The organism is Pseudomonas sp. G3-19, assembly GCF_054855875.1.
The window spans coordinates 5,096,565-5,154,235 of sequence record NZ_JBMPIQ010000003.1; the positions used below are offsets into that span (position 1 = coordinate 5,096,565).

The 57,671-nt window shown below is 59.8% G+C and carries 48 protein-coding genes and 3 tRNA genes (2 of these 51 cut by a window edge); 39 read left to right on the plus strand and 12 right to left on the minus strand.

Features of this window, described 5'->3' with window-relative positions; genetic code table 11:
- The 3 genes from ACOYXI_RS23175 to ACOYXI_RS23185 all read right to left on the minus strand — a co-directional run.
- Positions 1 to 983, minus strand: partial view of a LutB/LldF family L-lactate oxidation iron-sulfur protein gene (locus ACOYXI_RS23175; RefSeq protein WP_135294931.1) — the 5' portion only. 472 nt of this gene lie to the left of the window's left edge; 983 of the gene's 1,455 nt are visible here — the first part of the coding sequence; the start codon lies at positions 981 to 983; its stop codon lies off the left edge, out of view.
- Positions 980 to 1,804, minus strand: a complete 825-nt coding sequence (locus ACOYXI_RS23180) for a (Fe-S)-binding protein (protein WP_139055477.1) — start codon at positions 1,802 to 1,804, stop codon at positions 980 to 982. Before ACOYXI_RS23180 ends, ACOYXI_RS23175 begins: the two co-directional genes overlap by 4 nt.
- Before the next feature lie 150 nt (positions 1,805 to 1,954).
- The gene (locus ACOYXI_RS23185) at positions 1,955 to 3,649 is read right to left on the minus strand and encodes a lactate permease LctP family transporter (RefSeq protein WP_461675349.1); all 1,695 of its coding nucleotides are present in this window, start codon (positions 3,647 to 3,649) and stop codon (positions 1,955 to 1,957) included.
- Between the two features lie 261 nt (positions 3,650 to 3,910).
- On the opposite strand from ACOYXI_RS23185, the gene ACOYXI_RS23190 reads away from it, so the two are divergent.
- Positions 3,911 to 4,678, plus strand: a complete 768-nt coding sequence (locus ACOYXI_RS23190; RefSeq protein ID WP_461675350.1) for a GntR family transcriptional regulator — start codon at positions 3,911 to 3,913, stop codon at positions 4,676 to 4,678.
- 102 nt (positions 4,679 to 4,780) lie between these two features.
- Here the strand turns inward: ACOYXI_RS23190 and smpB are convergent, their stop codons facing one another.
- On the minus strand, positions 4,781 to 5,263 hold the full coding sequence (smpB, locus tag ACOYXI_RS23195; RefSeq protein ID WP_003221505.1) for an SsrA-binding protein SmpB: 483 nt from the start codon (positions 5,261 to 5,263) through the stop codon (positions 4,781 to 4,783).
- Between the two features lie 119 nt (positions 5,264 to 5,382).
- Here smpB and ACOYXI_RS23200 point away from each other — a divergent pair, with 119 nt between their 5' ends.
- The 3 genes from ACOYXI_RS23200 to ACOYXI_RS23210 are packed head-to-tail and all read left to right on the plus strand — an operon-like array spanning position 5,383 to position 7,535.
- A complete protein-coding gene (locus ACOYXI_RS23200; protein WP_007961408.1) occupies positions 5,383 to 6,786 on the plus strand; it encodes a sodium-dependent transporter in 1,404 nt (467 codons plus the stop codon).
- 7 nt (positions 6,787 to 6,793) lie between these two features.
- The gene (locus tag ACOYXI_RS23205) at positions 6,794 to 7,228 is read left to right on the plus strand and encodes a type II toxin-antitoxin system RatA family toxin (protein ID WP_003221509.1); all 435 of its coding nucleotides are present in this window, start codon (positions 6,794 to 6,796) and stop codon (positions 7,226 to 7,228) included.
- Positions 7,221 to 7,535, plus strand: coding sequence for an RnfH family protein (locus tag ACOYXI_RS23210; protein WP_183784723.1), 315 nt, complete (start codon positions 7,221 to 7,223; stop codon positions 7,533 to 7,535). The genes ACOYXI_RS23205 and ACOYXI_RS23210 overlap by 8 nt, the downstream gene beginning before the upstream one ends.
- A 61-nt stretch (positions 7,536 to 7,596) precedes the next feature.
- Here the strand turns inward: ACOYXI_RS23210 and ACOYXI_RS23215 are convergent, their stop codons facing one another.
- Complete coding sequence (locus ACOYXI_RS23215) at positions 7,597 to 8,124, minus strand: outer membrane protein assembly factor BamE (protein ID WP_027610774.1); 528 nt, start codon at positions 8,122 to 8,124, stop codon at positions 7,597 to 7,599.
- Between the two features lie 97 nt (positions 8,125 to 8,221).
- On the opposite strand from ACOYXI_RS23215, the gene fur reads away from it, so the two are divergent.
- Positions 8,222 to 8,626, plus strand: a complete 405-nt coding sequence (gene fur, locus ACOYXI_RS23220; RefSeq protein WP_003221515.1) for a ferric iron uptake transcriptional regulator — start codon at positions 8,222 to 8,224, stop codon at positions 8,624 to 8,626.
- A gap of 75 nt (positions 8,627 to 8,701) precedes the next feature.
- Here the strand turns inward: fur and recN are convergent, their stop codons facing one another.
- Positions 8,702 to 10,375, minus strand: coding sequence for a DNA repair protein RecN (gene recN / locus ACOYXI_RS23225; RefSeq protein WP_210559116.1), 1,674 nt, complete (start codon positions 10,373 to 10,375; stop codon positions 8,702 to 8,704).
- 240 nt (positions 10,376 to 10,615) lie between these two features.
- On the opposite strand from recN, the gene grpE reads away from it, so the two are divergent.
- The 8 genes from grpE (at position 10,616) to ACOYXI_RS23265 (ending at position 21,087) form a co-directional block, all read left to right on the plus strand.
- Positions 10,616 to 11,182 (plus strand): nucleotide exchange factor GrpE, encoded by a 567-nt coding sequence (grpE, locus tag ACOYXI_RS23230; protein ID WP_007961425.1) that lies wholly within the window; start codon positions 10,616 to 10,618, stop codon positions 11,180 to 11,182.
- 102 nt (positions 11,183 to 11,284) lie between these two features.
- Positions 11,285 to 13,201, plus strand: a complete 1,917-nt coding sequence (gene dnaK, locus ACOYXI_RS23235; RefSeq protein ID WP_003221521.1) for a molecular chaperone DnaK — start codon at positions 11,285 to 11,287, stop codon at positions 13,199 to 13,201.
- Positions 13,202 to 13,498: 297 nt separating this feature from the next.
- A complete protein-coding gene (dnaJ, locus tag ACOYXI_RS23240) occupies positions 13,499 to 14,623 on the plus strand; it encodes a molecular chaperone DnaJ (RefSeq protein WP_003221522.1) in 1,125 nt (374 codons plus the stop codon).
- 9 nt (positions 14,624 to 14,632) lie between these two features.
- Positions 14,633 to 15,439 carry a 4-hydroxy-tetrahydrodipicolinate reductase gene (dapB, locus tag ACOYXI_RS23245; protein ID WP_134785409.1) on the plus strand — a complete coding sequence of 269 codons (807 nt, stop codon included), beginning with the start codon at positions 14,633 to 14,635 and terminating at the stop codon, positions 15,437 to 15,439.
- A 257-nt stretch (positions 15,440 to 15,696) separates the two neighbouring features.
- The gene (carA, locus tag ACOYXI_RS23250; RefSeq protein ID WP_027610776.1) at positions 15,697 to 16,833 is read left to right on the plus strand and encodes a glutamine-hydrolyzing carbamoyl-phosphate synthase small subunit; all 1,137 of its coding nucleotides are present in this window, start codon (positions 15,697 to 15,699) and stop codon (positions 16,831 to 16,833) included.
- Positions 16,834 to 16,959: 126 nt separating this feature from the next.
- Positions 16,960 to 20,181, plus strand: coding sequence for a carbamoyl-phosphate synthase large subunit (carB, locus tag ACOYXI_RS23255; protein ID WP_007961429.1), 3,222 nt, complete (start codon positions 16,960 to 16,962; stop codon positions 20,179 to 20,181).
- On the plus strand, positions 20,178 to 20,654 hold the full coding sequence (gene greA / locus ACOYXI_RS23260; protein ID WP_003221530.1) for a transcription elongation factor GreA: 477 nt from the start codon (positions 20,178 to 20,180) through the stop codon (positions 20,652 to 20,654). Before carB ends, greA begins: the two co-directional genes overlap by 4 nt.
- 28 nt (positions 20,655 to 20,682) lie before the next feature.
- Entirely contained in the window at positions 20,683 to 21,087 is a 405-nt protein-coding gene (locus ACOYXI_RS23265; protein WP_223008115.1) for an MFS transporter, read from the plus strand.
- A 9-nt stretch (positions 21,088 to 21,096) separates the two neighbouring features.
- On the opposite strand, the gene ACOYXI_RS23270 is transcribed toward ACOYXI_RS23265, so the two are convergent.
- Complete coding sequence (locus ACOYXI_RS23270; RefSeq protein WP_003221534.1) at positions 21,097 to 21,405, minus strand: YhbY family RNA-binding protein; 309 nt, start codon at positions 21,403 to 21,405, stop codon at positions 21,097 to 21,099.
- Between the two features lie 101 nt (positions 21,406 to 21,506).
- On the opposite strand from ACOYXI_RS23270, the gene rlmE reads away from it, so the two are divergent.
- From rlmE to ACOYXI_RS23355, 17 genes are all read left to right on the plus strand, one after another.
- On the plus strand, positions 21,507 to 22,136 hold the full coding sequence (rlmE, locus tag ACOYXI_RS23275; protein WP_003221536.1) for a 23S rRNA (uridine(2552)-2'-O)-methyltransferase RlmE: 630 nt from the start codon (positions 21,507 to 21,509) through the stop codon (positions 22,134 to 22,136).
- A 202-nt stretch (positions 22,137 to 22,338) separates the two neighbouring features.
- Complete coding sequence (ftsH, locus tag ACOYXI_RS23280; protein ID WP_027610779.1) at positions 22,339 to 24,246, plus strand: ATP-dependent zinc metalloprotease FtsH; 1,908 nt, start codon at positions 22,339 to 22,341, stop codon at positions 24,244 to 24,246.
- Positions 24,247 to 24,254: 8 nt separating this feature from the next.
- The gene (folP, locus tag ACOYXI_RS23285) at positions 24,255 to 25,106 is read left to right on the plus strand and encodes a dihydropteroate synthase (protein WP_098967152.1); all 852 of its coding nucleotides are present in this window, start codon (positions 24,255 to 24,257) and stop codon (positions 25,104 to 25,106) included.
- Between the two features lie 16 nt (positions 25,107 to 25,122).
- Complete coding sequence (glmM, locus tag ACOYXI_RS23290; protein ID WP_027610781.1) at positions 25,123 to 26,460, plus strand: phosphoglucosamine mutase; 1,338 nt, start codon at positions 25,123 to 25,125, stop codon at positions 26,458 to 26,460.
- A gap of 65 nt (positions 26,461 to 26,525) precedes the next feature.
- Complete coding sequence (tpiA, locus tag ACOYXI_RS23295) at positions 26,526 to 27,281, plus strand: triose-phosphate isomerase (protein ID WP_008088336.1); 756 nt, start codon at positions 26,526 to 26,528, stop codon at positions 27,279 to 27,281.
- Between the two features lie 4 nt (positions 27,282 to 27,285).
- Positions 27,286 to 27,672, plus strand: a complete 387-nt coding sequence (secG, locus tag ACOYXI_RS23300) for a preprotein translocase subunit SecG (RefSeq protein WP_027610782.1) — start codon at positions 27,286 to 27,288, stop codon at positions 27,670 to 27,672.
- A 22-nt stretch (positions 27,673 to 27,694) separates the two neighbouring features.
- Positions 27,695 to 27,780 (plus strand) — tRNA-Leu (locus tag ACOYXI_RS23305).
- Positions 27,781 to 27,877: 97 nt separating this feature from the next.
- Positions 27,878 to 27,954, plus strand: a tRNA-Met gene (locus ACOYXI_RS23310).
- Between the two features lie 138 nt (positions 27,955 to 28,092).
- The gene (gene rimP, locus ACOYXI_RS23315; RefSeq protein WP_007973115.1) at positions 28,093 to 28,551 is read left to right on the plus strand and encodes a ribosome maturation factor RimP; all 459 of its coding nucleotides are present in this window, start codon (positions 28,093 to 28,095) and stop codon (positions 28,549 to 28,551) included.
- Between the two features lie 47 nt (positions 28,552 to 28,598).
- Positions 28,599 to 30,080, plus strand: coding sequence for a transcription termination factor NusA (nusA, locus tag ACOYXI_RS23320; protein ID WP_003221546.1), 1,482 nt, complete (start codon positions 28,599 to 28,601; stop codon positions 30,078 to 30,080).
- Between the two features lie 27 nt (positions 30,081 to 30,107).
- Positions 30,108 to 32,627 carry a translation initiation factor IF-2 gene (gene infB, locus ACOYXI_RS23325; RefSeq protein ID WP_027610783.1) on the plus strand — a complete coding sequence of 840 codons (2,520 nt, stop codon included), beginning with the start codon at positions 30,108 to 30,110 and terminating at the stop codon, positions 32,625 to 32,627.
- A 160-nt stretch (positions 32,628 to 32,787) separates the two neighbouring features.
- Positions 32,788 to 33,186 (plus strand): 30S ribosome-binding factor RbfA, encoded by a 399-nt coding sequence (gene rbfA, locus ACOYXI_RS23330; RefSeq protein ID WP_003221549.1) that lies wholly within the window; start codon positions 32,788 to 32,790, stop codon positions 33,184 to 33,186.
- 4 nt (positions 33,187 to 33,190) lie between these two features.
- Complete coding sequence (gene truB / locus ACOYXI_RS23335) at positions 33,191 to 34,108, plus strand: tRNA pseudouridine(55) synthase TruB (protein WP_024011571.1); 918 nt, start codon at positions 33,191 to 33,193, stop codon at positions 34,106 to 34,108.
- Positions 34,109 to 34,223: 115 nt separating this feature from the next.
- Positions 34,224 to 34,493 carry a 30S ribosomal protein S15 gene (gene rpsO, locus ACOYXI_RS23340; RefSeq protein WP_003221553.1) on the plus strand — a complete coding sequence of 90 codons (270 nt, stop codon included), beginning with the start codon at positions 34,224 to 34,226 and terminating at the stop codon, positions 34,491 to 34,493.
- A 193-nt stretch (positions 34,494 to 34,686) separates the two neighbouring features.
- Positions 34,687 to 36,792, plus strand: coding sequence for a polyribonucleotide nucleotidyltransferase (pnp, locus tag ACOYXI_RS23345; RefSeq protein WP_007961443.1), 2,106 nt, complete (start codon positions 34,687 to 34,689; stop codon positions 36,790 to 36,792).
- A 128-nt stretch (positions 36,793 to 36,920) separates the two neighbouring features.
- Positions 36,921 to 36,996 (plus strand) — tRNA-Thr (locus ACOYXI_RS23350).
- Between the two features lie 229 nt (positions 36,997 to 37,225).
- On the plus strand, positions 37,226 to 37,525 hold the full coding sequence (locus ACOYXI_RS23355; RefSeq protein ID WP_098967158.1) for a DUF6388 family protein: 300 nt from the start codon (positions 37,226 to 37,228) through the stop codon (positions 37,523 to 37,525).
- A 51-nt stretch (positions 37,526 to 37,576) separates the two neighbouring features.
- Here ACOYXI_RS23355 and nadC read toward each other — a convergent pair whose 3' ends face one another.
- On the minus strand, positions 37,577 to 38,425 hold the full coding sequence (gene nadC / locus ACOYXI_RS23360) for a carboxylating nicotinate-nucleotide diphosphorylase (RefSeq protein WP_027610785.1): 849 nt from the start codon (positions 38,423 to 38,425) through the stop codon (positions 37,577 to 37,579).
- 369 nt (positions 38,426 to 38,794) lie between these two features.
- Between nadC and ACOYXI_RS23365 the strand changes: the two genes are divergently transcribed.
- The 5 genes from ACOYXI_RS23365 (at position 38,795) to ACOYXI_RS23385 (ending at position 45,402) form a co-directional block, all read left to right on the plus strand.
- The gene (locus ACOYXI_RS23365; RefSeq protein ID WP_461675351.1) at positions 38,795 to 40,981 is read left to right on the plus strand and encodes a DUF1631 domain-containing protein; all 2,187 of its coding nucleotides are present in this window, start codon (positions 38,795 to 38,797) and stop codon (positions 40,979 to 40,981) included.
- 64 nt (positions 40,982 to 41,045) lie between these two features.
- Positions 41,046 to 41,606, plus strand: a complete 561-nt coding sequence (gene ampD, locus ACOYXI_RS23370) for a 1,6-anhydro-N-acetylmuramyl-L-alanine amidase AmpD (protein WP_027610787.1) — start codon at positions 41,046 to 41,048, stop codon at positions 41,604 to 41,606.
- Positions 41,603 to 42,442 carry a regulatory signaling modulator protein AmpE gene (gene ampE / locus ACOYXI_RS23375; RefSeq protein WP_098967162.1) on the plus strand — a complete coding sequence of 280 codons (840 nt, stop codon included), beginning with the start codon at positions 41,603 to 41,605 and terminating at the stop codon, positions 42,440 to 42,442. The genes ampD and ampE overlap by 4 nt, the downstream gene beginning before the upstream one ends.
- A gap of 1,591 nt (positions 42,443 to 44,033) precedes the next feature.
- Positions 44,034 to 44,738, plus strand: coding sequence for a methyl-accepting chemotaxis protein (locus tag ACOYXI_RS23380; RefSeq protein WP_432431704.1), 705 nt, complete (start codon positions 44,034 to 44,036; stop codon positions 44,736 to 44,738).
- Between the two features lie 274 nt (positions 44,739 to 45,012).
- Positions 45,013 to 45,402: a hypothetical protein gene (locus ACOYXI_RS23385; RefSeq protein ID WP_135294939.1), complete on the plus strand. Its 390-nt coding sequence runs from the start codon at positions 45,013 to 45,015 to the stop codon at positions 45,400 to 45,402.
- Here ACOYXI_RS23385 and ACOYXI_RS23390 read toward each other — a convergent pair whose 3' ends face one another.
- Together ACOYXI_RS23390 and cra are read right to left on the minus strand one after the other, a co-directional pair.
- Positions 45,403 to 46,179: a TatD family hydrolase gene (locus ACOYXI_RS23390; protein WP_097090477.1), complete on the minus strand. Its 777-nt coding sequence runs from the start codon at positions 46,177 to 46,179 to the stop codon at positions 45,403 to 45,405.
- Between the two features lie 3 nt (positions 46,180 to 46,182).
- Complete coding sequence (cra, locus tag ACOYXI_RS23395) at positions 46,183 to 47,178, minus strand: catabolite repressor/activator (RefSeq protein WP_134785415.1); 996 nt, start codon at positions 47,176 to 47,178, stop codon at positions 46,183 to 46,185.
- 306 nt (positions 47,179 to 47,484) lie between these two features.
- Here cra and ptsP point away from each other — a divergent pair, with 306 nt between their 5' ends.
- The 4 genes from ptsP (at position 47,485) to ACOYXI_RS23415 (ending at position 54,759) form a co-directional block, all read left to right on the plus strand.
- A complete protein-coding gene (ptsP, locus tag ACOYXI_RS23400) occupies positions 47,485 to 50,346 on the plus strand; it encodes a phosphoenolpyruvate--protein phosphotransferase (protein WP_461675352.1) in 2,862 nt (953 codons plus the stop codon).
- Positions 50,346 to 51,287: a 1-phosphofructokinase gene (gene pfkB / locus ACOYXI_RS23405; protein WP_282412201.1), complete on the plus strand. Its 942-nt coding sequence runs from the start codon at positions 50,346 to 50,348 to the stop codon at positions 51,285 to 51,287. The genes ptsP and pfkB overlap by 1 nt, the downstream gene beginning before the upstream one ends.
- An 11-nt stretch (positions 51,288 to 51,298) precedes the next feature.
- Positions 51,299 to 53,032 (plus strand): PTS fructose-like transporter subunit IIB, encoded by a 1,734-nt coding sequence (locus ACOYXI_RS23410; protein WP_134785418.1) that lies wholly within the window; start codon positions 51,299 to 51,301, stop codon positions 53,030 to 53,032.
- Positions 53,033 to 53,217: 185 nt separating this feature from the next.
- A complete protein-coding gene (locus ACOYXI_RS23415) occupies positions 53,218 to 54,759 on the plus strand; it encodes an alkaline phosphatase D family protein (protein WP_098967171.1) in 1,542 nt (513 codons plus the stop codon).
- A 16-nt stretch (positions 54,760 to 54,775) separates the two neighbouring features.
- Here the strand turns inward: ACOYXI_RS23415 and ACOYXI_RS23420 are convergent, their stop codons facing one another.
- Positions 54,776 to 55,177, minus strand: coding sequence for an endonuclease domain-containing protein (locus ACOYXI_RS23420; protein ID WP_461675353.1), 402 nt, complete (start codon positions 55,175 to 55,177; stop codon positions 54,776 to 54,778).
- A gap of 366 nt (positions 55,178 to 55,543) precedes the next feature.
- Positions 55,544 to 57,671, minus strand: the 3' portion of a protein-coding gene (locus tag ACOYXI_RS23425) for a PepSY domain-containing protein (RefSeq protein WP_461675354.1). 401 nt of this gene lie beyond the right edge of the window; only the last 2,128 of its 2,529 coding nucleotides appear in the window; its start codon lies beyond the right edge, outside the window; the stop codon is at positions 55,544 to 55,546.

Consider the following 57,671-nt stretch of genomic DNA (forward strand, 5'->3'; position numbering starts at 1 on the left):
TGGTTCATGCAGGCACCGCAGCGGATGCAGTTGAGGGTCTGGCGCAGTTCGCTGTCGGCAAAGGCCTGGCTGCGACCGTTATCGAGCAGCACCAGATGCACTTCCTGCGGGCCGTCGAGTTCATGTTCCTTGCGCGGGCCGGAGATCATGTTGACGTAGGTGGTGATCGGAATGCCCAGCGCCGAGCGGGTCAGCAGCGACAGCAGCGGCACCACGTCGCGCAGGTTTTCCACGACCTTTTCGATGCCGGTGACGGCGATGTGCACCGGCGGCACGGTGGTGGTCATGCGTCCGTTGCCTTCGTTTTCCACCAGCAGCAGGGTGCCGGTTTCGGCCACGGCGAAGTTGACGCCGGAAACGCCGATGTCCGCTTCGAAGAATTTCTGCCGCAGGACCCTGCGACCGATCTGAATGAGTTGGTCAACGTCCTTGGTGTACTCCACGCCAAGTTTGTCGTGGAACAAGGACGCGACCTGACCGGCATTCTTGTGGATCGCCGGCATAATGATGTGTGAAGGCTTCTCGTGGTCGAGCTGGACGATGTATTCCCCCATGTCGGACTCCAGGCATTCAACACCTTGAGCCTCGAGGAAATGGTTCATCTCCATCTCTTCGCTGACCATCGATTTGCCCTTGATCACTTGCCGCGCCTCGTGAGCGCGGATGATCGAAAGGACGATGCCATTGGCCTCGTCCACCGTTTCCGCCCAGTGCACTGTCACACCGTTGCGGGTCAGGTTCTGTTCCAGTTGCTCGAGCAGGTCGGGCAACTTGGAGAGCGCACGCGCCCTGATCGAGTTGCCCAGGGCGCGCAAGTGTTCTCTTTCGTGGGCATCGCTGAAAGCCGCTGCCCGCTTGGTCATCAGTGAATCCATCGCAGTGCGGAAGTTGTTCCGTAGCTGCTGATCACCCAGGGCGTTGTGCGCCCGAGTACGGAAATCTTCTTCTACGGCAACCGTAGGAATAATCGTCGAGGTGCTCATTGCGCACCTCCGGTTCGTTGCCACAGAAAGCTGGCGAGATGTTGCCCGCGCAGCGCTTCTTTTTGTTTCTCCAATGCGCCATTGATGTTCATCAAACAGCCGCAGTCGGCGCTCAACACTTTGTGCGCGCCGGAATCCTTCAACGCGCGGGTCTTGTCCGCCACCATCGCGCCGGAAATGTCTGGCATACGGACGCTGAATGTCCCACCGAAGCCACAGCACTCGCTTTCGTGGTCGTGGTTGACCCGTTCCACGTTGCTCAACTGCGCCAATAACTCGCGGCCGTGCAGGTGGGTGTTCATCTCGCGGCGTGCCGAACACGAGGTGTGCAGCGCGACTTTGACCGGCTCGCCGCTGTCCTTGAGCTGCACCTTGCAGACGAACAGCAGGAACTCGGCCAGCTCATAGGTGCGGGCCGCGAGTGCCTGCACCTGTTTCAACGTTTGCGGCTCGTCCTTGAACAAGTCGGCGTAATGCTCGCGCAACATGCCCGCGCAGGAACCCGACGGCACCACCACCGGATAATCCCCGGCAAACAGCGCCAGTTGCGAACGCGCCACCGTACGCGCCTGCTCGGTGTAACCCGAGGTGTAGGCCGGTTGCCCGCAGCAGCTCTGCCCTTGCGGGTACTCGACCTTGATCCCTTCACGCTCGAGCAAGTGGATCGCGTCCATCCCGGCTTCGGGGTAGAACAGGTCGACCACGCACGTGCCGAACAGATAGACCCGCGACGGTTTCTCGCTGGGGTACTGCCGAGGTTCGGGCAGTGGCGGTGCGACGCGGGTGGCGTTGGGCACAGCGTTGTAAAAAAGCTCGCTCATCAGGCGTGTCTCCGGGTGGGCCCGGTTATCCGTCTGTTGAGACTGCTGAATATAAAGAGCCTTGCTTTCAGCAGCCTTACAGACCGGGGTGTGAATTGCTGACGCCGGAATCACCAGCCGGCGTCGGTTATTTCCGTTTTGTTTATAGGTTTAGTGCACCAGCATGCCGGTGAACCAGTAAGCCTGGGCCAGAGTGATCAGGCCGACAATCGTGGCAAAGAATAGGCTGTGCTTGAGAGTGAAGCGGAACAGATCCGATTCCTTACCCACCAACCCGGTCGCGGCGCAGGCCACGGCGATCGATTGTGGCGAGATCATCTTGCCGGTCACACCGCCGCTGGTATTGGCGGCTACTAGCAGGGTGTCATTGACGCCGATCTGGTGTGCGGTGGTCGCCTGCAGCGAACTGAACAGGGCGTTGGAAGAGGTATCCGAGCCGGTGAGGAACACGCCCAGCCAGCCGAGGAACGGCGAGAAGAACGGGAAGGCTGCGCCGGTCGCGGCCAGGACCAGCGCCATGGTCGAAGACATGCCCGAGTAGTTGGTGACGAAAGCGAAGGCCAGCACCATGCCGATCGACAGAATCGGCCAGCGCAGTTCGTAGAAGGTCTCTTTCAAAGTGGTCAGACCAGTTTTGAAGTTGATCTTCAATACCAGCATCGAGATCAGCGCCGAGAAGAAAATCGCGGTACCGGTCGCGGAAATCGGGTCGAGTTTGAACACGGCCGGGATGGCGGTCGGGGTGGCGACGATCGGAGCAGTCTTGATCACCAGTTGGTCAAGGTGCGGGATGGCAAAGTTGGACACCCAGGCGTACATCGAGCCGCCGGCGGCAAACATGGCCTTGAACGGCTTGAGGGTCCAGATGGTTACCAGCACGGTGAGGATCAGGAATGGCGACCAGGCAATGAAAATTTCCCAGAGGCTGTAAGGCGACGCCACGGTGCTGCGTTTCTGGCCGAAACCACCTGCGCTGGCGGTTACTGCCGAGGCCGAAACGGCGCCAGCGATGTGTTGGCCGGCGGCGCGTTTTGGCTGCCAGACTTTGAGGAACAGGGTCAGGGAAATCAGGCTGGCCAGGGCCGAGGTGATGTCCGGCAGCTCCGGGCCGATGAAGTTCGAAGTGAAGTACTGGGTCACTGCGAAACTCAGGCCTGCGACCAGTGCTGCCGGCCAGGTTTCACGCACGCCACGCAGGCCGTCCATCATGAACACCAGCCAGAACGGCACGAACAGCGACAGCAGTGGCAGTTGGCGACCGGTCATGGCGCCGATCTTGAACGCGTCGATGCCGGTCACTTGCCCGGCAACAATGATTGGAATGCCCAGTGCGCCAAACGCTACTGGCGCGGTGTTGGCAATCAGGCACAGGCCGGCGGCGTACAGCGGGTTGAAGCCGAGACCGACCAGCAGCGCGGCGGTAATCGCCACTGGCGCGCCGAAGCCGGCGGCACCTTCAAGAAATGCACCGAAGCAGAAACCGATCAGCAGCACCTGCAGACGCTGGTCGTCGGTGATCGACAGCACCGAACTGCGAATGACCTCGAACTGGCCACTCTTGACTGTCAGTTTGTAGAGGAACACCGCCGCGACAATGATCCAGGCAATCGGCCACAGACCGTAGGCAAAGCCGTATCCGGCCGCGGCGAAGGCCATGTCGACCGGCATGTGGAAGGCGAAAATCGCCACGGCAATCGACAGGGCCAGCGTGATGCTGCCGGCCACGTGACCCTTGAGGCGGAACACCGCCAGAGCCAGAAAGAAGAAAACGATGGGGATGACGGCCGCGAGTGCGGAGACGCCGAGACTGCCGAGCGGGGTATAGAGCTGTTGCCAGGTTTGCATATGGGGTGGCCCCTAATTGTTGTTGGTCAGGCACTGTCAGCGTTCTTGGTTAATTGGTAATACCAATTTACAATCGCTGTTGGCTAGGGTAAAAGCCTTGATGTCGGTGTGTCAATTTGTCGCCCTGAAACTTTTGTCGAATAAGCGGTGCAGAGGGCATCTGATCCGGTCGGGCGAATGTGCGCTGACAGGTGTCGGCGGGGCGCCGATAGGCCAGAATAGAGAGCCCGGCGCGCGGTCGGGATCGTGGAGAATTGAGTTATGGGGTTTGATCAGATTCGTCAGCGCCGTTTGTCTGACGATATTGTCGAGCGCCTCGAGGGGATGATCCTCGAGGGCACGCTGAAGTCCGGTGAGCGGCTTCCGGCCGAGCGAGCCTTGGCCGAGCAGTTCGGCGTGTCGCGTCCGTCTTTGCGCGAAGCGATTCAGAAACTGGCGGCCAAGGGCTTGCTGGTCAGTCGCCAGGGCGGCGGCAATTATGTGGTGGAAACGCTCGGCTCGACCTTCAGTGATCCTCTGCTATTGCTGCTGGAGAGCAATCCCGAGGCGCAGCGCGACTTGCTGGAGTTTCGGCACACTCTGGAGGCATCGTGCGCCTATTACGCAGCATTGCGCGCCACGGATGTGGATCGTGAGCGTCTGACTGCTGCGTTCAATGAGTTGCAGGATTGCTATACGCGGCATGACGAAGTGAGCCGGGCGGAAGAGGGCGCGGCGGATGCGAAGTTTCATCTGGCGATCGCCGAAGCCAGCCACAACGCAGTGCTGCTGCACACCATTCGCGGGTTGTTCGATCTGCTCAAGCGCAACGTGGTGACCAACATTGGCGGCATGTACAAGCAGCGCACGGAAACCCGCGACATGCTGATCTCTCAGCACCGGGAGCTGTATCTGGCGATTATCGAGGGGCGTGCGGAGCAGGCGCGGGAGGTTTCCAGTCGGCACATTCTGTATGTGCAGGAAGTGCTGGAGGAGGTACGGCAGGAAGTTCAGCGCATGGCTCGGGCGGAGCGGCGCAGGGGAATGTAGCTTTTAGAGGCAAAAAGATCGCAGCCTTCGGCAGCTCTTACAGGGAAATTCTCATTCCTTTGTAGGAGCTGCCGCAGGCTGCGATCTTTGAAAGCAGGAAAATTATTCTTCCTTGCCCTTGTTGCGCACGGCGCGCTGCAATTCACGACCGGCGTCGCGTTCGCGCTCGGTGTCACGCTTGTCGTATTCCTTCTTGCCCTTGCCCAGAGCAATTTCGCACTTGACCATGTGCTTGCTCCAGTAGAAGGACAGGCACACGCAGGCGTAGCCTTTCTGTTGCACGGCAGCGGCGAGTTTTTCCAGCTCGCGCTTGTTCAGCAGCAGTTTGCGGGTGCGGGTCGGATCGGCGATGACGTGGGTGCTGGCGGTCATCAACGGCGTGATGTGACTGCCGAGGAGCCAGGCTTCGCCATCCTTGAGCAGCACGTAACTGTCGACCAGTTGCAGCTTGCTTGCCCGCAGACTTTTTACTTCCCAGCCGGCCAGGACCAGACCAGCCTCGAAACGATGTTCGATGAAGTAATCGTGTCGCGCCTTTTTGTTCTGCGCGATGGTCCCTGTTGGGTGTTTCTTCTGTTTAGCCATAGGGGCGGCATTATATGGAGATAAACGGTCCTCGGCTACGGTGATGCTGCGTGCTTGAGCACGTTGAGTGAATCCCGGACAATGCGGCCTCTTTTTCTAACGCTTGGGCGTGATATTCAATGTCGACAGACAAGGTTTCTGTCCACGGCAGTTGGGCTAGCCGCTGGGTTTTCATATTCGCCGCGACCGGTTCGGCCGTGGGACTGGGCAGCATCTGGAAATTCCCCTACATGGTCGGGGTCTACGGCGGCGGCGCCTTCGTGCTGATGTTTCTGGCCTGCATCGCCCTGATCGGGATCCCGGTCATGCTGGCTGAAACCCTGATCGGCCGCCGCGCACGGCAAAGTCCGGCGAACGCCCTGAAGGTGCTGGCGCTGGAAGCCGGGCATTCGGGCAAGTGGTCGTGGGGCGCATTTGCCGGGATGATCACGGCGTTGCTGATCCTGTCTTTCTATAGTGTGGTTGGCGGCTGGTCGCTGGATTACATCATCGACATGGGGCGCGGCGACTTCCAGGGCGCCACGGCGGAGCAGGTCGGCGCTTATTTCGGCAATGTCATCTCCGATCCCTGGCGCCTGACACTTTGGCACACAGTTTTCATGCTGTTGTCGGCCGTGGTGATCGCCAAAGGCGTGGTTGCCGGGCTTGAGCGCAGTCTGCGGATCATGATGCCGCTGCTGTTCGTGATGGTGCTGGTGTTGCTGGGTTACAGCATGACCACCGGGCATTTCATGGAAGGCGTGCATTTCATGTTCGATTTCCACCCGGAAAAAGTCCTCGACGGCTTGCTGCCCGCCATGGGCCATGCGTTCTTTTCCCTGAGCGTGGGCGTCGGCTCGATCATGATCTACGGCGCTTACATGACCAAGGAAGCCTCGTTGTCCGGCACGGTGGTCGGTGTGGCACTGCTCGACACCTTCGTGTCGCTGGTGGCCGGTCTGGCATTGTTTCCGATTGTGTTTGCTGGCGGTTTGAACCCTAGCGAAGGTCCGGGCCTGATGTTCGTCAGTCTGCCATTTGCCTTCGGTAACGTGGTTTTCGGCCAGTTGATGGGCGTGGTGTTCTTTGTCCTGGTGGCAATTGCCGCCTGGAGCTCGGCGATTTCCCTGCTCGAGCCGATGGTTGCCTATCTGGTTGAACGCACGAAAATCAGCCGTGGCTGGGTGACTTTCTGGCTGGCATTCATTTGCTGGTTCGTCGGTCTGGGTACGGTTTTCTCCTTCAATATCTGGAAGGAAGCCAAATTTTTCGTGAACGATGGCGGGCTGTTTCACCTCTACCAATGGGGGGCGGCAGGCGGTCTGGACTTCTTCGGCGTGATTGATTTCTTCACCTCGCGGATCATGTTGCCGCTCGGTGGCTTGTGCTTCGTGCTGTTTGCCGGTTGGGTGATGGGGCGTGAGGCGGTGCGTGACGAGTTGTCGATTCGTAACCCGGCGCTGTTTGCCCTGTCCCTGTTCTTGATGCGCTACGTGGCGCCCATCGGCATTCTGGTAGTGTTTGCCGCTCAGCTCTGGAAGTAACGCTTACATGACGACACATATTCAACGTTCGGCGTTGCTGCCATACCCGGCGCAATTCCTCTACGACCTGGTCAACGACGTCGCGCGTTACCCGGAATTCCTGCCGTGGTGCTCGTCCGCCGAGGTGCTGGAGAGTTCGCCCGAGCACATGCGTGCCAGCGTTGGCGTGGCCAAGGGTGGCCTCAGTCAGCACTTCGTCACTCGCAATACGCTGGTGCCGGGGCAATCGATCGAGATGAACCTGGAAGAAGGCCCGTTCAACCAACTGCATGGCGTCTGGGTCTTCAAGGCGTTGAACGAGAAGGCCTGCAAGATCAGTCTTGACCTGTCTTTCGACTACGCCGGCCCGCTGGTGCGCGCGACACTCGGCCCGCTGTTCAATCAGGCGGCGAATACGTTGGTGGATGCGTTCTGCCAGCGCGCCAAGCAGATGCATGGTTGAGCCGGTGATCGAGATTGAGGTGGTGTATGCCGCCGTGGATCGTCAGATCTTGCGCACTTTGAGCGTTCCTGAAGGGACAACAGTGCGTGAGACGGTGCTCAAGTCAGGTATTGGCGATGAATTTCCGGAGCTGGACCTGAACGAATGTCCGCTGGGAATCTTCGGCAAGGTGGTGGCTGATTCACAGGTTCGCTTGATTCAGGCGGGGGATCGCATCGAGATCTACCGGCCGCTATTGGCAGATCCGAAAGAGGTTCGGCGCTTGCGGGCGGCCAAGGCTGCCGAAGCCAAGGCGCGAAATCAGTAGGACGAGCAAATCGCAGGCAATAAAAAACCCGGAAATTCCGGGTTTTTTATTGCCTCGCACATTACTGCGGCGAGGTGTCCAGCGGTTCGGGCGTCGGAACCGGAACGGTTTCAACACCGTCCACGTCCTTCTGGATCGAATCCAGCAAGGAGCCTGGTTTGGCTGGTTGTTCCGGCTTCGGCTTCTCGGCGTTTTCAGCAGGGGCGGTCACGCTGGTGCCACTGTCCTTGCCGAGAATGGCTTCGTCACGGCTCACGCCCGGCATGAAGTCACCGGACAGGCTGACAAGCTGGTCGTTGGAGTTGAAGTTAACACTCACGCGTTCCTGTTGGCGTTCACCGCCACCAGGTTGCAGGCTGTACAGATAATCCCAGCGATCGGCATGGAACGTGTCGGTCAGCAGAGGGTTACCCATGATAAACCGTACTTGCCGACGGGTCATTCCCGGGCGTAACTGGTCTATCATGTCCTGCGTGACGACATTGCCCTGCTGGATGTCGATTTTGTAAACCCCGGGGAATGAACAACCGGCGAGTGCGAGCAGTCCCACAAAGGTGAAACTGGTTAGCAAGAGCTTGGTGTTTTGCATCGGTGGGCGACTTCCACTATCTTGGCTGGGACAACGTAAACGCCGATCATACCCGCATTAAGAGAAGCTGCGAAGCAGCATCGCGAGAAAGCTGACCATGGTTGAAAATAGCGAACTACGCAAAGCCGGCCTCAAAGTGACCCTGCCACGGGTCAAGATCCTGCAAATGCTCGACTCTACCGAGCAGCGTCACATGAGTGCCGAAGACGTCTACAAGGCGTTGATGGAAGCGGGCGAGGACGTCGGTCTGGCCACGGTTTACCGTGTTCTGACCCAGTTCGAAGCCGCTGGCCTCGTGGTCCGTCACAACTTCGACGGTGGCCACGCGGTATTCGAATTGGCCGACGGTGGCCACCACGACCACATGGTCAACGTGGAAACCGGTGAAGTCGTCGAATTCGTCAGTCCGGAAATCGAAAAGCTCCAGAAGGCAATTGCCGAGGAGCACGGTGTTGATCTGGTAGATCACAATCTGGTGCTGTACGTACGCAAGAAAAAGTAAGCATGTCGCGCGAATTTCAGGTTCGCGAAACGAACGAAGGCGACCCAAGGGTCGCCTTCGTGCTTTCTGCTGTGCTTAAACTTTTGCGGTAACCACCATTTTTTTTGCGTGAGCCAAAGACTCTTTGGTCAGGTCGATGCCGCCCAGCATCCGCGCCACTTCTTCTATACGGTCGTTCTTGCTCAGCTTGGACACGGCGGTGTGAGTCGCCTGTTCGCCCCGTACCTTGTGCACGAACAAATGCTGATGACCCTGCGCTGCCACTTGCGGCAAGTGCGTCACGGTCAGTACCTGCCCGCGATCGCCAAGACGTCGCAACAACTGGCCGACGATTTCGGCGGTCGGCCCGCCGATACCCACGTCCACTTCGTCGAATACCAGGGTCGGCACTCTTGAGGTCTGCGCGGTGATCACCTGAATCGCCAGACTGATCCGCGACAGCTCGCCGCCGGAGGCCACTTTGGCAAGCGCCTTCAGTGGCTGGCCGGGGTTGGCGCTGACCAGCAGTTCAACCTGTTCCAGACCATTGGGCAGCAGTTCGTCGCTGCTATTGGCGCGCAATTCAATGGTGAAGCGCCCGCCCGGCATGCCCAAGCGCTGGATTTCCTGCTCCACGGCGCTGGCAAGGCTGCCGGCGGCCTGGTGACGCAAGTCGCTCAGCTCTCGGGCCTTCTCTTGATAATGGCGTGCGTAGGACGCCAGTTCTTCACCCAGGCGCTCGATAGATTCGTCGTTGGCGTTAAGGGTTTCGATCTCATCCAGCAACTTCTGCTGCATCTCGGCGACTTCGGTTGGCTGGATCCGGTGCTTGCGGGCCAGGGTGTAAATTGCGTCGAGGCGTTCTTCCAGATACTGCAGGCGCGCCGGATCGGCATCGAAGTTGTCGAGGAAGCGATTGAGTTCGCCCACGGCTTCTTCGACCTGGATCTGCGCGCTGGTCAGCAGGCTGCTGGCTTCGCCCAGTGCGCCAACCGAGTTGTTCACGCTCGACAGGCGATTGAGGCTGGCGGTCAGTGCATTCAGCACATTGCCGGAATCGCTTTCGCTGCACTGCTCGACCACCTGTCGGCAGATGCCGAGCAGGGTTTCGGCATTGGTCAGATTCTTGTGTTCCTGCTCCAGCTGTTCCAGCTCGTTGTCGCCGAGGCCGAGGTTTTCCAGTTCTTCAAGCTGGTAGCTGAGCAGTTGGTGGCGCGCGCGTTGTTCGTCGCCAGAATTGGAGAGGCGCTCCAGCTCCTGGCGGGTTTGACGCCAGCGCTGCGCGGCGAGTTGGACCTGACGGGCCAGGTCGGTAGCGCCGGCGTATTCGTCGAGCAGGCGGCGATGGGTATCGGTTTTCAGCAGCGATTGATGTTCGTGCTGGCTGTGGATATCGATCAGCAGTTCGCCGAGGGCCTTGAGATCGCCGAGCGGGCAGGGCGTGCCATTGATATAGCCGCGTGAACGGCCTTCAGCGGTGATCACCCGACGCAGGATGCATGGGCCGTCGTTTTCGAGATCGCGTTCGGCCAGCCAGGCATGGGCTTCGGGAATGTCGACCAGATCGAAGGTGGCCAGAATGTCGGCCTTGTCGGCGCCTGGGCGAACCACGCCGCTGTCGGCGCGATCGCCCAGGGTCAGGCCCAGGGCGTCGAGCATGATCGACTTGCCGGCGCCGGTTTCCCCTGTGATCACGCTCATCCCGCGATCGAGTTCGAGATCGAGATGTTCAACGATGGCGTAGTTATGTACGGACAGGTGCACCAGCATAAAGGCCGCTCCCAGGCTTTAGGTCTGGTTATTTATACAGTGTTTTGTTTCAGGCTGACAATGCCCTCGCTTAGCTCGATTTGCTTGATCCGATCAAATGCTTAGTCCGAGCGGGAATGACAATGCAGCACTTTTTTGTAGGGTTAATCATTGCAGGCCCTTGAAGCCTGATTTTGCGGCCCCATATATCGGGGCAGAAGCGCGAGTACAGCTCGCGGACGTAATTGAAAGGAGAATTCTATGGCTGACGAACAGACAGTAGATACGCAAAATCCAGAAGCCAATCAGGCGCCCGAAACTTCGGGTGACGACCTGGCGACCCGTGTACAAGTGCTCGAAGAGCAGTTGGCCGCCGCGCAGGATCAGTCGCTGCGCGTAGCTGCCGATCTGCAGAACGTCCGCCGTCGTGCCGAGCAGGATGTCGAGAAGGCGCACAAGTTTGCGCTGGAAAAGTTCGCCGGTGACTTGCTGCCGATCGTTGACAGCCTGGAGCGCGGCCTCGAACTGTCGAGCCCGGACGACGAAAGCATCCGTCCGATGCGCGAAGGCATCGAGCTGACCCTGAAAATGTTCCACGACACCCTCAAGCGTTACCAGCTTGAAGCGATCGATCCGCATGGCGAACCGTTCAATGCCGTTCACCATCAGGCAATGGCCATGCAGGAAAGCGCCGACGTCGAACCGAACAGCGTTCTGAAGGTGTTCCAGAAGGGCTACCAGCTCAATGGCCGCCTGTTGCGTCCGGCCATGGTTGTGGTCAGCAAGGCGCCGGCGCCAATTTCGCCTTCGATTGACGAGAAGGCTTGAAATTAGCCGCAAGGCCCCCATTTAGAAGTCAAGCGTTTAAGTATTACCGCAGTTAGCCACCACTGCTGCGGCAACAAAATCCAAAGTTTCGGGAGAGTGAACATGGGCAAAATTATCGGTATCGACCTGGGGACTACCAACTCCTGCGTCTCCGTGCTGGAAAACGGCGTAGCCAAAGTTATCGAAAACGCCGAAGGCGCGCGTACCACGCCGTCGATCATCGCTTACGCCAACGATGGTGAAATCCTCGTTGGTCAGTCGGCCAAGCGTCAGGCAGTGACCAACCCGCACAACACCCTGTACGCGGTGAAGCGTCTGATCGGTCGCAAGTTCGACGAAGAAGTCGTACAGAAAGACATCAAGATGGTCCCGTACAAAATCGCCAAGGCTGACAACGGCGACGCCTGGGTTGAAGTGAACGGCCAGAAAATGGCACCGCCACAAATCTCGGCTGAAATCTTGAAGAAGATGAAGAAGACCGCCGAAGACTACCTCGGCGAGCCTGTGACCGAAGCGGTGATCACCGTTCCGGCCTACTTCAACGACAGCCAGCGTCAGGCGACCAAAGACGCCGGCCGCATCGCCGGTCTGGACGTTAAACGTATCATCAACGAACCAACCGCAGCTGCTCTGGCTTACGGTATGGACAAGGCCAAGGGCGATCACACCGTGATCGTTTATGACCTGGGTGGCGGTACTTTCGACGTATCCGTGATCGAGATCGCTGAAGTTGACGGCGAGCACCAGTTCGAAGTGTTGGCCACCAACGGTGACACTTTCCTCGGCGGTGAAGACTTCGACATTCGTCTGATCGACTACCTCGTTGACGAATTCAAGAAAGAAAGCGGCATGAACCTCAAAGGTGACCCGCTGGCCATGCAGCGCCTGAAAGAAGCCGCTGAGAAAGCCAAGATCGAGCTGTCGTCCGCGCAGTCGACCGACGTCAACCTGCCGTACATCACTGCAGACGCCACCGGTCCTAAGCACCTGAACGTGAAGATTTCGCGTGCCAAGCTCGAAGCTCTGGTTGAAGACCTGGTTCAGCGCACCATCGAACCTTGCCGCATCGCCATGAAAGACGCCGGTATCGACGTTGGTGCGATCAACGACGTGATTCTGGTCGGCGGTCAGACCCGTATGCCGCTGGTACAAAAGCTGGTGACCGATTTCTTCGGTAAAGAAGCACGTAAAGACGTGAACCCGGACGAAGCGGTTGCCATGGGTGCTGCGATTCAGGGCGCCGTTCTGGCCGGTGACGTGAAAGACGTTCTGCTGCTCGACGTCAGCCCGCTGACCCTGGGTATCGAAACCATGGGTGGCGTGATGACCGCGCTGATCGAGAAAAACACCACGATTCCTACCAAGAAATCGCAAGTGTTCTCGACTGCCGATGACAACCAGGGCGCTGTGACCATTCACGTTCTGCAAGGTGAGCGTAAGCAAGCCGCACAGAACAAGTCCCTGGGCAAGTTCGACCTGGCCGACATTCCACCAGCTCCACGTGGCGTGCCACAGATCGAAGTGACCTTCGACATCGACGCTAACGGCATTCTGCACGTTGGTGCGAAAGACAAGGCGACCGGTAAAGAGCAGAAGATCACCATCAAGGCCAACTCCGGTCTGTCGGATGAAGAAATTCAGAAGATGGTTCGCGATGCCGAGCTGAACGCCGAGGAAGACCGCAAGTTCGCTGAACTGGCTGAATCCCGTAACAAGGGTGATGCACTGGTTCACTCGACTCGCAAAATGGTTACCGAAGCGGGCGACAAGGTCAGCGCTGAAGAGAAGACCGCGATCGAAGCCGCTGTGGTTGCACTGGAAGCCGCTGTGAAAGGCGACGACAAGGCTGCCATCGAAGCGAAGATCGAAGAGCTGTCGAAAGTCTCGGCTCCGGTTGCTCAGAAGATGTACGCCGAACAGGCTCAGCCTGCTGAAGGCGCGGCACCGCACGACGAGAAAGCTGAAAAGGCTGACGATGTTGTCGATGCCGAGTTCGAAGAAGTCAAAGACCACAAGTAAGTTGTTGGTCGGCCGGTTGACTGCCTTGCGGCGGTGACTGGTAGGATGTCGCCGCGCGGGAGCTTGCTCCCGCGTTGGCGTATCTGGAATACACGAATTTTTACAGCATGCGACAAGGTTTGCCTGCTGCTGGTATGGCCGGGAATGCTCCTGCTTTTCGCGCCGCAAGTACCAAAAGAAACAAAGACCAGGATCGTTGAATTGACGTGAGTTGGGTCCGGGCCTGTATTGGGGCTCAACGAGTTTGGCCATCCTCAGGAGGGGTTTGCCGAACGTCCTCAAGAGTGCAAAAGACTTATGGCAAAGCGTGACTATTACGAAGTATTGGGTGTAGAGCGTGGTTCAAGCGATGCAGACCTGAAGAAGGCCTATCGTCGTCTGGCGATGAAGCATCACCCGGACCGTAATCCCGATGACAAAGCGTCGGAAGAACTGTTCAAAGAGGCCAACGAGGCCTACGAAGTATTGTCCGATTCGAGCAAGCGCGCGGCGTACGACCAGTACGGTCATGCTGGCGTCGACCCAAGCATGGGTGGCGGTGGCGCCGGTTTCGGCGGGCAGAATTTCTCGGACATCTTTGGCGATGTCTTCAGTGACTTCTTCGGTGGTGGTCGCGGCGGTTCCCGTGGCGGCGCCCAGCGTGGCAGCGATCTGCGCTACACCCTGGAGCTGAATCTGGAAGAAGCGGTACGCGGTACCACCGTGAATATTCGCGTTCCGACACTGGTCAATTGCAAGCCATGCGATGGTTCCGGCGCGAAGAAAGGCTCGTCGCCATCGACCTGCCCGACCTGCGGCGGCATTGGTCAGGTGCGCATGCAGCAGGGCTTCTTCTCGGTGCAGCAGACCTGCCCGCGCTGCCATGGCCAAGGCAAGATCATTTCCGATCCGTGCGATTCCTGCCACGGCGACGGTCGCGTCGAAGAGTACAAGACCCTGTCGGTGAAGGTGCCGGCTGGCGTTGATACCGGCGACCGCATTCGTCTGTCTGGCGAGGGCGAGGCGGGCACCCAGGGCGGCCCGACCGGCGACCTGTACGTGGTGATCAACGTGCGCGAACACGACATCTTCCAGCGCGATGGCAAACATCTGTTCTGCGAAGTGCCGATCAGCTTTGTTGATGCGGCGCTCGGCGGCGAGCTGGAAATCCCGACCCTCGACGGTCGCGTCAAACTGAAAATCCCTGAAGGCACCCAGACCGGCAAGCAGTTCCGTGTACGCGGCAAAGGCGTGGCGCCGGTGCGGGGCGGTGGTGCGGGCGACTTGATGTGCCGTGTAGCGGTCGAGACCCCGGTCAATCTGAATCGTCGTCAGCGCGAATTGCTCGAAGAGTTCCGCAGCTCGCTGGCGGATGACAACAGTCACTCGCCAAAAACCACCGGTTGGTTCGATGGCGTGAAGCGCTTCTTCGGCGATCTGTAAGGAGTCGGCATGCGACGTATAGCTGTGATGGGCGCCGCCGGGCGCATGGGCAAGATTCTGGTCGAGGCCGTGCAACAGCGCGCGCCGCTGACCGGCCTGACCGCGGCGATCGTTCGTCCCGGCAGTACGCTGATCGGGGTGGACGCCGGTGAGCTGGCTTCGCTGGGTCGCATCGGTGTGCCGTTGTCCGGCAATCTCGAATCGGTGGCTGAAGAGTTCGATGTGCTGATCGATTTCACCCTGCCGGAAGTCATGCTGAAAAACCTCGCGTTCTGTCGCAAGGCTGGCAAGGCCATGGTCATCGGCACCACGGGGCTGGATGCTGCGCAGAAGCAACTGCTGGCCGAGGCGGGCAAGGATATTCCGATCGTGTTCGCGGCCAACTTCAGTGTTGGGGTCAATCTGTCGCTGAAGCTGCTCGAAATGACCGCTCGGGTGCTGGGCGATGATGCGGACATCGAGATCATCGAGGCGCATCACCGGCACAAGATCGATGCGCCTTCGGGCACGGCCCTGCGCATGGGTGAAGTGATCGCCGAGGCGCTGGATCGTGATCTGCAGAAGGTTGCGGTCTATGGCCGTGAAGGCCACACCGGTGCGCGCGAGCGGGAAACCATCGGTTTCGCTACCGTGCGTGGTGGTGATGTGGTCGGCGATCACACCGTGCTGTTCGCTTGCGAAGGCGAGCGCCTGGAGATCACGCACAAGGCTTCCAGTCGCATGACATTCGCCAAGGGTGCGGTGCGTGCGGCGTTGTGGCTGGATGGTCGCGAGCCGGGTCTGTACGACATGCAGGACGTGCTCGACCTGCATTAATTGACTGCTTTACCCAGCGCAAACGCCCGGTTTGCGCTGGTTTTTCTGCACCGCGCGACGGCCTGTCGCATTCTCCGGCCTTTTAGGCTCTTTAGCGGTGGACCAAAAAAGCCTTTTTCTGTAAGCTACAGCTTTAGTGTGTCCACTAAAAGCGCGCAGAATAATTCGGTGAAGAAGCGGGGTGACGTGTCCATACGTCACTCCGCTTTTTTACAACCTGCGATTGCCCTTTCATGCGTTATTTACGGGAGGTCTTCTTGACTAAGCCAGCCATACTCGCCCTTGCTGATGGCAGCATTTTTCGCGGCGAAGCCATTGGAGCCGACGGTCAAACCGTTGGTGAGGTGGTGTTCAACACCGCAATGACCGGCTATCAGGAAATCCTTACCGATCCTTCCTACGCCCAGCAGATCGTTACCCTGACTTACCCGCACATCGGCAACACCGGCACCACGCCGGAAGACGCCGAGTCTGACCGCGTATGGTCCGCAGGCCTGGTGATTCGTGACCTGCCGCTGGTAGCGAGCAACTGGCGTAACACGATGTCCCTGTCCGACTACCTGAAAGCCAACAATGTTGTGGCAATCGCTGGTATCGATACTCGTCGCCTGACCCGCATCCTGCGTGAAAAAGGCGCACAGAACGGCTGCATCATGGCCGGCGACAACATCTCCGAAGAAGCTGCAATTGCCGCCGCGCAAGGCTTCCCGGGCCTGAAGGGCATGGATCTGGCGAAAGTCGTCAGCACCAAGGAAAAGTACGAATGGCGCTCCACTGTCTGGGACTTGAAGACCGACAGCCACGCGACCATCGAAGCGTCCGAGTTGCCGTACCACGTGGTTGCCTACGACTACGGCGTCAAACTGAACATCCTGCGCATGCTGGTCGAGCGCGGCTGCCGCGTGACCGTGGTGCCGGCGCAAACCCCGGCTGCCGATGTGCTGGCACTCAAGCCGGACGGCGTGTTCCTGTCCAACGGCCCTGGTGACCCGGAGCCTTGCGACTACGCAATCAAGGCGATCAAGGAAGTGCTGGAAACCGAAATTCCGGTCTTCGGCATCTGCCTCGGTCACCAACTGCTGGCTCTGGCCTCCGGCGCCAAGACCCTGAAAATGGGTCATGGCCACCACGGTGCCAACCACCCGGTGCAGGATCTGGACACTGGCGTTGTGATGATCACCAGCCAGAACCACGGTTTCGCGGTTGACGAAGCGACCCTGCCGGCCAACGTGCGTGCGATCCACAAGTCGCTGTTCGACGGCACCCTGCAAGGCATCGAGCGCACTGACAAGAGCGCGTTCAGCTTCCAGGGCCACCCTGAAGCGAGCCCGGGCCCGAACGATGTGGCGCCCCTGTTCGACCGCTTCATCAACGAGATGGCCAAGCGACGCTAAGCGTTCGCCTTGAGACTGTAGCGAGAAGCCCTCGAGGGCGGCCCCGACACCGGTGGCGCCCCTCAGGGCTTCAGAAATCGATCAAGACGGCTTGCCGACTGACCTGCGGATTTGAGTGACAAACCCATGCCAAAACGTACAGACATTAAAAGCATCCTGATTCTCGGCGCTGGCCCGATCGTTATCGGCCAGGCCTGCGAATTCGACTACTCCGGCGCCCAGGCCTGCAAAGCCCTGCGCGAAGAGGGTTACCGCGTCATCCTGGTGAACTCCAACCCGGCCACCATCATGACCGACCCGGACATGGCTGACGCCACGTACATCGAGCCGATCAAGTGGCAGACCGTGGCCAAGATCATCGAAAAAGAGCGTCCGGATGCCGTGCTGCCAACCATGGGCGGCCAGACTGCTCTGAACTGCGCCCTGGACCTGGAGCGCGAAGGCGTTCTGGAAAAGTTCGGCGTGGAAATGATCGGCGCCAACGCCGACACCATCGACAAGGCTGAAGACCGTTCGCGTTTCGACAAGGCCATGAAGTCGATCGGCCTGGAATGCCCGCGTTCCGGTATCGCCCACAGCATGGAAGAAGCCAACGCCGTCCTCGAGCGTCTGGGTTTCCCGTGCATCATCCGTCCGTCCTTCACCATGGGCGGCACCGGCGGCGGTATCGCGTACAACCGTGAAGAGTTCGAAGAAATCTGCGCCCGCGGTCTGGACCTGTCGCCGACCAAAGAGCTGCTGATCGACGAATCGCTGATCGGCTGGAAAGAATATGAAATGGAAGTTGTCCGCGACAAAAAGGACAACTGCATCATCGTCTGCTCGATCGAAAACTTCGACCCGATGGGCGTGCACACCGGTGACTCGATCACCGTTGCTCCGGCACAGACCCTGACCGACAAGGAATACCAGATCCTGCGTAACGCCTCGCTGGCGGTACTGCGCGAGATCGGCGTCGAGACCGGTGGCTCCAACGTGCAGTTCGGCATCTGCCCGGACACCGGCCGCATGGTCGTGATCGAGATGAACCCGCGTGTATCGCGCTCCTCGGCACTGGCTTCGAAAGCCACCGGTTTCCCGATCGCCAAAGTCGCGGCCAAGCTGGCTGTGGGCTACACCCTCGACGAACTGTCGAACGACATCACCGGCGGCAAGACTCCGGCGTCCTTCGAACCGTCGATCGACTACGTCGTCACCAAGCTGCCACGTTTCGCTTTCGAGAAATTCGCCAACGCTGACGCACGCCTGACCACTCAAATGAAGTCGGTCGGCGAAGTCATGGCCATCGGTCGCACCTTCCAGGAATCCCTGCAGAAAGCCCTGCGCGGTCTGGAAGTCGGTGTTTGCGGTCTGGACGAGAAGCTCGACCTGAGCAATCCGGAAAGCATGAGCATCCTCAAGCGCGAGCTGACCGTGCCGGGCGCCGAGCGTATCTGGTACGTGGCGGACGCCTTCCGCGCCGGCATGACCGTCGAAGACATCTTCGGCATGAACATGATCGACCCGTGGTTCCTGGTGCAGATCGAAGATCTGATCAAGGACGAAGAGAAGGTCAAGACCCTCGGTCTGTCCGCCATCGACCGCGACCTGATGTTCAAGCTCAAGCGCAAAGGCTTCTCCGATCAGCGTCTGGCCAAGCTGCTGGGTGTGACCGAGAAGAATCTGCGTACTCACCGTCAAAAACTGGAAGTGTTCCCGGTCTACAAGCGCGTTGACACCTGCGCCGCCGAGTTCGCCACCGACACCGCTTACCTCTACTCTACTTACGAGGAGGAGTGCGAAGCCGCGCCGTCCGGTCGCGACAAGATCATGATTCTGGGTGGCGGTCCGAACCGTATCGGCCAGGGCATCGAGTTCGACTACTGCTGCGTACATGCTGCCCTCGCTCTGCGCGAAGACGGCTACGAAACCATCATGGTCAACTGCAACCCGGAAACCGTTTCCACCGACTACGACACTTCCGACCGTCTGTACTTCGAGCCGGTAACCCTGGAAGACGTGCTGGAAATCTGCCGCGTCGAGAAGCCGAAAGGCGTAATCGTCCAGTACGGGGGCCAGACTCCGCTGAAACTGGCGCGTGCCCTCGAAGCCGCTGGCGTGCCGATCATCGGTACCAGCCCTGACGCCATCGACCGCGCCGAAGACCGTGAGCGCTTCCAGCAAATGGTCGAGCGCCTGAACCTGCGTCAGCCGCCAAACGCCACCGTGCGCAGCGAAGACGAAGCCGTTCGCGCTGCCGCGAAAATCGGTTATCCGCTGGTGGTGCGCCCGTCCTATGTATTGGGCGGCCGCGCGATGGAAATCGTTTACAAGGAAGACGAACTCAAGCGCTACCTGCGTGATGCGGTGCAAGTGTCCAACGACAGCCCGGTGCTGCTTGATCACTTCCTCAACTGCGCCATCGAGATGGACGTGGATGCGGTCTGCGACGGCAAGGACGTGGTGATCGGCGCGATCATGCAGCACATCGAACAGGCGGGCGTTCACTCCGGTGACTCCGCGTGCTCGCTGCCGCCGTACTCGCTGCCGGCACACATCCAGGACGAGATGCGCGAACAGGTCAAGAAAATGGCCCTGGAACTGGGCGTTGTCGGCCTGATGAACGTGCAACTGGCGCTGCAGGGCGAAGACATCTACGTCATCGAAGTCAACCCGCGCGCTTCGCGTACCGTACCGTTCGTGTCCAAGTGCATCGGTGTTTCCCTGGCAATGATCGCTGCTCGCGTCATGGCCGGTAAGACCCTGAAGGAAATCGGCTTCACCAAGGAAATCATCCCGAACTTCTACAGCGTGAAAGAGGCGGTGTTCCCGTTCGCCAAGTTCCCTGGTGTTGACCCGATCCTCGGCCCAGAGATGAAGTCCACCGGTGAAGTGATGGGCGTCGGCGACACTTTCGGTGAAGCATTCGCCAAGGCCCAGATGGGCGCCAGCGAAGTGCTGCCGACCGGCGGTACCGCGTTCATCAGCGTGCGTGATGATGACAAGCCGCTGGTTGCAGGCGTGGCCCGTGATCTGATCAACTTGGGCTTCGAAGTGGTCGCGACTGCCGGCACTGCCAAGCTGATCGAAGCTGCAGGCCTGAAAGTGCGCCGTGTGAACAAGGTGACCGAGGGGCGTCCGCACGTGGTTGACATGATCAAGAATGACGAAGTCACTCTGATCATCAACACCACCGAAGGCCGTCAGTCGATCGCTGATTCCTACTCCATTCGTCGTAATGCCCTGCAGCACAAGATCTACTGCACCACCACCATTGCTGCGGGCGAAGCTATCTGCGAAGCGCTGAAGTTCGGTCCCGAGAAGACCGTGCGCCGCTTGCAGGATCTACACGCAGGATTGAAGGCATGATCAAATACCCAATGACCGTCCAGGGCGCGAAAGCCCTGGAAGAAGAACACGCTCACCTGACCAAGGTCGTTCGTCCGAAGCTCAGCCAGGACATCGGTACGGCTCGCGAGTTGGGTGACCTGAAGGAAAACGCTGAATACCATGCCGCCCGCGAACAGCAAGGCATGGTCGAGGCGCGGATCCGTGACATCGAAGGCCGGATTCAGAATCAGGTCATCATCGACGTCACGACTATCCCGCACACCGGCAAAGTGATCTTCGGTACTACCGTCGAAATCGCCAACGTCGAGACTGATGAGAGCGTCACTTACCACATCGTGGGTGAGGACGAGGCTGACTTCAAACTCGGCAAGATTTCGGTCGGCTCACCATTGGCCCGTGCCTTGATCGGCAAGGAAGAGGGTGATGTGGTCGCCGTGAAAACGCCGAGTGGCGTTATCGAGTACGAGATTGTCGAAGTCCGTCACATCTGAAGGCAGGCGCCCGCTACGTGCGGGCGCCATGCTTTGGCAGCTGACCCAGATGTTGTGGGTCGGCGGCTTCTGGTTGATACATCTCGGTTTGCGACCGGTGTTGGGCAAGATTGGCCTGGCACCGTTGCTGATCGATGAAGTTGCCGATGCATTCGAAGTGCCGGTGGCGGGTTTTGCCGCGGCATGCGTGATTTTTCAGGCTTTGGTGCTGGTACAGGCCGATGGCCTTGCCAGTCTATGGCGGGATTTTCGCGGGCAGGTGTTGCTGATGGCGGTGTATGCGTGTGCGATGTTTATTGCAGTGCGTGTCGGCTGGCCGCAAGCGCAGCGCTGGCAGGAATTCAGTTTTCTGCTGTTGGGCTTCTCCGGTGTGGTGTTGGTGTTGCAACCGCTGCCGGGATGGAGTGGCAGGGTGCGCGAAGCACACCCTTGACCCTTGTCATCACTTGAAGCGATGAACGTTCGACAGCTGCTTGTTGACGCTGAAGTTCTTGCGATAAACCAGTGCCATCTTGCCGATGACCTGAACCAGGTCAGCCTTGCCGACCTTGCACAATTCTGCAATGTGCGCCAGGCGCGACTCGCGATCGAGGATGTTGAGCTTGATCTTGATCAGCTCGTGATCCGCCAGTGCGCGTTCGAGTTCGGCTAATACACCTTCAGTCAGTCCGTTGTCCGCCACCGTCAAAACCGGCTTCAGGTGGTGGCCAATGGATTTGTACTGTTTCTTCTGCTCTGGAGTGAGCGGCATAATCTGACCCTTTCGTCTGGATTCTGTAAAATGGCGGCCATTTTACCCGAGGGTTCGTGGATCCGCCCAATTAATCACGACCCTAATCATCGAGGTGCCCAATGGCGCGTTCCAAGACAAGCCTTGGTTGGCTGAAACGACATGTCAACGATCCTTATGTGAAGCAGGCGCAGAAGGATGGCTACCGTTCGCGTGCAAGTTACAAGCTTCTGGAGATCCAGGAGAAATACAAGCTGATCCGTTCCGGCATGAGCGTTGTCGACCTGGGCGCAGCGCCCGGCGGCTGGTCGCAGGTCACCAGTCGGCTGATCGGCGGGCAGGGGCGTCTGATCGCTTCGGACATTCTGGAAATGGACAGCATCCCGGACGTTACCTTCATTCAGGGTGACTTCACCGAGGACGAAGTGCTCGCGCGAATCCTTGAGGCCGTGGGTAATTCGCAGGTGGACCTTGTGATTTCCGATATGGCCCCCAATATGAGTGGTACGCCTGAAGTGGATATGCCGAAAGCCATGTTCCTTTGCGAACTGGCGCTTGATCTGGCGGAACGGATACTCAAGCCGGGTGGCAATTTCGTGATCAAGATCTTTCAGGGTGAAGGTTTCGATGTTTACCTGAAGGATGCTCGCAAGAAATTCGACAAGATCCAGATGATCAAGCCGGATTCTTCCCGAGGCAGCTCCCGCGAGCAATATATGCTGGCTTGGGGTTACCGCGGTGGTAACGAGTAAAACGAGGTTTTTTGCCGGGGCGATAGGTTTTTCGTATTTTGCCCCGCGTGCATAAGCGAATATTGTGTAGAAAGTGTTTCACAAAGGGTTACAGACGGCGCCTGCCAGAGTTGTAGGTAATGTAGTAAGTTAGGCCGGTGAATATCATGCGAAGCGCGCGCCAGTAGCGGAGCTTGCTTCAGAGGGTAGTTAATTGAACGATATGGCAAAGAATCTGATCCTGTGGTTGATCATCGCGGCAGTCCTCGTGACGGTGATGAACAACTTCTCCAGCCCTAACGAGCCGCAGACCCTCAACTATTCCGACTTCATCCAGCAGGTCAAGGATGGCAAGGTCGAGCGCGTAGCCGTTGACGGCTATGTGATTACCGGCAAGCGCAACGATGGCGACAGCTTCAAGACCATTCGTCCGGCGATCCAGGACAATGGCCTGATCGGCGACCTGGTCGACAACCACGTTGTGGTTGAGGGCAAGCAGCCTGAACAGCAAAGCATCTGGACTCAACTCCTGGTGGCGAGCTTCCCGATCCTGGTGATCATCGCGGTGTTCATGTTCTTCATGCGCCAGATGCAGGGCGGTGCTGGCGGCAAGGGCGGACCGATGAGCTTCGGCAAGAGCAAGGCACGCCTGCTTTCCGAAGATCAGGTGAAAACCACCTTGGCTGACGTTGCAGGTTGCGACGAAGCCAAGGAAGAGGTCGGCGAACTGGTTGAGTTCCTGCGTGATCCGGGCAAGTTTCAGCGCCTGGGTGGTCGTATTCCTCGCGGCGTATTGATGGTCGGCCCTCCGGGTACCGGTAAAACCTTGCTGGCCAAGGCGATTGCCGGCGAAGCGAAGGTTCCGTTCTTCACTATTTCCGGTTCCGACTTCGTTGAAATGTTCGTGGGTGTTGGTGCAAGCCGCGTTCGCGACATGTTCGAGCAGGCCAAGAAGCATGCGCCGTGCATCATCTTCATCGACGAAATCGACGCCGTCGGTCGCCACCGTGGCGCCGGCATGGGCGGCGGTCACGACGAGCGTGAGCAGACTCTCAACCAGTTGCTGGTAGAGATGGATGGCTTTGAAATGAATGACGGCATCATCGTGATCGCCGCTACCAACCGTCCTGACGTACTCGACCCTGCGCTGCTGCGTCCGGGCCGTTTCGACCGTCAGGTCGTTGTAGGTTTGCCGGATATCCGTGGTCGCGAGCAGATCCTCAAGGTTCACATGCGCAAAGTGCCAATGGGTGACGACGTTGCCCCGGCCGTTATCGCACGTGGTACCCCGGGCTTCTCTGGTGCCGATCTGGCCAACCTGGTCAACGAAGCGTCGCTGTTCGCTGCACGCAGCGGCAAGCGCATCGTCGAAATGAAAGAGTTCGAGCTGGCCAAAGACAAGATCATGATGGGCGCCGAGCGCAAATCGATGGTCATGTCCGAGAAAGAGAAGCAGAACACCGCTTATCACGAAGCGGGTCACGCTATTGTCGGTCGCGTCGTACCTGAGCATGATCCGGTCTACAAGGTTTCGATCATTCCACGTGGTCGTGCGCTGGGTGTGACCATGTTCCTGCCGGAAGAAGATCGCTACAGCCTGTCCAAACGTGCGTTGATCAGTCAGATCTGCTCGCTGTACGGTGGCCGTATCGCTGAAGAAATGACCCTTGGTTTCGACGGTGTGACCACCGGCGCTTCCAACGACATCATGCGTGCCAGTCAGATTGCGCGGAACATGGTGACCAAGTGGGGTCTGTCGGAAAAGCTCGGTCCGCTGATGTACGCCGAAGAAGAGGGTGAAGTGTTCCTCGGTCGCGGTGGTGGCGGTCAGAATGCAAGTTTCTCCGGTGAGACTGCCAAGCTGATCGACTCCGAAGTGCGCAGCATCATTGACCAGTGCTACGGCACGGCCAAGCAGATCCTCACGGACAACCGTGACAAGCTGGATGCCATGGCTGATGCGCTGATGAAGTACGAAACCATCGATGCCGAGCAGATCGACGACATCATGGCGGGTCGTACGCCTCGCGAACCGCGTGACTGGACCGGTGGCACGGGTACGCCCCCGCCTCCAGTGATTCAGGATGAGCGCCCGGAAACACCGATCGGCGGTCCGGCTGCTGACGTTTAAGGCTTGAAATGACTTCTGTACAGTCCCTGACCCGGTTGCCTTGCGGCAACCGGGTTCTTGATTTGGCCCAGACGCATGTCATGGGTATTCTCAATGTCACTCCCGATTCCTTTTCCGACGGTGGCCGATACAACCAGCTCGACGTGGCCTTGCGCCACGCCGAAGCCATGGTGGCTGCTGGTGCGACGCTGATCGATGTCGGCGGCGAATCGACCCGGCCTGGCGCTCGAGCGGTTTCGCCGTTGGAGGAGTTGGAACGCGTAGCTCCGATCGTGGAGTTGATCAATCGCGAGCTGGATGTAGTCATCTCGGTCGATACTTCGACGCCTGCGGTGATGCGTGAAACGGCGCGCCTGGGTGCCGGGTTGATCAATGATGTGCGCTCGCTGCGCCGCGATGGCGCGCTGGATGCCGCAGCCGCGACCGGGTTGCCGGTCTGCCTGATGCACATGCTCGGCGAGCCGGGTGACATGCAGGACAATCCGCATTATCAGGACGTTACCCGGGAAGTGGGTGAGTTTCTGGCAGAGCGCATGACTCAATGTGCGGCGGCGGGTATTCCTGCCGAACGGATCATTCTTGATCCCGGTTTCGGTTTCGCGAAAACCCTGCAGCACAATCTAAGCTTGTTCAAGCATATGGAAGCCCTGCATGCGCTGGGGCGTCCGCTATTGGTTGGTGTCTCACGCAAAAGCATGATTGGCCACGCATTGAACCGCCTCGTGGGTGAGCGTCTTTATGGTGGTCTGGCTCTCGCAGCACTCGCTTCGGTTAAAGGAGCGCGTATATTGCGCGTCCATGATGTGGCGGAAACGGTAGACGTGGTGCGCATGCTCGCGGCCGTGGAATCAGCCGAATAAAAATGATGGAGCACTTATGAGCAAGAAATACTTTGGTACTGACGGTATTCGTGGTCGTGTGGGTGAATATCCGATCACTCCTGACTTCATGCTTAAGCTCGGCTGGGCGGCGGGTATGGCCTTTCGCAAGATGGGCGCCTGCAAGGTGCTGGTCGGCAAGGACACGCGCATCTCTGGCTACATGTTCGAATCGGCACTTGAAGCAGGCCTGACCTCGGCTGGTGCGGACGTGATGCTGCTCGGTCCGATGCCGACGCCGGCCATTGCTTATCTGGCGCGCACGTTCCAGGCTGAAGCCGGGATCGTGATCAGTGCTTCGCACAATCCGCATGACGATAACGGCATCAAGTTTTTCTCCGGCAAGGGCACAAAGCTGCCTGATGAGCTGGAGCTGATGATCGAAGAGCTGCTCGATACCCCAATGACTGTGGTTGAGTCGAGCAAGATCGGCAAGGTGTCGCGCATCAATGACGCCTCCGGCCGCTACATCGAATTCTGCAAAAGCAGTGTGCCGACCGGTACCAGTTTTTCCGGTTTGAAGATCGTGATCGATTGTGCGCACGGTGCGACCTACAAGGTTGCTCCGAGTGTGTTCCGTGAGCTGGGTGCTGAAGTGGTCGTGCTGTCGGCGCAGCCCAACGGTCTGAACATCAATGACAATTGCGGCTCGACCCATATGGGTCAGCTGCAGGCCGCGGTTCTGGCCGAGCACGCTGATCTGGGCATCGCCTTTGATGGTGACGGTGATCGGGTGTTGATGGTTGATCACACTGGCGCCATCGTTGATGGTGATGAGTTGCTGTTCATCATTGCGCGCGATCTGCACGGGCGGGGCAAATTGCAGGGCGGCGTAGTCGGTACGCTGATGAGCAACCTGGGTCTTGAACTCGCGCTGGCAGAGCTCTCGATTCCATTCATTCGTGCCAATGTCGGTGACCGTTATGTGATCGCCGAACTGCTGGAGCGCGACTGGCTGGTAGGCGGTGAAAACTCGGGGCATATCGTCTGCTTCAATCACACCACCACCGGTGATGCGATCATTGCTGCGCTCCAGGTGCTGATGGCACTGAAGGCCCGTAATGAAGGTCTTGCGCAAACGCGTCAGGCCTTGCGCAAGTGTCCTCAGGTGCTGATCAATGTGCGTTTTGGTGGCGGTGAAAGTCCGCTTGAGCATCCGGCGGTCAAGGAAGCCAGTGCGCGTGTCACCCAGGCAATGGCGGGGCGTGGCCGGGTACTTCTGCGCAAGTCCGGTACAGAGCCTTTGGTGCGCGTGATGGTCGAAGGTGAGGATGAAACTCAGGTTCGCAGCTACGCCGAAGAACTGGCAAAACTGGTAAGTGAAGTTTCTGCCTGATTCGGCTTGCCAGCCATGATTGTGTTGGGTAACATCTGCGCCCACTTTGACCGACGAGGTACAGCATGCGTCGCCCTATGGTAGCTGGTAACTGGAAGATGCACGGTACCCGCGCCAGCGTCGCTGAGCTGATCAACGGCCTTCGTCATCTGGCCTTGCCAAGCGGTGTTGATGTCGCGGTATTCCCGCCTTGCTTGCATATCAATCAAGTGATTGATGGCTTGAAAGGCAAATCGATTTCGGTCGGTGCGCAGAATTCTGCGGTGGAATCCATGCAAGGTGCATTGACCGGTGAAATTGCACCGAGTCAGTTGGTGGATGCAGGTTGTTCCCTGGTACTTGTCGGGCACTCCGAACGCCGCCAGATAATGGGCGAGCGAGACGGGATGCTGAATCGCAAGTTCGCAGCGGCACAGGCATGTGGCTTGATTCCGGTGTTGTGTGTAGGGGAAACCCTCGAGCAGCGCGAAGCCGGAAAAACTCTTGAAGTTGTCGGGCGTCAGCTGGGCAGCATCATCGAGGAGCTGGGTGTTGGTGCCTTTGCCAAGGCAGTCATTGCTTACGAGCCTGTCTGGGCCATTGGTACCGGACTGACTGCAACGCCGCAACAGGCTCAGGATGTGCATAAAGCCATTCGCGAGCAGTTGGCGGCAGAGAATTCTGAAGTCGCACGAGGTGTGCGGCTTCTATACGGCGGCAGCGTGAAGGCGGCCAATGCGGTCGAACTGTTCGGCATGCCGGATATCGATGGGGGGCTCATTGGTGGAGCTTCCCTGAATGCAGATGAGTTCGGTGCGATTTGTCGCGCCGCGGGAAACTGAAAAAATGCTGGAAACAGTCGTAGTCGTTTTTCATCTGCTGGGTGCATTGGGCGTAGTTGCTCTGGTTTTGCTGCAGCAGGGTAAGGGTGCGGACGCTGGCGCGTCTTTCGGAGCAGGTGCTTCAAATACTGTGTTCGGAAGCCAAGGTTCCTCTACCTTTCTTAGTAAGTTTACTGCTATACTTGCCGCCGGTTTCTTCATAACCAGCTTGGGGTTAGGTTACTTTGCTAAAGAGAAGGCTCATCAGCTGACTCAAGCAGGTTTGCCAGATCCAGCAGTGTTGGAAGTACCTAAGCAACAACAACCGGCTTCTGATGATGTCCCGGTGCTTCAAGAGCAAAAGTCGGCTACTCCAGCGACTGACGTACCTCCAGCTCAAGAGCAGAAGTAAGAAGGGTTTCAAACGTAGTTTTGCCGAGGTGGTGGAATTGGTAGACACGCAACCTTGAGGTGGTTGTGCCCATAGGGTGTAGGGGTTCGAGTCCCCTTCTCGGTACCAATTAGTCAGGAGAGCCCGCTGTCGCGGGCTTTCTTGCAGGTGGAAGGTTACATTGACCCTATAAGGGATCGGTCGTATACTTCCGCCCCAGCTTTGTCGCGGGGTGGAGCAGTCTGGTAGCTCGTCGGGCTCATAACCCGAAGGTCGTCGGTTCAAATCCGGCCCCCGCAACCAGTTTAAGGAGCCCCTTTTCAGGGGCTTTTTGTTAGCTGGACACTTTCTACGCCGATGTTCGACGGCGTTTCAAGGATGGGCGTTTCGCCCATTTTTTTATTTTGCAGCGCATGCATTTACATGCACGAGGGGGTTCAGGTGTCGAGCAAGCTAGAAGAGTTGCAGGCCTTGTTGGCCCCGGTGGTCGTGGCCCTAGGCTATGAATGCTGGGGTATCGAGTTTTCGGCTCAAGGTCGTCACTCGATGTTGCGCGTTTATATCGATAAAGAGGGTGGCGTGCTGGTGGACGATTGCGCCATTGTCAGCCGTCAGATCAGCGGTGTCCTGGATGTTGAAGATCCGATCTCCGTTGAATACACCCTCGAAGTTTCCTCGCCTGGCATGGAACGCCCACTGTTCACTCTTGAGCAGTTTGCAAAATTTGCCGGTGAACAAGTGAAGATCAAGCTGCGCTCGCCTTTTGAAGGTCGACGCAACTTTCAGGGCCTTCTGCGCGGTGTAGAAGAACAGGATGTCGTGGTGCAGGTAGAAGACCATGAATTCCTGTTGCCGATCGATATGATCGACAAGGCCAACATTATTCCCAGTTTTGACTGAGACGCGGATCCCGCGGATCCAATGGCTTGCGAAAGGCGAGGCGTACGATGAGCAAAGAAGTACTGCTGGTTGTTGAGTCGGTATCCAATGAAAAGGGCGTACCGGCAAGCGTGATTTTTGAAGCGCTGGAGCTGGCTCTGGCCACTGCTACCAAAAAGCGTTTTGAAGACGAAGTTGACCTGCGTGTGGAAATTAACCGCCACACCGGTTCCTACGAGACTTTCCGTCGCTGGACAGTCGTCGAAGAGAATGATCTCGACGATCCTGCGATCGAAACCTGGCCAAGCAAGGTTGCCGAAACGCATCCGGGCGCCAAGGTCGGCGACGTCGTCGAAGAAAAGATCGAATCCATCGAGTTCGGCCGCATTGCAGCACAGACCGCCAAACAGGTCATCGTGCAGAAAGTGCGTGAAGCCGAGCGCGCTCAAGTGGTCGACGCCTATCGCGAGCGCCTGGGAGAAATCATCTCCGGCACCGTGAAGAAAGTCACCCGCGACAACGTGATCGTCGATCTGGGCAACAACGCCGAAGCGTTGCTGGCCCGTGAAGACATCATTTCTCGCGAAACCTTCCGTGTCGGTGTGCGTCTGCGTGCACTGCTTAAGGAAATCCGCACCGAGAACCGCGGCCCGCAGCTGATCCTGTCGCGTACCGCGCCGGAAATGCTGATCGAGCTGTTCCGTATCGAAGTGCCGGAAATCGCTGAAGGCCTGATCGAAGTAATGGCAGCGTCCCGTGATCCGGGTTCGCGTGCCAAGATCGCTGTCCGTTCCAAGGACAAACGCATCGACCCGCAGGGCGCGTGCATCGGTATGCGCGGTTCGCGCGTCCAGGCCGTGTCGGGCGAGTTGGGTGGCGAGCGTGTCGATATCGTCCTGTGGGACGATAACCCGGCGCAGTTCGTGATCAATGCCATGTCGCCGGCAGAAGTGGCGGCCATTATCGTTGACGAAGATGCCCATGCAATGGACATCGCCGTTGGCGCAGACAATCTGGCTCAGGCCATCGGTCGAGGTGGTCAGAACGTGCGTCTGGCGAGCCAGTTGACTGGCTGGACCCTGAACGTGATGACCGAATCGGACATCCAGGCTAAGCAGCAAGCAGAAACCGGCGACATCCTGCGCAACTTCATCGACGAGCTGGAAGTCGACGAAGAACTGGCTCAGGTGCTGGTAGATGAAGGCTTCACCAGCCTGGAAGAGATTGCCTACGTACCGTTGGAAGAAATGCTCAACATCGACGGCTTTGACGAAGACATCGTCAACGAGCTTCGCGCTCGTGCCAAGGATCGTTTGTTGACCAAAGCCATCGCTACTGAGGAAAAGCTGGCAGACGCCCATCCGGCCGAAGACCTGCTCTCGCTTGAGGGTATGGACAAGGATTTGGCGATGGAACTGGCGGTGCGCGGCGTAATTACCCGCGAAGACCTGGCCGAGCAGTCTATTGACGACCTGCTCGACATCGACGGCATTGACGATGATCGTGCCGGCAAGTTGATCATGGCCGCCCGAGCCCACTGGTTCGAGTAATTAGGCGCGGCCTGAGGAGAGAAGTGCATGACGCAAGTCACGGTGAAACAACTGGCCGATGAGGTCAAAACACCGGTAGAGCGCCTGTTGCAGCAGATGCGTGAGGCAGGTCTGCCGCACACCGCCGCCGAAGAAAATGTGACTGACAGTGAGAAGCAATCCCTGCTGACTCACTTGAAGAGCAGCCACAAGGCGAAAGTGGAAGAACCACGCAAGATCACGCTGCAGCGTAAAACCACCAGCACCCTGCGTGTGGCTGGTAGCAAGAGCATCAGCGTTGAAGTTCGCAAGAAGAAAGTTTTCGTACAGCGTAGCCCGGAAGAAATCGAAGCCGAGCGCAAGCGTGAACTGGAAGAGCGTCGCGCAGTAGAAAATGCTGCTCGTCAGAAGGCTGAAGAAGAAGCCAAGCAGCGCGCTGAAGAAGAAGCGCGTCGCCAGCCTGCTGCTGCGCCGTCCGCTCCTGCCGAAGCTGTTGCAGCACCTGCGCCAGTCGCTGAACCAGTGCGCGACGCCGCGCCGGTTGCTGCTGCGCCGGCTGCCGACACTCGCAAGCGTGACGAACAGCGCCGTCCGGACAAGCCACGTGCCGACGATAACAATCGTCGCGGCGGTGGTGGCGATGGCGAGCGCAAAAACGCTCCGCATCGCGCATCGGTCAAAGAAAAAGCGCCGGCTCCACGTGTGGCGCCACGCACTACCGACGAAGAAAGCGATGGCTTCCGTCGTGGTGGTCGCGGCAAGGCCAAGCTGAAAAAACGCAACGCTCACGGTTTCCAGAACCCTACCGGTCCTGTCGTGCGTGAAGTGAAGATCGGCGAGACCATCACTGTTGGCGATCTCGCTCAGCAGATGTCGGTCAAGGCTGCTGAAATCATCAAGTTCATGTTCAAACTGGGCACTCCAGCGACCATCAACCAGGTACTCGATCAGGAAACTGCTCAACTGGTAGCTGAAGAGCTGGGCCACAAAGTGACCCTGGTCAGCGACACCGCCCTGGAAGATTCCCTGGCCGAGTCCCTGAAGTTTGAAGGTGAGGCAGTTTCCCGTGCGCCAGTCGTGACCGTAATGGGCCACGTTGACCACGGTAAGACTTCCCTGCTCGATTACATTCGTCGCGCCAAGGTAGCAGCGGGCGAAGCCGGCGGCATTACCCAGCACATCGGTGCGTACCACGTTGAAACCGACCGTGGCATGGTGACGTTCCTCGACACCCCGGGTCACGCTGCGTTTACCGCAATGCGTGCCCGTGGTGCCAAGGCGACCGACATCGTGATCCTGGTGGTTGCGGCGGACGACGGCGTGATGCCGCAAACCATCGAGGCTGTTCAGCACGCTCAGGCGGCTGGCGTTCCTCTGGTGGTTGCGGTGAACAAGATCGACAAGCCGGGTGCCGACCTCGATCGCATCCGCAGCGAACTGTCGGTTCACGGCGTGACCTCCGAAGACTGGGGTGGCGACACTCCATTCGTACCGGTTTCGGCGAAAATGGGTACCGGCGTTGACGAGCTGCTCGAAGCGGTTCTGCTGCAGGCCGAAGTACTCGAACTGACCGCCACCCCATCGGCTCCTGGCCGGGGTGTTGTCGTTGAATCGCGTCTGGACAAGGGCCGTGGCCCGGTGGCCACCGTGCTGGTTCAGGACGGTACGCTGCGTCAAGGCGACATGGTGCTGGTCGGCTCGAACTATGGCCGCGTGCGCGCCATGCTCGACGAGAACGGCAAGCCGATCAAGGAAGCAGGTCCGGCCATTCCGGTCGAGATCCTGGGTCTTGACGGTACACCAGACGCTGGCGACGAGATGAGCGTGGTTGCCGACGAGAAGAAAGCCCGTGAAGTGGCTCTGTTCCGTCAAGGCAAGTTCCGCGAAGTCAAACTGGCTCGCGCTCACGCCGGCAAGCTGGAAAACATCTTCGAAAACATGGGTCAGGAAGAGAAGAAGACGCTCAACATCGTCCTCAAATCCGACGTCCGTGGTTCGCTGGAAGCTTTGCAGGGCGCTCTGAACGGCCTGGGCAACGACGAAGTGCAAGTGCGCGTAGTCGGTGGCGGTGTCGGTGGTATCACCGAATCCGACGCCAACCTGGCACTGGCTTCCAACGCTGTACTGTTCGGCTTCAACGTGCGTGCTGATGCTGGCGCACGGAAGATCGTCGAGCAGGAAGGTCTGGACATGCGTTACTACAACGTGATCTACGACATCATCGAAGACGTCAAGAAAGCCCTGACCGGCATGCTCGGCAGCGATGTTCGCGAGAACATCCTGGGTGTGGCCGAAGTGCGTGATGTGTTCCGTTCGCCGAAGTTTGGCGCGATCGCCGGTTGCATGGTGATCGAAGGTGTTGTGCACCGTAACCGTCCGATCCGTGTACTGCGTGAAGACATCGTTATCTTCGAAGGCGAGCTGGAATCCCTGCGCCGCTTCAAGGATGACGCTTCCGAAGTACGTGCCGGCATGGAATGCGGTATCGGCGTGAAGAGCTACAACGACGTCAAAGTCGGTGACAAGATCGAAGTCTTCGAGAAGGTTCAGGTTGCTCGCAGCCTCTGACTCGCGCACTTCAAGGGCCACGCCGAGCCGCCGCATGCAGATGCGCGCCACGGCGTCAGGACTCTAAACGCAACGCCCGGTCTGGCTTTTGTCAGGCCGGGCGTTTGCCGCTTTCAGACCTTGCGGGTTTCACCGTGGGGCAGTAACAGGTAACAAAATCATGGCAAAAGAATACAGCCGTACCCAACGTATCGGCGATCAGATGCAGCGTGAGCTGGCCCAACTGATCCGTCGTGAAGTCAAAGATCCGCGCGTCGGCCTGGTCACCATTACCGCTGTGGAAGTCAGCCGTGACGTCGGTCACGCGAAGATCTTCATCACCGTGATGGGGCAGGACAACGCCGAAGACATCGCGCAAAGCATCAAGGTGCTCAACGCTGCCGCAGGTTTCCTGCGCATGCAGCTGGCCCGTGAAATGAAGCTGCGCAGCGTGCCGCAATTGCACTTCCACTACGACGAAAGCGTCGTGCGTGGCGCGCACCTGTCGGCCCTGATCGAGCGCGCCGTGGCTGAGGACAATCAGCACCTGGCCGCTGCACCTGAAGACACCAAGGAGTAATTCGGTGGCTCAGGTCAAACGTATCCGTCGTAACGTCAGCGGTATCATCCTGCTCGACAAGCCGCTGGGGTTCACCTCCAACGCCGCGTTGCAGAAGGTTCGCTGGTTGCTCAACGCCGAGAAGGCCGGTCACACCGGCAGTCTCGACCCGCTGGCCACCGGTGTATTGCCGCTGTGCTTTGGCGAGGCAACGAAGTTCTCGCAGTACCTGCTCGATTCCGACAAGGGTTACGAAACCCTGGCGCAACTGGGCAAGACCACTACCACGGCGGACGCCGAGGGTGAGGTTTTGCAGGAGCGCCCGGTGACCGTTGGTCGCGCCGATGTCGAAGCGGTTCTGCCGAAATTTCGTGGGCAAATCAGTCAGATACCGCCGATGTACTCGGCACTCAAGCGTGACGGTCAGCCGCTGTACAAGCTGGCCCGTGCAGGCGAAGTAGTGGAGCGCGAACCGCGTTCTGTTACTATTGCGCGCTTGGAATTGCTGGCCTTCGAAGGCGATACTGCGCGTCTTGCGGTGGATTGCAGCAAGGGCACCTATATCCGCACCCTGGTGGAGGATATCGGTGAGCAACTCGGTTGTGGTGCGTACGTCGCAGAACTGCGTCGTACCCAGGCCGGGCCTTTCACCCTGGCGCAGACCGTGACCCTCGAAGAGCTGGAAGCGGTACATGCCGAAGGCGGCAACGAAGCGGTCGACCGCTTCCTGATGCCATCGGACAGCGGCCTGCAGGATTGGCCGCTGCTGCACTTCTCCGAAGCGAGTGCGTTCTACTGGCTCAACGGCCAGCCGGTACGTGCCCCGGATGCTCCGAAGTTCGGCATGGTACGGGTACAGGATCACAATGGTCGCTTCATCGGTATCGGTGAAGTGAGCGAGGACGGGCGCATCGCGCCGCGTCGACTGATTCGGTCAGAATGACCGAACGAGTGTGGCTGTTAACAGGCACGGTCACTACTCATTTATAGATACAGGGATTTGTCCCTGGCCTGTTGAAACTGTTTTTGAAACAGTTTCCTGATAAAAGGATTGCCTCATGGCTCTCGACGTTCAAGAAAAAGCTCAAATCGTTGCCGACTACCAGCAAGCTGTTGGTGATACTGGTTCGCCAGAAGTGCAAGTTGCACTGCTGACCGCCAACATCAACAAACTGCAAGGTCACTTCAAGGCCAACGGTAAAGACCACCACTCCCGTCGTGGTCTGATCCGCATGGTAAACCAGCGTCGTAAGCTGCTGGATTACCTGAAAGGCAAAGATCTGAGCCGTTACAGCGCTCTGATCGGCCGCCTGGGTCTGCGTCGCTAATCAGCGATTGCGCTATGAGGTTGGTTGTCTGTCAGGCATCAGCGGTTTTCCGCTGGTGGCTGGCAGGCTCCCAGCCTCAAGTTTTATCTGCACTACCGTTTTACCCGGACAGTCAGCGGGCCGATTCCCGACATTGCCCAAGAATTTCGCAAGAAACCAGTTCCCCCAAGAGCCACAAAGAAGGTAGGACACCGTGAACCCGGTAATCAAAAAATTCCAGTTCGGTCAGTCGACCGTTACCCTCGAGACTGGCCGTATCGCCCGTCAGGCCTCCGGCGCAGTATTGGTCACCGTTGACGACGACGTCAGCGTATTGGTGACCGTAGTCGGTGCCAAGCAAGCCGATCCAGGCAAGGGCTTCTTCCCTCTGTCCGTTCACTACCAGGAAAAGACTTACGCTGCCGGTAAGATCCCTGGCGGTTTCTTCAAGCGTGAAGGCCGTCCTTCCGAGAAAGAAACCCTGACTTCCCGACTGATCGACCGTCCGATCCGTCCGCTGTTCCCGGAAGGCTTCATGAACGAAGTGCAGGTTGTCTGCACCGTCGTTTCCACCAGCAAGAAGACCGATCCGGACATCGCTGCGATGATCGGTACCTCGGCTGCCCTGGCCATCTCGGGCATTCCGTTCGACGGCCCGATCGGCGCCGCCCGCGTCGCTTTCCACGAAAGCACCGGCTACCTGCTCAACCCGACCTACGAGCAGCAAGCTGCTTCGAGCCTGGACATGGTCGTTGCCGGCACCTCCGACGCCGTACTGATGGTTGAATCGGAAGCCAAAGAGCTGACCGAAGACCAGATGCTGGGCGCGGTACTGTTTGCTCACGACGAGTTCCAGGTGGTGATCAACGCCGTCAAAGAACTGGCCGCTGAAGCTGCCAAGCCAACCTGGACCTGGGCTCCTGCTCCAGAAGCCACCGAACTGCTGGGCGCGATCCGTGCCGAGTTCGGCGAAGCGATCTCCCAGGCTTACACCATCACCGTCAAGGCTGACCGCTACGCACGTCTGGGCGAGCTGAAAGACCAGGTCGTTGCCAAGCTGTCCGGCGAAGAAGGCCAGCCTTCTGCTGCTGACGTCAAAGCCGCTTTCGGCGAAATCGAATACCGCACCGTTCGCGAAAACATCGTTAACGGCAAGCCACGTATCGACGGCCGCGACACCCGCACCGTACGTCCGCTGAACATCGAAGTCGGCGTTCTGCCGAAGACTCACGGTTCGGCGCTGTTCACCCGTGGCGAAACCCAGGCCCTGGTCGTTGCGACGCTGGGTACCGCCCGTGACGCACAGCTGCTGGACACCCTGGAAGGCGAGAAAAAAGACCCGTTCATGCTGCACTACAACTTCCCTCCGTTCTCGGTGGGCGAGTGTGGTCGCATGGGTGGCGCTGGTCGTCGTGAAATCGGTCACGGCCGTCTGGCCCGTCGCTCCGTTTCGGCCATGCTGCCGGCCGCTGACGTGTTCCCGTACACCATCCGTGTGGTTTCGGAAATCACCGAATCCAACGGTTCGAGCTCGATGGCTTCCGTTTGCGGCGCTTCCCTGGCCCTGATGGACGCTGGTGTGCCAATGAAGGCACCGGTTGCCGGTATCGCCATGGGTCTGGTTAAAGAAGGCGAGAAGTTCGCCGTCCTGACCGACATCCTGGGTGACGAAGACCACCTGGGCGACATGGACTTCAAAGTAGCCGGTACCGCCAAAGGCGTTACCGCGCTGCAGATGGACATCAAGATCAAGGGCATCACCGAAGAGATCATGGAAATCGCTCTGGGCCAAGCCCTGGAAGCGCGCCTGAACATCCTCGGCCAGATGAACCAGATCATCGGCCAGTCGCGTACCGAACTGTCGGCCAACGCTCCGACTATGATCGCGATGAAGATCGACACCGACAAGATTCGTGACGTTATCGGTAAAGGTGGCGCGACCATCCGTGCGATCTGCGAAGAAACCAAGGCTTCGATCGACATCGAAGACGACGGTTCGATCAAGATCTTCGGCGAAACCAAGGATGCCGCAGAAGCTGCTCGTCAGCGCGTTCTGAGCATCACTGCAGAAGCCGAGATCGGCAAGATCTACGTCGGCAAGGTTGAACGCATCGTCGACTTCGGCGCATTCGTCAACATCCTGCCGGGCAAGGACGGTCTGGTGCACATCTCGATGCTGAGCGACGCTCGCGTAGAGAAAGTCACCGACATCCTGAAAGAAGGCCAGGAAGTGGAAGTGCTGGTACTGGACGTGGACAACCGCGGCCGTATCAAGCTGTCCATCAAAGACGTGGCAGCGGCCAAGGCTTCGGGCGTTTAATCAGCCCACAGCTTTAGCGCAATGAAATGCCCCGCCGTGAAAACGGCGGGGCATTTTTTTGTCTGCGAAATGCCGGGACAGGCTTTGAAGTTGCCGGACTTCAAGACCGGTGCTAGGTTTAGCCCACCGCCCGTGTAGCTCAGCCGGTAGAGCAGCGCACTCGTAACGCGAAGGTCGCAGGTTCGATTCCTGTCTCGGGCACCATCCCCTCGCGCAATCCCGCGATTTATGTCTCCCAGGTCAAAGTTTTTGTGCGAGAGATGTAAAGAGCCGTGTAATTCGTCATGCAAACGTCCTATATTCGGTGCCTGCATGAGCATCGCTTAGCAGTTTTCAGATGATCCCGAATGGTTCCGAAGGCCGGACAATCCGCGTCAGAGAGATCCTTGATGATCCAGATCCATCCTCCATTCTTACGATCAGCGAGAACGCCATGACCGAATTAACTCAAGAGCAACGACACGAACAAGCGTTGGCAAAGTACATTCTGGACGTACCGGACTTGAAAGAAGAGATCAAGGACCTGAGCCCTGATGATCAGAAAGATCAGATCCAGTGGGCGTTCGAGGACGAAGCCGAAGCCCAGGGCTTGCAGCCGTGGGAGCTGACGCTCAAGTACACCAGCACCCCTGAAGAGTTTGAGGCCAAGCGCCTGGAGCTGCACAAGGAGGCGGCCGAGGTGTTGGGCGTCGAGTGGGACGAGTACTGCGAGATGAATAATCTGGTGGTCTGAAACAAAAACGCCAGCCTCAATCGGGCTGGCGTTTTTTATGGCGTGACAGCCTCAGAGGCTCAGACGCATCGACAGGTCCACCGCCTTCACATCCTTGGTCATCGCCCCGATCGAGATGTAGTCCACCCCGGTCTCAGCGATCGGCAGCAGTGTGCTTTCATTGATACCGCCGCTGGCCTCCAGTTTGGCCTTGCCGCCGTTCAAGCGGACAGCTTCGCGCATGTCATCCAGGCTCAGTTCGTCGAGCATGATGATGTCGGCGCCGGCAGTCAGCGCCTCCTTCAGTTCTTCCAGGCTCTCCACTTCGACTTCCACCGGTTTGCCCGGCGCGATCTTGTGCGCGGCGGCGATGGCCTGCGCGATGCCACCGCTGGCGGCGATGTGGTTTTCCTTGATCAGGAACGCGTCGTAGAGACCGATGCGGTGGTTGTGGCAACCACCGCAGGTCACTGCGTATTTCTGCGCCAGACGCAGGCCCGGCAAGGTCTTGCGGGTATCCAGCAGCTTGACCTGGGTTTGCGCCACGAAGTCCGCCAGATATTGCGCACGCGTGGCCACGCCGGACAGCAGTTGCAGGAAGTTCAGCGCACTGCGTTCGCCAGTCAGCAACGAACGGGCCGGGCCCTCCAGATGAAACAACGGCTGGTTGGGTTTGACCCGTTCACCGTCCCGTACCTGCCAGTGCACCGCGACGCGCGGATCGAGCTGGCGAAACACCGTGTCGACCCACGCCGTGCCGCAGATAACCGCCTCGTCGCGAGTGATGATGGTGGCTTTGGCCAGACGTTCGGCCGGGATCAGTTGTGCGGTGATGTCGCCGCTGCCGACATCTTCGAGCAACGCACGGCGCACGTTGGCTTCGATTTCGGCGGTTAGATCGGCGAGACGTAGATTCGGCATAACGGGCTCCACAAACTAAGTGCGCCGATTATAGGGGCATGGCGAGAGCCAACCCAAGGCGAGAACGCGCGTGCCTGACTGCAACTGGTCGATTTCCTGTGAGCAAAGCGCGGTTTTTCGTGGTCACTGCAAGGTGCGACGGCATAGGGGAAACCCTGACGGCTATAGCGCCGGGGACAAGTTTTGCAAGATAATCCGCCTTGCATTTGACGTCATGGCTTTGACGCCGATGTGGGAGCGGGCTTGCTCGCGAAAGCGGTTTGTCAGTGACAGTTTTGGCGAACGACACACCGCTTTCGCGAGCAAGCCCGCTCCCACAGGGAATTGCGCGGTAACTGCCCAGTGGAATCACCGTTTCAGGAGGCTTGGATGCACAACGACGGGAATGTAGTGCCTTTGCACAAGGCCGCTACCGATCAGGCGAATCATTCGCCGCTCGCCCGCCTGCCTGTGATTCTGCTTCAGGTCCGCGACAAGGCCGCCCAGCAACTGCGCCACGGTTTGCAGGAGTTGTTCGATAATGCCGACGACACCCTGTTCGAAATGGCCGACCGAGCGCGCAACGATGTCGAGCAGAACATCTTTTTCGAAGCCATGCGCGACCTGCGCCTCAAGCGCAAAAACATCGAACGGGGTTTTCTCGAGCAATTCTTCGAAGCCTTTGTCGCGCTGATTCAATACGAAGTCGTGCAACCCACATTGTCCGGCACGCTGATATTCGAGGATTCGGCACCGCGTACCGATGACATGGAGCGCAGCGTGGCGGTCGAGACAATGGTCGGGCGGGTGCTCAAGCGTGATGGCTTTGCTCTTGATCAACTGACTGCGCGGCTCAACGTGTTGCTGGGCAAGGATTTCGATAACCATCACAACCCGCTCGGCCCGGCGATGCTCTGCGAGTTCTTTCTGCAGGCCGGACGTAACCTGGGCGTGGAGATCAAGGTCAAGCTGATCCTGCTCAAGCTGTTCGAACGCTACGTGCTGGCCGATACCGAGCAGTTGTATGCCGAAGCCAATCAATTGCTGGTCGCCACCGGCGTGTTGCCTGAGTTGAAACCGGCCCCCGCACGCCGCGCAATCGAGCGTGCGGCAGCAAGCATCAGCAGCGAAGAGAGTGACGAACCCGCGCCCGCCGACGAAGGCGTGCAGGAAGTCTTCGCCGCGTTGCAGGAACTGCTGCTGCACGTGCGCGGCAGCGTCGCGCCGACCCTGGAGCCGAGTGCGGCGGCGCAACCGATCAGCACCCGCGATCTACTGCGCCTGCTTTCACACTTGCAGCAATACGTCCCGGCACTGGCGGCGCAGGACGATTTCGATCTGCGCAATCAGCTTGAGCAGCTGCTGACGCGGGTCAGCGTGAGGAGCGGCAAATCACGCATTGTCGACGGCGCGGATGAAGACGTGATCAACCTGATCGCCATGGTCTTCGATTGCATCCTCGAAGACCGTAACCTGCCGGATTCGCTCAAGGCGTTGATCGCGCGTTTGCAGATTCCGATGCTCAAGGTGGCAGTACTCGACAAGAGCTTCTTCAGCCGCAGCAGCCACCCGGCGCGGCGCCTGCTCAACGAAATCGCCGATGCCGCCATGGGCTGGGGCGATTGCAATGGCGAGGCGCGTGACAGCCTGTATCTGCGCATTGAACAAGTGGTGCAGCGCCTGTTGAGTGATTTCGTCGACGACCCGGCAATTTTCTCCGAGTTGCTCGCCGATTTCCTGGCCTTCACCAGTGATGAACGGCGGCGCAGTGAATTGCTCGAACAGCGTTTGCGCGATGCCGAGGAAGGGCGGGCGAAAACCGAACTGGCTCGGCAGCGAGTCGAGCATGTGCTGAACCAGGCGTTGCTGGGTAAAGTCCTGCCGCCGTCGGTGGTGACCTTTGTGCGTGATGCGTGGAGCAAAGTGCTGCTACTGACCTGCCTCAAACATGGCGACCACTGCGCTGAGTGGCAGGCCGATGTGCAGACCATGGAGCAATTGATCTGGAGCGTGCAGCGTCACGACGAGGTGGACGCCGATCTGCAGTTGCTGGCGCTGGTGCCAGGCTTGCTCAAATCATTGCGTGATGGCCTGAGCAGTTCGGCGTTTGATCCGTTCGCCACCAGCGATTTTTTCAGCGAGCTGGAAGCGCTGCATGTGCGTGTGCTTGAACCGCTCACCGAGCAGCCGCCGGCCGATGCGCCGGCGTTGGTGGAGGTGTCGCAGCACATCACCCTGCGCAGCGCCGACGAGGGCGCGATCGGCGTGAATGCCAGCGGCCTGGCGCATGACGACCCGGGGCTGCGTCAGTTGGAGCAACTGCGCCTGGGCAGTTGGGTGGCGTTCCAGGAAGATGACGAGCACAACCTGCGCTGCAAGCTGGCAGCGATCATCGAAGCCACCGGCAAATACGTGTTCGTCGACCGCACCGGGATGAAGGTGCTGGAGCGCAGCCGCGTCGATCTGGCCCTCGAGTTCCGCCGTGGCGCGGTGCGGGCGCTGGATGACACCTTGCTGTTCGATCGGGCGCTGGAGTCGGTGCTCGGCAATCTGCGGCGACTCAATCGCGGCAAGTGATCGCGCGCCGGGGCCCGATCACGGCATACTGGGCGCCAACACAGTCGGCGTTGAAGGAATCGGTATGCAGTTGGATCCCGCTAGCGGGTGGTGTCACGGGGTACAGGTCTGCCCATCGCCCAACTTCAATGAACGCCCTGCGGGCGAAATCTCCCTGTTGGTGATCCACAACATCAGCCTGCCGCCGGCGCAGTTCGCCACCGGCAAGGTGCAGGAATTTTTCCAGAATCGTCTGGATGTCACCGAGCATCCCTATTTTGCAGGGATTGCCGACCTGCGCGTCTCGGCGCATTTTCTGATCGAACGTGACGGCAGCGTCACCCAGTTTGTCTCCTGTCTTGAGCGGGCGTGGCATGCTGGCGTGTCGATGTTCGAAGGCCGGGAAACCTGTAACGATTTTTCCGTGGGCATCGAGCTCGAAGGCACTGATGATCTGCCCTTTTCCGATGCGCAGTATCAGGCGCTGATCACGTTGACGCGTCAGCTGCAAACAGCATTTCCGGCTATCACCGGCGCCCGTATCTGCGGGCACAGCGACATCGCACCCGGGCGCAAGACCGATCCTGGCCCGGCATTCGACTGGGCGCGTTACCGCGCAGCCCTGGCACAAGAGGAAGGACAATGAGTTTTCTGGTGTTACTGCTGGCGGTCTGGATCGAGAAATTCTCGGCCCTGCGCCATCGGGTTCAACGCGATGGCGGATGGATCCGCGAACTGCACAAACTCGAAACCAGCGCGCGCCTGGCCCAGCGACCATGGCTGGTGCTGACGATTCTGGTGTTGCTGCCGGTGGCGCTGCTCGGCTTGTTGCTGGTGGTACTGGAACCCGTTGCGTACGGCTTGCTGGCCTTGCCGGTGCATTTGCTGGTGGTGATTTATGCGCTGGGGCGCGGTGATCTGCTCGGCGGTCTCGGGCCGTTTCGTGACGCATGGCGTCGCGAAGACCTCCAAGCCGCCGCGCATGTGGCCAAGCGTGATCTGGATATCTGTGCCGACAGTGGTGAGCAATTGCTGGATCGGGTCCAAGGGCACCTGTTGTGGCAGGCCTATCAAAGTTTCTTCGCGGTGATCTTCTGGTACTTCGTGCTCGGTCCGGTCGCGGCGCTGGCTTATCGCTTGCTCGCATTGGCGGAAGAACACAGCCAGAACCCGGCGCTCGCCGAACGTGCCGGACAGTTACGTCACGCCTTTGACTGGTTGCCAGTGCGCTTGCTCGCCGCCAGTCTGGCTCTGGTCGGCAATTTCGTCGCGGTCAGCCGGGTGATGTTGCATGAGCTGCTGAACTGGAACATCAGCGCCGCGCAGCTGATCAACAAGGTCGGGCTGGCAGCGGGTGAGATCCCGCCGCCGGTGGTCGGGCCTGAAGGCATCAACACCCTCGATTGCCTGTGGGAACTGCTGCTGCGCGCGGCGGTGTTGTGGTATGCCGGGTTTGCCTTGTGGACAGTCTTGATCCACTGATACTCGCCCGTGAAATTCATTGTGGTGAGGGGATTTATCCCCGATGGGGCGCGCAGCGGCCCCAATATCTTAATGGGGCTGCTGCGCAGCCCATCGGGGATAAATCCCCTCGCCACAGGTCAGTGACCGGCGCAGCGTAGTCGTTAACCTTAAGTTACAAAACCTCTCCCCGATTTGAGCTATACAGAGACAGCGCCCGATAGTGGCTATCTGCTGTCGCCCCGCGCCTGCCAATAAAAACAAGAAAAGCCAAGGGAGACTTCCAGTGAAGAGCTTGCTCTATCCCGCCGTCTCGCTGATGAACCGTCTGAGCTTCGGCATGAAGTTCAGCTTGATCAGCGTGCTGTTCCTGGTGCCAATGCTGGTTACCAATTTTTATCTGGTGCGCGATTCCTATCGCGAATTCCAGGGCACCCGGGTCGAATTGCAGAGCCTCGACCTGCTGGGCAGCAGCCTGAGCCTGCGCCGGGATCTGGAAACGCTGAACAATCTGGTGCAGATCAACGTCACCCTCGGCCAGTCCGGCAAAGCCGACAACCTCGAAGCGCAGATCAGCAGCCTGGAGCAATCCGTGCTGGCGCGCCTGCAAGGTTTGCAGGCGATGACCGACGATCCCGAGCAGATCAAACTGTTCGACGGCAAACGCGATGAAATGATCAGCGCGTTCAAGGCTCAACAGGCGGAAAGCTCCCTGCAAAGCAAAAGCGCGATGATCGGCAAACTGCTCGGCAATGCGCAGATCTTCAGCCAGATCGTCACCAGTCAGGCCGGTCTGAGCCGCGACAGCCAGAGCGACATCCGCCAGCTCAGCGAGCTGCTCACCAATATCACTCCGGCCGTGACCCAGACTCTCGGCGAAGGTCGGGCCATCGGTTCGTATTCGTTGGGGCAGGGCTTTCTCAACAGTTCGTCGAGCAGCCGTTTCGACGAGTTGCTGGCGCAAATCGAAAAGCTCCAGGCTGAATACGCGTTGAAACTGCAGGACGCCCTCGACTCCAGCCAGGCCGCGCGCGTCAGCCTCAGCGCGCCGGCCGACAGCAGCAAGGCTTCGCTCAAGCAGGCCAGCGAACTTTTTGAGGCGAAAGTCGTGGTGGCCGAGACCCTCGATACCCCGTGGCAGGCGTTCTACGATCAGGTCTCCGGGCTGATGGCTCAGACCTACCAGCTCAATGACGCGACCCTGAAATTTCTCGATACCCAACTGCAGCAGCGCCTGGCGCAAAACCGCACGCACATGGTGTTGCAGGCGGTGGCGCTGGCGGTGGTGTTCGTGCTGATTTTCTATCTCTACGGCGGGTTCTACGCCTCGACCCGCACCACGCTCAAGAGCCTGGGCGCGATGATGGACAAGGTCGCGGCCGGTGACATGACGGTCAATTTCAAGGCCAACAGTCGCGATGAACTCGGCGAGCTGGGTGAGGTGTTCAACGGCACCGTGAGGAAAATCCATGACCTGATCGAGCGAGTCGGGCAGACCGTGGCTGAGGTTGAACGCCAGGCCGGGCAGGTGGAAACTGTTTCCGCGCAAAGCAATCAGGCGGTGGCCGGGCAGCGCACGCAGATCGAGCAAGTGGCGACCGCGATGAATCAGATGTCGGCGACCTCGCTGGAAGTTGCACGCAGCGCAGCGGCAGCGGTGAGCAGCGCGCACAGCGTCAACGATGAAACCGTTAGCGGTCGCACACTGGTGGAGTCGCAGCAGGGCAGCATTGCTGCGCTGGCCAGTGAGATCGATCAATCGGTGCTGGTGATCAACCAGTTGGCCAGCGACAGCCAGTCGATCAGCCGCGTGCTGGAAGTGATCAAGAGCATTGCCGAGCAGACCAACTTGCTGGCGCTCAACGCCGCCATCGAAGCCGCCCGGGCCGGAGAGCAGGGCCGGGGATTTGCGGTGGTGGCGGACGAAGTGCGTACGTTGGCCAAGCGCACCCAGCAATCGACCGAAGAAATCGAGCAGATGATCAGCAAGCTGCATGGCGGCGTGGGCGCTGCGGTGAAGGCCATGGGCGTTAGCCATCAGATGGCCAACGGCACGGTCGGGCAGTCGGAAAAGGTCCAGCAGGCGCTGGAAAACATCCTCGGCGCGGTAGGCATGATCGTCGATCAGAACCAGCAGATCGCCGCCGCCGTGGAGCAGCAAACCGCCGTGGCCCATGACATCGACCAGAACATCGTCGAGATCAATCGCGCCGGCGAGCGCACGGCCCAAGGGGCGCACCAGACGGAGGACGCCAGCCGGGCACTGTCAGCGCAGGTAGTGGAGCTGAAACAACTGATCAGCGCGTTCCGCGTCTAAGTCCTGACGCAGCGGAAGATCCTGTAGCGAGGGGATTCATCCCCGATGGGACGCATAGCGTCCTCCCAAGCCTGTAAGTGATCAGGGACCGCTGCGCAGTCCATCGGGGATGAATCCCCTCACCACAGGGCTGGAGCAGGGCAGATGTCAGAACATTTTGTAATGCATTGATGCTTACGCTTGTAAGCCAATTCCTGTTTTCTTCCGGCGGCTGGCTTTTCGTCATTATTGAGCCAGTATCCCTGATCAGTTAGTTGCGCTGAGGAGGCCGCGAATGTCCGTTGTAACCCTGGGAGTTCAGGGCCGTTGTGCTCATTGCCAGACCACGCAGGTGCTCAAACCCTGGCAACTCAATGCCATCGCAATCAATGAACCGTTTACCTGCAATCACTGCCAGAAAACCCTGGAGTTGCGCTGTCCGGTGCAGATCAAACGCTTCAAATCTCTCGACTCTCTCGGATTGCTGCGCTTCAGCGCGTCAGTCACGGTGTGCACCGCGCTGCTGGTGGCGTTGGTCATGGAATGGATCGGGCTGCTCAACGTGACGGAACAGTTGAATGCATCACTGATCGTGCTTTTCGTGTACTTCGCGCTGCTGCGTTTTGTTCATCATCGCCAGCACATGACCCTGATCCTCGAGGCGGCCAAGGCCCACGGCGACTGATTACCAGCCGAACACTTCGCAGCTGTTGGCGGTGCTGGCGGCGGCCAGTCGTTCTGCACTGACATTCATCAACTCGGCCAGTGCTGCACAGATCGCCGGCAAGTGCGCAGGGGTATTGCGTACTCCGGGAAACATCGCCGGGGCCATGTCCGGGGAGTCGGTCTCCAGCACGATCGAATCCAGCGGCAGATCCGCCAGCACCCGATGCATGCGCAACGCCTGCGGCCAGGTTGGCGCGCCGCCCAGACCCAGTTTGAAACCGAGCTTGATGTATTCGCGTGCTTCTTCGCGGCTGCCGGCGAACGCGTGGATGATGCCCGCGCGCTTGAGCTTAAAGCGCTTGAGCGTGGCGATCACCGCGGCGTGGCTGCGGCGCACGTGGATCAGCGCCGGCAGTTCGAAATCTGCCGCCAGTTGCAGCTGCGCGTCGAACAGCGCCTGCTGGCGTTCGCGGTCGAGGGTTTCGATGAAGTAATCCAGGCCGATCTCGCCCACCGCACACAGTTGCCGATGGCCGCGTAGCCGCGTCAGCCAGTCGCCGAGTGCGCGTAGATCTTCGGGTTGATGCTGATCGAGGTACACCGGATGCAGGCCGAATGCCGCGTACAGGTCGGCATCGCTCTGCACCAGCTCCCACACCCGTTGCCAATTGCCCTGATAAACCCCCAGCACCACCATCCGCCGCACCCCGAGGGCGCGGCTTTCGGCGAGCAAGGCTGAGCGATCGGCGTCGAAGTCGGGGAAGTCGAGGTGGGTGTGGCTGTCGATCAGCTCCACGGTTCAGTCCCGATGAATACGCTGCTTGAAGGTACGGGCGATGGCCTGCACGCCAGGCTTGTATTGCGATTGCTCGACGGCGGCCAGCGCCAGTTCCAGCGCCTTGTCGGCGATCAACTGGTGCTGCTGGGCCATGGCGTTGACCGGCAGCGGCAGGAAGTCCAGCAACTGCGTGTCACCGAAGGTGCCCAGGCGCAGCGGCCGGGATTTGAGCGGGAAATCATGCAGCGCATCGAACACGCCCTGCAACAGCACGTAGGACGTGGTCACCAGCGCATCCGGCAAATGCCCCAGGCGTTGCAGGAGTTCTTCCATCAGTTGCTTGCCGCATTCACGGCTGAAGGACTCGGCGTGCTCGATCAGCACTTCGCCTTTGAAGTCGGCCAGTGCCTGCTTGAAGCCGGCCGCACGTTCCTGACTGATGCTCAGCTCCGGACGCGCGCCGAGCAGCACGATCTGTTTCGGCTGCGGATCGAGCAGGCTCTGGGTCAGGTGCAGGCTGGCTTCGCGGTCATCACTGATCACCGAGCAGAAGTGCTCCGGTTCCATGACCCGGTCGATGGCGATGATCGGCAGGCCCTTGGCCTGCAACTGGCGGTAGCTGTCGTCACCGGCCGGCAGGCAACTGGCGACGATCAGCGCATCGCAGCGGCGCGCCTTGAACAGTTGCAGCAACTGGCGCTCGCTATCCGGCGCATCGTCGGAGCTCGCAATCAGTAACTGATAACCCCGCGCCCGCGCGCCTTGCTCCAGCAGTTTGGCGATCCGCGCGTAACTGGGGTTTTCCAGGTCCGGCAGAATAAAACCCAACGTGCGGGTGTGCCGACTGCGCAACCCGGCCGCTTGCGGGTTGGGGGTGAAGCCGTGCTGTTCGACGACCGCACGCACCCGCTCGACCGTGGCGTTGCTGATGCGTTGCTGTTCGGCCTTGCCGTTGATGACGTAGCTGGCGGTGGTCACGGACACTCCGGCCAACCGCGCGATATCACTGAGTTTCAACCCGGGATTTCCTTGTTTTTTCGAGCTTGCCGCCACATTTTCGCCAATCCTACCCGATTCGGGCAGACGACTATTGTCGCAGCGCATCCGACAAGTTGGACTTCAAGGATGAGACATTATCGAGTAACGTGCCGATCAATCTAGATTAAACGTTTCAGCAAGCGTATTTTCTACGTTTTAGACGCCTTTGGCCGGTTCTGCCGTGAAACCGCCAAAACTGCCGCTGAAAAGCAGGCTGACCAGCGCCTAAGCTGTGACCATTCAAAACAATATCCTGGCGCATCCATGTGCCAAAAAGGAGATCGCATGCTCGAGCTCACTATAGAGCAGATATCCATGGGCCAATCGGCTGTGGATAAACCCGCCGCCCTGCAATTGCTTGCCCATCATCTGGTGGCCGATGGCCTGGTCGCCGATGGCTACCTCGCTGGATTGCAGGCCCGGGAAGCCCAGGGCTCGACCTTTCTCGGCCAGGGTATCGCCATCCCTCACGGTACGCCCGAGACCCGCGATCAGGTGTTCGCCACCGGCGTGCGGCTGATGCAGTTTCCCGAGGGTGTGGACTGGGGCGACGGCCAGATCGTTTATCTGGCGATCGGCATCGCCGCCAAATCCGACGAACACCTGCGCCTGCTGCAACTGCTGACCCGCGCCCTCGGCGAGACCGATCTGGGTCAGGCCCTGCGTCGCGCCAGCTCGCCGGAAGCGCTGCTGAAACTGCTGCAAGGCGCGCCGCAGGAGTTGGCGCTGGATGCGCAGATGATCGGCCTCGGCGTGTCGGCTGACGATTTCGAAGAATTGGTCTGGCGTGGCGCGCGTCTGTTGCGTCAGGCCGATTGTGTGAGCAATGGTTTTGCCGGCGTGTTGCAGCAAGTCGAAGCGCTGCCGCTGGGTGATGGCCTGTGGTGGCTGCACAGCGAGCAAACCGTGAAACGGCCGGGCCTGGCGTTCGTCACCCCGGACAAACCGATGCGCTACCTCGGGCAGCCGCTCAGCGGTCTGTTCTGTCTGGCCAGTCTGGGTGAGGCGCATCAGGCGCTGCTCGAACGTCTGTGTGCGCTGCTCATCGAAGGGCGCGGCCATGAATTGGGCCGCGCCACCAGCAGCCGCAAAGTCCTCGAAGTGCTCGGCGGCGAACTGCCCGCCGATTGGCCGAGCGCGCGTATTGCCCTGGCTAACGCCCACGGTCTGCATGCACGCCCTGCGAAGATCCTTGCGCAACTGGCGAAGAGTTTCGACGGTGAAATCCGCGTGCGCATCGTCGACAGCGCGGACAGCGCCGTGTCGGTAAAAAGCTTGAGCAAGCTGCTGAGTCTCGGCGCCCGTCGTGGTCAGGTGCTGGAGTTGATCGCTGAACCGAGCATCGCTGCTGACGCCTTGCCTGCATTGCTGGCCGCTATCGAAGAAGGCCTCGGCGAAGAAGTCGAACCGCTGCCGGCCGTGAGTCAGCAACGCGAAGTCATCGCCGATATCGCCGAAGTGCTGATCGCCCCGGCGTCCGGCGCGCAGTTGCAGGCGATCCCTGCTGCACCGGGCATCGCCATCGGCCCGGCGCACATTCAGGTGCAACAGGCTATCGATTACCCGTTGCGCGGCGAGTCCGCCGCCATCGAGCGCGAGCGCCTCAAGCAAGCGTTGAGCGATGTGCGCCGTGACATTCAGGGTCTGATCGAACGCAGCAAGGCCAAGGCGATTCGCGAGATTTTCATCACCCACCAGGAAATGCTCGACGACCCGGAACTGACCGACGAAGTCGACACCCGTCTCAAGCAAGGCGAAAGCGCCGAAGCGGCGTGGATGGCGGTGATTGAAGCAGCGGCCAAACAACAGGAATCGCTGCAGGACGCGTTGCTCGCCGAGCGGGCGGCGGACCTGCGTGACATCGGGCGCCGGGTGCTGGCGCAACTCTGTGGTGTGCAGACGCCGAACGAGCCGGAGCAGCCATACATTCTGGTGATGGACGAAGTCGGCCCATCCGACGTGGCGCGGCTCGATCCGGCGCGGGTAGCGGGGATTCTCACCGCGCGCGGCGGCGCCACCGCGCACAGTGCAATCGTCGCCCGTGCTCTCGGGATTCCTGCGCTGGTCGGAGCTGGCGCTGCGGTGTTGCTGCTGGAACCGGGCACGCCGTTGCTGCTCGACGGCCAGCGCGGTCGCCTGCACGTCGACGCCGATGCCGCGACCCTGCAACGCGCCGCCGAAGAACGCGACACCCGCGAGCAGCGTCTCAAGGCTGCCGCCGAACAACGCCATCAACCGGCGCACACCACTGACGGTCACGCCGTGGAAGTGTTCGCCAACATCGGTGAAAGCGCCGGTGTCACCGCCGCAGTGGAGCAGGGTGCCGAGGGCATCGGCCTGCTACGCACCGAACTGATTTTCATGGCTCACCCGCAAGCGCCAGACGAAGCCACTCAAGAGGCCGAATACCGTCGCGTTCTCGACGGCCTCGCCGGGCGGCCGCTGGTGGTGCGCACCCTTGATGTCGGCGGTGACAAACCGCTGCCATATTGGCCGATCGCCAAGGAGGAAAACCCGTTCCTCGGCGTGCGCGGCATTCGCCTGACCTTGCAGCGTCCGCAGGTCATGGAAGCGCAGCTGCGCGCCTTGCTGCGTTCGGCGGACAACCGTCCGCTGCGGATCATGTTCCCGATGGTCGGCAGCGTTGAAGAGTGGCGTCAGGCCCGCGACATGACCGAGCGTCTGCGCCTGGAAATCCCGGTCGCGGACTTGCAACTGGGGATCATGATCGAAGTACCGTCCGCTGCATTGCTGGCGCCGGTATTGGCCAAGGAAGTCGACTTCTTCAGCGTCGGTACCAACGACCTGACGCAATACACCCTGGCCATCGACCGTGGTCATCCGACGCTTTCGGCCCAGGCTGACGGCCTGCACCCGGCGGTGCTGCAACTGATCGACATCACCGTGCGCGCCGCGCATACCCATGGCAAATGGGTCGGCGTGTGCGGCGAGCTGGCGGCAGATCCGCTGGCGGTGCCGGTGCTGGTCGGCCTCGGTGTCGATGAGCTGAGCGTGTCCGGGCGCAGCATCGCCGAGGTCAAGGCGCGCATCCGCGAACTCAGCCTGAACCAGGCGCAAACCCTTGCTCAACAAGCCCTCACCGTGGGCAGCGCGAACGAAGTGCGTGCATTAGTGGAGGCCCTGTAATGGCCAAGATTCTCACCCTGACCCTCAACCCGGCGCTGGACCTCACGGTCGAGCTGCCACGCCTGGAGGCCGGTCAGGTCAACCGCAGCGACGAGATGCACACCCACGCCGCCGGCAAAGGCGTGAACGTCGCCCAGGTACTCGCAGACCTCGGGCATCAACTGACGGTCAGCGGCTTTCTCGGCGAAGACAATCTGCAAGCCTTCGAAACCCTGTTCGCCAAGCGCGGCTTTGTCGATGCGTTCATTCGCGTGCCGGGGGAGACGCGCAGCAACATCAAGGTCGCCGAGCACGACGGGCGCATCACCGACATCAACGGCCCGGGGCCGGTGGTCGACGCGACGGCGCAGCAGGCGTTGCTTGAGCGTCTGCTGCAGATCGCTCCGGGGCATGACGCGGTGGTGGTCGCCGGCAGTCTGCCGCGTGGCGTCAGCGCGCAATGGTTGCGCGAGTTGATCGAACGCCTGAACGGTCTCGGCCTGAAAGTCGCCCTCGACAGCAGTGGCGAAGCTTTGCGCGCGGCCATTGAAGGGCGTCCGTGGCTGATCAAGCCGAATACTGAAGAACTCGCCGATGCGCTCGATTGCGATGTGGTTTCGCACGCCGCCGAAGCTCAGGCTGCGGCGTGCCTGCACGCCAAGGGTATCGAGCACGTAGTGATCTCCCACGGTGCCGACGGTGTGAACTGGTTCAGCGTCGGCTCGGCGCTGCATGCCTCGCCGCCCAAGGTTACGGTCGCCAGCACAGTGGGTGCCGGTGACTCGTTGCTGGCCGGCATGCTCCACGGTCTGCTCAGTGCCGATACGCCCGAGCAGACCCTGCGCACGGCCACGGCGATTGCCGCGATGGCGGTGACGCAGATCGGTTTCGGCATCAACGATGCGGCGCAACTGGCGCAGCTCGAACAGGGCGTACGCGTGCGTCCCCTGACAGAACAATAAGAGGGTTTGTCATGAAATTAGCCATTGTCACGGCCTGCCCGAACGGCATGGTCACCAGTGTGCTGTGCGCCCGTCTGCTGGACGCGGCGGCCCAGCGTCAGGGCTGGAGCACCAGCGTTGAAGTGGTCGATGCGGCGCACCCGGAGCGCGAATTGTCGGCTGCCACCATTGAAGCGGCGGAGTGGGTGTTGCTGGTCGCCACCGGTGATGTCGACATGCGCCGTTTCGTCGGCAAGCGCGTGTTCCGCATCGCCCCGGCGCAAGCGCTGCAGGATGTCGAAGCGGTGCTGCGCCGTGGTGCGCAAGAGGCCGAAGTTTACCTCGCCAGCGAAGCCGTCCCGGTTGCCGCTGCGCCACGTGCGCCACGCATCGTCGCCATCACTGCGTGCCCGACGGGTGTTGCCCACACCTTCATGGCGGCCGAGGCGTTGCAGCAGACGGCCAAGCGTCTGGGCTATGAACTGCACGTCGAAACCCAAGGCTCGGTCGGCGCGAAAACCCCGCTCAGCGCAACGGCGATTGCCGAGGCTGACGTGGTGTTGCTGGCGGCCGACATCGAAGTCGCCACCGAGCGTTTTGCCGGCAAGAAAATCTACCGTTGCGGCACCGGCATTGCCCTCAAGCAATCCGAAGCGACGCTGAAAAAAGCCCTCGCCGAAGCTCAGGTGGAGAGCGCTGCGAGCGACGGCAAGGCGCCGGCCAAGCAAGAGAAAACCGGCGTTTACAAACACCTGCTGACCGGTGTTTCGTTCATGCTGCCGATGGTGGTGGCCGGTGGTCTGATGATCGCCTTGTCGTTCGTCTTCGGCATCACCGCGTTCAAGGAAGAGGGCACGCTGGCGGCAGCGCTGATGCAGATCGGCGGCGAAACCGCGTTCAAGCTGATGGTGCCGCTGCTCGCCGGTTACATCGCTTACTCGATAGCCGACCGTCCGGGCCTGGCGCCGGGGATGATTGGTGGCTTGCTCGCCAGTACGCTGGGCGCCGGGTTCATCGGCGGGATCGTCGCCGGTTTCATCGCCGGTTATGCGGCCAAGTTGATCAGTCGTTATGTGGCGTTGCCGCAGAGCCTCGAAGCGCTGAAACCGATTCTGATCATTCCGTTGTTCGCCAGCCTGTTCACCGGGCTGGTGATGATCTACGTGGTCGGTAAACCGGTCGCCGGGATGCTCGCGGCGCTGACGCATTTTCTCGACAGCATGGGCACCACCAACGCGATTCTGCTCGGCGTGTTGCTCGGCGGCATGATGTGTGTCGACCTCGGCGGGCCGATCAACAAAGCCGCGTATGCCTTCTCGGTGGGGCTGCTGGCTTCGCAGAGTTATGCACCGATGGCCGCGACCATGGCCGCCGGCATGGTGCCGCCAATCGGGCTGGGCATTGCCACGTTCATAGCCCGCCGCAAGTTCGCCCAGACCGAGCGCGAGGCCGGTAAAGCGGCGCTGGTGCTGGGGCTGTGTTTCATCTCCGAAGGGGCGATTCCGTTTGCCGCGAAAGACCCGCTTCGGGTGATTCCGGCGAGCATCGCCGGTGGTGCGTTGACTGGCGCGTTGTCGATGTACTTCGGCTGCAAACTGATGGCACCGCACGGTGGCTTGTTTGTGCTGGCGATCCCGAATGCGATCAATCATGCGTTGCTATATCTGCTGGCGATTGTCGCGGGAAGTCTGTTGACGGCCGTTGTCTATGCGACGGTCAAGCGTCCGGAAGCCGTTGAGTTGGCGCTGGAACCGGCGAAGGCTTAACTGGCTCCACAGAACCCTGTGGGAGCGAGCTTGCTCGCGAAAGCGGTGTGTCAGCGAATAAGATTTCGACTGATAGGACGCATTCGCGAGCAAGCTCGCTCCCACATGGGTTGTGTGGTGTGTCTGGTGTCATTTCCGGGTCATGTGAGCGTGCTTAAGTTTTCCTTTTTTCAGGGAGAACACGCATGAGCGATTTCAATCCGGGGCGTCGGCGGGTCATGCAGGTGGTCGGTGCCGGGCTGCTGATGCCGGGGCTGGCGCCGGCGGTGATCGCGTCGGTCAAGGATCGGCCGCAACTTACCGACGGCGTGCAGTCCGGCGACCTGCAAGGCGACCGCGCGATGATCTGGAGCCGCAGCGATCGCCCGGCACGGATGGTGGTCGAGTGGGACACCCGTAGCCAGTTTCGCCACCCGCGCCGTGTAGTCTCGCCACTGGCCGATGCGCGCACCGACTTCACCGCCCGCGTCGAACTCACCGGGCTGCCCCCTGATCAGGCGATTTTCTACCGGGTGTATTTCAAGGACGCACAATCCGGCGTCGCCAGCGAGCCGTGGCTCGGCCATTTGCGCAGCGCTCCGAAGGCGCGGCGCAATATCCGTTTCGTCTGGAGTGGCGACACCGTCGGCCAGGGCTTCGGCATCAACCCGGACATCGGCGGCATGCGCATCTACGAATCCATGCGCCTGCGCCTGCCGGACTTCTTTATCCACAGCGGCGACACCATCTACGCCGACGGCCCGGTGCCGGCACAACTGACCACCGAAGGTGGACGTATCTGGCGCAACCTCACCACCGAGGCCAAGAGCAAAGTCGCGCAGACCCTTGACGATTATCGCGGCAATTATCGCTACAACCTGATGGACGAAAACATCCGCCGTTTCAACGCCGAAGTCCCGCAGATCTGGCAGTGGGACGACCATGAAGTGGTCAACAACTGGTCGCCGGGCAAGCAGCTCGACGAGCGTTATCAGGAAAAAGATATCCACACCCTGGTCGGCCGTGCGCGCAAGGCCTGGCTGGAATATTCGCCGATGCGTTTGCAGGCGGCAGACGGCGGCGGACGGATTTATCGCAAGCTCAGCTACGGGCCGATGCTCGATGTGTTCGTGCTCGACATGCGCAGTTATCGCGGGGCCAACGACGACAACCTCGGCGCGGCCAAACCGTTTTTGGGGCGCGAGCAACTGGACTGGCTCAAGCGTGGCTTGAAGCACTCCAAGGCGCAGTGGAAGGTGATCGCCGCCGACATGCCGATCGGCCTCGGCGTGCCCGACGGTGAAGTCAGCCCGGGTGTGGCGCGCTGGGAGGCCGTGGCCAACGGTGATCCGGGCCCGGCGCAGGGACGCGAGCTGGAAGTCGCCGAGTTGCTCGGTTTTCTGCGGGCGCAACAGGTACGCAATTTTGTGTTTCTGACCGCGGACGTGCATTACTGCGCGGCGCATCACTACCACCCGGATCGCGCGGCGTTTCAGGATTTCGAACCGTTCTGGGAATTTGTCGCCGGGCCGCTGAATGCCGGGAGTTTCGGTCCTAATCCGCTGGACAAGACCTTCGGCCCGGAAGTGGTGTTCCAGAAGGCCCCGCCCACGCAGAACGCTTCGCCGTTTGCCGGGTTTCAGTTCTTTGGTGAGGTGAACATCGAAGGGCAGAGCGGGGAGATGAGTGTGGTGTTGCGGGATTTGAATGGGGTAGCGGTTTTCGAGCAGAAATTGCAGCCAGTTTGAAGATCAAAAACAACCCTCACCCCGGCCCTCCCGAAATGTCGGACCGCTTGGAGGGTGAGGGTGTTTTTCGATTCGCGGCAATTCTTGTGATTTGCTCCAGTACATCATCCATCTGCTGCATTACTTCGAGATTACTGAATCGCACAACTTCAATGCTCTGACGTTCCAGGAAAAGCGTCCGACGTTGATCGTGGATCAAGCCCGCTATTTCATAGTGTTGACCCCCATCCAGCTCAATCGCCAGTTTCAGCTCTACGCAGTAAAAATCCAGGACATAGGGCGGACATGGAAACTGCCTGCGGAATTTCAGATTGGCGACTTGGCGTGAACGAAGTTTTTGCCAGAGTAATTGTTCGCAATCGGTTTGGCTGCTGCGTAACTGGCGGGCGAACTGAGCGAGAGTGAGGCGATTTTGCATGCTTCACGATCCTTGTGAAGTGGCTGGAAATCTCACTGTAGACGAGGACCCTCACCCCAGCCCTCTCCCGGAGGGAGAGGGAGCCTACGGAGTTGTATCGAGTTGTACATCGACCTGAAAGACCGAGTCGATTACGGATTCGGTGAATCACCTTCATAGCGGCGTAATTCGGCATCCCCAATCAGCGCCCCTCTTTTTCGGGGAGAGGGAGCCTACGGAGTTGTATCGAGTTGTACATCGACCTGAAAGACCGAGTCGATTATGGAATCGGTGAATCACCTTCAGGTCGGCGTATTTATCCGGCATCCCCCAATCAGTCCCCTCTCCCTCCGGGAGAGGGTTAGGGTGAGGGGCTCTTTGGCTGAGTCAGTACACGTCGCGGCGATAGCGGCCCTGTTCGATCAGACGTTCGACTTCGGAGGTACCGAGGATGTCGTTGAGTGCCTGATCGACGCCGGCGGCCATGCCCTGCAGGCTGCCGCAGATGTAGATCACCGCACCGTCAGCCAGCCATTTCTTCAGTTCGTCAGCGGATTCGCGCAGGCGATCCTGCACGTAAATCTTTTGCGCCTGATCCCGCGAAAACGCCAGGTCCAGCCGCGCCAGATCACCATTGATCAACCACTCTTCCAGCTCCGCCCGGCAGAGGAAATCGTGCTGACGATTGCGCTCGCCGAACAGCAGCCAGTGACGCTGCTGACCGTCGGCGATGCGCGCTTTGAGCAGACTGCGCAGCCCGGCCAGCCCCGTGCCGTTGCCCAGCAGAATCATCGGCACCGGTTCGTTTGGCAAGTGGAAGCCACTGTTGCGCCGCACGCGCAGGCTGATGCTGCCGCCCACGGGCGCATGTTCGGTCAGCCAGCCGGAGCCGATGCCGAGGCTGCCGTCGCTGTGTTGTTCCTGACGCACGATCAGTTCCAGCACGCCGTCGGCGGCAATCGAGGCGATCGAGTATTCGCGCATGGCCAGCGGCACCATCGCATCCACCAGTGCTTGTGCATGCAGGCCGACCAGATGCGCGCGATGCTCGGGTAACTGGCGGCTGGCGAGGGCGACTTCCAGTGGCTCTTCGAGGCCGTTGATCTTCACCGTGGTTTCGCCACGAATGCCCAGGCCGTCGAGGAAGTGTTCGATGGCCCACGGGCAGTTGCGCGGCAGCACTTCCACCAGATCACCGGCCAGCCAGCTGCTGGTGCTCGGCGCCCTCAGGCCCAGCAGGTACACCGGCGCGCCGCTGCTGTCGGGGTTCATCAGTTCGCGGCTGACCAGCGTCCAGTTGTCGTAGCTCGGCGCTTGCCAGGTGTCGACCGGCGCTTGCCCGGTCAGCTGTCCGAGCTGGGTTTGCCAATGACGCAGGGCGTATGGGTCGCCGCTGTCGACTTCGACCGGGGCGAACAGGGTCTTGCCGCCGTGCTCGCCCAGCCACTGATGCAGGCGTCGGGCGAAACCGCAGAAATTCTGGTACTGGCGGTCGCCGAGGCCCAGCACCGCATAGTTCAGGCCGTCGAAGCTTGCAGCGTTGCTCAGCACTTTGCGCTCGAAACCACGCGCGCTGTCCGGTGCTTCGCCGTCGCCGAAGGTGCTGACCACGAACAGAGCGTTATTCGATTCACGCAGATCCTGCGCGCTGACGTTCGCCAGCGGCTGCACCTTCACCGGCAACCCGGCGGCTTGCAATTGCCCGGCGGTCTGCCACGCCAGTTGCTCGGCAAAACCGCTCTGGCTGGCGAAACCCACCAGCCATGCCGGTGCATCACCGCTCGATGGCTGGAGATCTTTGCGTGCGTCCTGAATCTGTTTTTTCTTGCGTCGGCGATCCAGATACAGCAGCCACCCGGTGATGAAAAACAGCGGCATGCACACGGCGGCGAGGGTGATGATGATCCGCCCGGCCAGACCGAAATAGCTGCCGACGTGCAGCGCGTAAATGCTGGTCAACAGCTGCGCCTTGAAGCTCTTGTCAGCGTAGCGGTCGACACGTTTGACCACGCCGGTGGCCGGGTCGAGGGTGATCTGGTTCAGCGCGCGATCATGCGGTGAGCTGTCGAGCAGGTAGAACACGGTCGCCGGTTGCCCGGCCACTGGCGGCATGCGGATGTTGTAGGCCGACAGGCCCGGGCCGGCAGCGCTGTAGATGCTGCTCCACATCGCCGCATAGTCGGCGGTCGGTGCCGGACCTTCTGGCGCCGGGCCGCGACCGCCGCGCACGCGCTCGTTTTGCGGCGCATCGGAAAGCAGTCTGGTCAGGCCTTTGTTGTACCACTCGTACGACCAGGACAACCCGGTCAACGCCAGCAGCAAATACACCAGCAGGCACCAGGTGCCAGCCACCGAGTGCAGATCCCAGTTGAAGCTGCGGCCCTTTTTCTTCCAGTCGAGGGTCAGCCACACGCGCCAGCTGTTCCACTGGCGTGGCCAGCGCAGATACAGCCCGGAGAGGCAGAAGAACAGCAGGATCAGGGTGCAGGCGCCGGTGATGTTGCGCCCGGTGTCG

Excerpts from the sequence above, each read along its gene's own strand:
- ACOYXI_RS23180 (WP_139055477.1), bottom strand. The coding sequence starts at position 1,804 with ATGAGCGAGCTTTTTTACAACGCTGTGCCCAACGCCACCCGCGTCGCA.
- ACOYXI_RS23185 (WP_461675349.1), bottom strand. The coding sequence starts at position 3,649 with ATGCAAACCTGGCAACAGCTCTATACCCCGCTCGGCAGTCTCGGCGTC.
- ACOYXI_RS23190 (WP_461675350.1), top strand. The coding sequence starts at position 3,911 with ATGGGGTTTGATCAGATTCGTCAGCGCCGTTTGTCTGACGATATTGTC.
- smpB (WP_003221505.1), bottom strand. The coding sequence starts at position 5,263 with ATGGCTAAACAGAAGAAACACCCAACAGGGACCATCGCGCAGAACAAA.
- ACOYXI_RS23200 (WP_007961408.1), top strand. The coding sequence starts at position 5,383 with ATGTCGACAGACAAGGTTTCTGTCCACGGCAGTTGGGCTAGCCGCTGG.
- ACOYXI_RS23205 (WP_003221509.1), top strand. The coding sequence starts at position 6,794 with ATGACGACACATATTCAACGTTCGGCGTTGCTGCCATACCCGGCGCAA.
- ACOYXI_RS23210 (WP_183784723.1), top strand. The coding sequence starts at position 7,221 with ATGGTTGAGCCGGTGATCGAGATTGAGGTGGTGTATGCCGCCGTGGAT.
- ACOYXI_RS23215 (WP_027610774.1), bottom strand. The coding sequence starts at position 8,124 with ATGCAAAACACCAAGCTCTTGCTAACCAGTTTCACCTTTGTGGGACTG.
- fur (WP_003221515.1), top strand. The coding sequence starts at position 8,222 with ATGGTTGAAAATAGCGAACTACGCAAAGCCGGCCTCAAAGTGACCCTG.
- recN (WP_210559116.1), bottom strand. The coding sequence starts at position 10,375 with ATGCTGGTGCACCTGTCCGTACATAACTACGCCATCGTTGAACATCTC.
- grpE (WP_007961425.1), top strand. The coding sequence starts at position 10,616 with ATGGCTGACGAACAGACAGTAGATACGCAAAATCCAGAAGCCAATCAG.
- dnaK (WP_003221521.1), top strand. The coding sequence starts at position 11,285 with ATGGGCAAAATTATCGGTATCGACCTGGGGACTACCAACTCCTGCGTC.
- dnaJ (WP_003221522.1), top strand. The coding sequence starts at position 13,499 with ATGGCAAAGCGTGACTATTACGAAGTATTGGGTGTAGAGCGTGGTTCA.
- dapB (WP_134785409.1), top strand. The coding sequence starts at position 14,633 with ATGCGACGTATAGCTGTGATGGGCGCCGCCGGGCGCATGGGCAAGATT.
- carB (WP_007961429.1), top strand. The coding sequence starts at position 16,960 with ATGCCAAAACGTACAGACATTAAAAGCATCCTGATTCTCGGCGCTGGC.
- greA (WP_003221530.1), top strand. The coding sequence starts at position 20,178 with ATGATCAAATACCCAATGACCGTCCAGGGCGCGAAAGCCCTGGAAGAA.
- ACOYXI_RS23265 (WP_223008115.1), top strand. The coding sequence starts at position 20,683 with ATGCTTTGGCAGCTGACCCAGATGTTGTGGGTCGGCGGCTTCTGGTTG.
- ACOYXI_RS23270 (WP_003221534.1), bottom strand. The coding sequence starts at position 21,405 with ATGCCGCTCACTCCAGAGCAGAAGAAACAGTACAAATCCATTGGCCAC.
- rlmE (WP_003221536.1), top strand. The coding sequence starts at position 21,507 with ATGGCGCGTTCCAAGACAAGCCTTGGTTGGCTGAAACGACATGTCAAC.
- ftsH (WP_027610779.1), top strand. The coding sequence starts at position 22,339 with ATGGCAAAGAATCTGATCCTGTGGTTGATCATCGCGGCAGTCCTCGTG.
- folP (WP_098967152.1), top strand. The coding sequence starts at position 24,255 with ATGACTTCTGTACAGTCCCTGACCCGGTTGCCTTGCGGCAACCGGGTT.
- glmM (WP_027610781.1), top strand. The coding sequence starts at position 25,123 with ATGAGCAAGAAATACTTTGGTACTGACGGTATTCGTGGTCGTGTGGGT.
- tpiA (WP_008088336.1), top strand. The coding sequence starts at position 26,526 with ATGCGTCGCCCTATGGTAGCTGGTAACTGGAAGATGCACGGTACCCGC.
- secG (WP_027610782.1), top strand. The coding sequence starts at position 27,286 with ATGCTGGAAACAGTCGTAGTCGTTTTTCATCTGCTGGGTGCATTGGGC.
- nusA (WP_003221546.1), top strand. The coding sequence starts at position 28,599 with ATGAGCAAAGAAGTACTGCTGGTTGTTGAGTCGGTATCCAATGAAAAG.
- infB (WP_027610783.1), top strand. The coding sequence starts at position 30,108 with ATGACGCAAGTCACGGTGAAACAACTGGCCGATGAGGTCAAAACACCG.
- rbfA (WP_003221549.1), top strand. The coding sequence starts at position 32,788 with ATGGCAAAAGAATACAGCCGTACCCAACGTATCGGCGATCAGATGCAG.
- rpsO (WP_003221553.1), top strand. The coding sequence starts at position 34,224 with ATGGCTCTCGACGTTCAAGAAAAAGCTCAAATCGTTGCCGACTACCAG.
- ACOYXI_RS23355 (WP_098967158.1), top strand. The coding sequence starts at position 37,226 with ATGACCGAATTAACTCAAGAGCAACGACACGAACAAGCGTTGGCAAAG.
- nadC (WP_027610785.1), bottom strand. The coding sequence starts at position 38,425 with ATGCCGAATCTACGTCTCGCCGATCTAACCGCCGAAATCGAAGCCAAC.
- ACOYXI_RS23365 (WP_461675351.1), top strand. The coding sequence starts at position 38,795 with ATGCACAACGACGGGAATGTAGTGCCTTTGCACAAGGCCGCTACCGAT.
- ampD (WP_027610787.1), top strand. The coding sequence starts at position 41,046 with ATGCAGTTGGATCCCGCTAGCGGGTGGTGTCACGGGGTACAGGTCTGC.
- ampE (WP_098967162.1), top strand. The coding sequence starts at position 41,603 with ATGAGTTTTCTGGTGTTACTGCTGGCGGTCTGGATCGAGAAATTCTCG.
- ACOYXI_RS23380 (WP_432431704.1), top strand. The coding sequence starts at position 44,034 with ATGTCGGCGACCTCGCTGGAAGTTGCACGCAGCGCAGCGGCAGCGGTG.
- ACOYXI_RS23385 (WP_135294939.1), top strand. The coding sequence starts at position 45,013 with ATGTCCGTTGTAACCCTGGGAGTTCAGGGCCGTTGTGCTCATTGCCAG.
- ptsP (WP_461675352.1), top strand. The coding sequence starts at position 47,485 with ATGCTCGAGCTCACTATAGAGCAGATATCCATGGGCCAATCGGCTGTG.
- pfkB (WP_282412201.1), top strand. The coding sequence starts at position 50,346 with ATGGCCAAGATTCTCACCCTGACCCTCAACCCGGCGCTGGACCTCACG.
- ACOYXI_RS23410 (WP_134785418.1), top strand. The coding sequence starts at position 51,299 with ATGAAATTAGCCATTGTCACGGCCTGCCCGAACGGCATGGTCACCAGT.
- ACOYXI_RS23415 (WP_098967171.1), top strand. The coding sequence starts at position 53,218 with ATGAGCGATTTCAATCCGGGGCGTCGGCGGGTCATGCAGGTGGTCGGT.
- ACOYXI_RS23420 (WP_461675353.1), bottom strand. The coding sequence starts at position 55,177 with ATGCAAAATCGCCTCACTCTCGCTCAGTTCGCCCGCCAGTTACGCAGC.